The sequence below is a fragment of the Pseudomonas batumici genome (assembly GCF_036585405.1).
Lineage (GTDB): Bacteria > Pseudomonadota > Gammaproteobacteria > Pseudomonadales > Pseudomonadaceae > Aquipseudomonas > Aquipseudomonas batumici.
In genome coordinates this window covers 3988415-4044198 of sequence record NZ_CP144470.1, presented here as the reverse complement: position 1 = coordinate 4044198, position 55784 = coordinate 3988415, and the positions used below count along the sequence as shown (strand labels likewise).

Genomic DNA, 55784 nt, shown 5'->3' with positions numbered 1-55784 from the left:
GTTCGGGTGTATGAAGGACAAGTGCGTCTATAAGCGAGCCAATACCATGACCGACCAGCCTCAGGTTCCAGCCGAACAGCCCCACGAGCCGCCTGCACAGAGCCTTGAGGCGGCGCAGGTCGCCGCCTACCTGGAGGCGCATGCGGATTTCTTCGTCGAGCACGAGGAACTGCTGCCGGCGCTGCGCATTCCTCATCGACGCGGCGATACGGTGTCTCTGGTCGAGCGCCAGATGAAGATCCTCCGTGAGCGCAACATCGAAATGCGCCATCGCCTGTCGCAACTGATGGATGTCGCCCGCGACAACGATCGCCTGTTCGAGAAGACCCGCCGCCTGATCCTCGCCCTGATGGACGCCGCCAGCCTGGACGACCTGGTCATGGCCGTGGAAGACAGCCTGCGCCAGGATTTCCAGGTGCCCTTCGTCAGCCTGATCCTGTTCGGTGACAATGCCATGCCGGTAGGCCGCTGGGTCAGCCACGCCGAAGCCCAGCAGGCCATCGGCGGCCTGCTCTCGGAAGGCAAGAGCATCAGCGGCAGCCTGCGCGAGCACGAGCTGGACTTCCTGTTCGGCGAGGAACAACGCAAGCAGATCGGCTCCACCGCCGTGGTCGCCATCAGTCACCAGGGCGTACATGGCGTCCTCGCCGTGGCCAGCCGTGACCCGCAACACTACAAAAGTTCGGTAGGCACCCTGTTCCTCAGCTACATCGCCGAAGTCATGGGCCGCGTCATTCCGCGCTTCACCCCTGCCCTGCGCTCGGTGCGCTAGCCATGGAGCGACAGCTGGACGCCTACTGCGAACACCTGCGCAGTGAGCGCCAGGTGTCGCCCCACACGCTGCAAGCCTATCGCCGCGACCTGGACAAGGTCCTGGCCTATTGCACAAAGGAAAGTATCAGCAGCTGGAGCGCCCTGGATATCCAGCGCCTGCGCCGCCTGATCGCCCGCCTGCACCAGCAGGGCCAGTCCTCCCGCAGTCTGGCGCGCCTGCTTTCAGCGGTGCGCGGGCTGTACCAGTACCTCAACCGCGAGGGCCTGTGCGATCACGACCCGGCCACCGGCCTGGCACCACCCAAGGCTGAACGGCGCCTGCCCAAGACCCTGGACACCGACCGGGCCCTGCAACTGCTGGACGGGGCGATGGAGGACGACTTCATCGCCCGTCGCGACCAGGCCATTCTCGAGCTGTTCTACTCCTCGGGCCTGCGCCTGTCGGAGCTGACCGGGCTTGATCTGGAACAGTTGGACCTGGCCGACGGCCTGGTGCAGGTCCACGGCAAGGGCAGCAAGACCCGCGTCCTGCCGGTCGGCCGCAAAGCCCGGGAAGCCTTGCAGAGCTGGCTGCCGCTACGCGCCCTGAGCAACCCGGCGGACGATGCCGTGTTCGTCAGCCAGCAAGGCCGCCGTCTCGGCCCCCGGGCCATTCAACTGCGGGTCAAGGCCGCCGGCGAGCGCGAACTGGGGCAGAACCTGCATCCGCACATGCTCCGGCACTCCTTCGCCAGTCACCTGCTGGAGTCGTCCCAGGACCTGCGCGCCGTGCAGGAGCTGCTCGGCCACTCGGACATCAAGACCACGCAGATCTACACCCACCTGGACTTCCAGCACCTGGCAACCGTCTATGACAGCGCCCATCCCCGGGCCAAACGCAGCAAGGACAGTGAGTAATGACGATTCAGCTGATCACCTTCGACCTCGACGATACCCTGTGGGATACCGCGCCGGTGATCCACAGCGCGGAGAATGTCTTGCGCGAATGGCTGGCCGAACACGCACCGAACCTGGGTGGTGTGCCGGTGGAACACCTGTGGGCGATTCGCGAACGGGTGCTGCTCAAGGAGCCGGCGCTCAAGCACCGCATCAGCGCCTTGCGCCGCCGGGTGCTGTTCCATGCCCTGGAAGAGGCCGGTTACCCGCACGCACAGGCTTCGGAGCTGGCGGATCAGAGCTTCGAGGTGTTTATCCACGCCCGACACCAGATCGAGGTGTTTCCGGAGGTCGAGCCGACCCTGGAGGCCCTGGGCCGCTCCTTTGCCCTGGGGGTGATCACCAATGGCAACGCCGACGTACGCCGCCTCGGCCTTGCCGACTACTTCCGCTTTGCGCTGTGCGCCGAAGACATCGGCATTGCCAAGCCGGACTCACGCCTGTTCCATGAGGCCCTGGTGCGCGGCGGGAATATCCCGGCCAGCGCCGCGGTGCATATCGGCGACCACCCCGGGGATGACATTGCCGGGGCCCAGCAGGCGGGTCTGCGGGCGGTCTGGTACAACCCGACGGGCAAGGCCTGGGAAGCGGACCGGCAACCGGATGCGCAGGTTCGCAGCCTGACCGAGTTGCCTGCCCTGCTGGCCGGCTGGAACGCCCACACCTGATCAGCAGCCATGAAAAAGCCCGCGGCGACGGCGGGCTTTTTCAACGAAGCAGAAAGCAGACGCCGCGGCTCAGATAGGCCGGCTGCCGTACTTGTTGTCCGGCTTCTTGGGCGGATCGGCGACCACATTGGCCTCGACCTCCTGCACCTTGCCGCCACGAGCGAGGAACTCTTCCATGGCCTTGGCCAGGGCATCGCGCTCCTTGTTCTTGGCTTCGACACTCGGCAGCTCGTCAACCGACACCGCTGCCTTGGCCTTGCCCTTGGCGGTCGGTACCGGCGCGTCACCAGCATCGTCATCGGCAACGTCTACGTCGTCAGCTGCCGCTTCCAGACCTTCTTCGGTTTCGTCGTCTTCACCGACCTCGAGGTCGTCGTTTTCCAGATCATCGTCGCTCATGTTCTACCTCATGACTTGCGAAAAGCAGATTAGTTATAGCCCAGCTGCGCCGACTGTCGAAGGCCGCCAGAAAAAATTCAACATCCGCTGAACCACAGCGGCTTATGCCCCGTCACCGTAAAGGGTGGCAAGGACTTTGCGGGCACCGCCATGATCCCGGTGCTCGCCCAGATAGACACCTTGCCAGGTGCCCAGGGCCAACCGTCCCGCCGTCACCGGCAACGTCAGTTGACAGCCTAGCAAACTGGCCTTGAAGTGCGCCGGCAGATCGTCCGCGCCTTCGTCGTTGTGTTCATAATCGGCCTCGACCTGGGGTACCAGCCGGTTGAAAAAACGCTCGAAGTCACGACGGACCGCCGGATCGGCGTTCTCGTTGATGGTCAACGAAGCCGAGGTATGCTGCAGCCACAAATGCAACAGGCCGACCTGGCAGGCCTTGAGTTCAGGCAAGCCGTCGAGTAACTCCTGGGTCACCAAATGAAAACCCCGGGGCCTGGCCCGCAAGGTAATCAGTGTCTGTTGCCACATACAGTTCTCCGCCCTTCGGCGCGCATTCTAGCGCGCTCTGGAAAAAAGCAAAGCGCCTAATACTCTTGCTTTGCTGTAAGCAATCGGCCCTTACAAAAACACTCCGGGGGTTTGGCCGTAATGCCTTTGGATAAATCCTTTCAGTCCTTTTTTCAAGGATAAATTCCAGACAAAAAAAAGCCCGGCAAGCCGGGCATTTTTTTTGCTGCATTTACACGTTGTAGCCGCGCTCGTTGTGAAGCGCCAGGTCCAGGCCCACCGACTCGTCTTCGTCGGTTACACGCAGCCCCATCACGGCGTCCAGCACCTTGAGGATGATGAGCGTCGCGATTGCGGTGTAGATGACGGTGAAGCCGACACCTTTGCACTGGATCCAGACTTGTGCCGCGACGTCGGTGGTGGCTGCGTTGAAGCCGCCCATGGACGGTGCCGCGAACACACCGGTGAGGATCGCGCCGAGGATACCGCCGATACCGTGCACGCCGAAGGCGTCCAGGGAGTCGTCGTAGCCCAGTTTGCGTTTCAGGGTAGTGGCGCAGAAGAAGCACACCACACCGGCCGCCAGGCCGATGATCAGCGAGCCCATCGGGCCAACGGTACCGGCAGCCGGAGTAATGGCAACCAGGCCGGCAACCACGCCCGAAGCGATGCCCAGGGCACTTGGCTTACCGTGGGTCAGCCACTCGGCGAACATCCAGCCCAGGGCGGCGGCGGCGGTAGCGATCTGGGTGACCAGCATCGCCATACCGGCGGTGCCGTTGGCCGCCGATGCGGAACCGGCGTTGAAGCCGAACCAGCCGACCCACAGCATGGCCGCGCCCATCAGGGTGTAACCGAGGTTGTGTGGCGCCATCGGAGTGGTCGGGAAGCCTTTACGCTTGCCCAGCACCAGGCAGGCTACCAAACCGGCGACACCGGCGTTGATGTGCACCACGGTGCCGCCGGCGAAGTCGAGCACGCCCCAGTCGCCCAACAGGGAACCCGGACCGCTCCAGACCATGTGCGCAATCGGCGCATAGACCAGGGTGAACCACACGCCCATGAACACCAGCATCGCGGAGAACTTCATGCGTTCGGCGAAGGCACCGACGACCAGCGCCGGGGTGATGATGGCGAAGGTCATCTGGTAGGTGACGAACACCGCTTCGGGGAACAGCGCCGTCGGCCCGGTGATGCTGGCTGGCGTGATACCCGCGAGGAAGGCTTTGGCCAGGCTACCGACGAAGGAGTTGTAGTTGACGACGTTGGCTTCCATCCCGGTGGTATCGAACGCCATGCTGTAGCCATAAATGAACCACAGGATGGTGATCAGGCCGGTAATGGCGAAGCACTGCATCATCACGGAAAGAATGTTTTTCGAACGCACCATGCCGCCGTAGAACAGCGCGAGGCCTGGAATGGTCATGAACAGCACGAGGGCTGTGGAAGTCAGCATCCAGCTGGTATCGCCGGAATTGAGGACTGGAGCAGGTACCGGGTCCGCCGCCATGGCCAAGGCTGGCATTACGAGGGACAACAGGGCTCCTAGCCCTGCGAATTTACGCAGAGTCATATTGTTTTCTCCTGGGGCGTTGGGTTTGGCGGCTTAGATTGCGTCGGTATCGGTTTCGCCGGTACGGATGCGAATAGCCTGTTCCAGATTGACCACAAAGATCTTGCCGTCACCGATCTTGCCGGTGTTGGCAGCCTTGGTTATCGCTTCGATAACCCGGTCAAGATCCTTGTCGTCAATGGCGACGTCGATCTTCACCTTGGGCAGGAAATCGACCACATATTCCGCGCCGCGATACAGCTCGGTGTGACCTTTCTGCCGGCCAAATCCCTTGACCTCGGTAACGGTAATGCCCTGCACGCCGATCTCGGACAACGACTCGCGCACGTCGTCCAACTTGAACGGCTTGATGATGGCAGTGACTAGCTTCATGAAACTCTCTCCCGAATTGGTGGACTTGCCCCAGGAAAACAAACCCGACTCAAGTCTAAGCGCAGTGCCTGGCTTTGTAACGCATCGTCGGCCTTCATCGACCGCTCGACGCCAGCTAACCGCTGCCGGCGAAACTTCCCAGCTTCGTCTGCCGCACTGCATCCGTCACAGCGACTGCATCAGTGCATGGGTCACAGGCAACTAAGCAGAAAGCTTGCCAGCTCTGTAAAAACCAATGATTTCAATCCCTTGATCGCTGAGAGGGGCAAAAAGCCGCCTTGTGCCCGGGGTATACGCACAACAACGGTGCGCACTGCTCCGGCGCGATGCGCAAAAAGCGTGCACCCACACCCATGAAAATCACTATAGACACTGCGTGGTACACTGGTCGGTAATCAGTTTCCGGAACCTTAGCCATGCTTGCGCCCAAAGCCTTCCTCGATGCCCTGAGCGGCCACGCCTCCCGTCTGTTCAGCGGCGAAACACCCCTGCCCCGCCAGGAATTCGAAAGCCAGTTCAAGGTGCTGTTGCAGAGCGCCTTCAGCAAGCTGGACCTGGTCAGCCGGGAGGAGTTCGACAGCCAGATGGTGGTGTTGGCCCGTACCCGTGCGCGACTGGAGAGCCTGGAGGCGAAGGTGGCGGAGTTGGAAGCACGGCTGGCTCCAACCCAGCAACAATAAGCAGCATCAGGCGCAGCCCGGTGCGTCATGGCGCTATGCTCAAGCGCCTCTCGCCCCTGCTGAGCCAGGGTGGCTATAACCCGATCCTCGAACCCAACAGCCGCCCTCTCCCCCCGCCCCTATGATTCAGTGGTCGACCGTGACAAGCCAACCAGGCTTGTCACCCTCCCCCGAACATCGACCTAATTGTCCCCTTATTAGAATCAATCAATCTCGTTTTTGCCGGATTGTTTCGAGAGATGCCCAATAATAAAGTACACCCATGCCGCAGCCACTGACCGAAACGACAAGCTGCCGCGAACTCGATCGCTCAACACTCTCGACTCATAAGGAAATCAATCATGTCCAACCGCGAACTGCTCAACCCAACCAACTCCACCCTGATCCTGATCGACCACCAGCCGCAGATGTCCTTCGGCGTGCAATCGATCGATCGCCAGACCTTGAAGAACAACACCGTGGGCCTGGCCAAGGCGGCGAAGATCTTCAACGTGCCGACGATCTACACCTCGGTGGAAACCAAGAGCTTCAGCGGCTACATCTGGCCTGAGTTGCTGGCAGTGAACCCGGGCGCACAACCGATCGAGCGCACCTCGATGAACTCCTGGGAAGACAAGAAGTTCGTCGAGGCGGTGAAAGCCACCGGTCGCAAGAAGCTGATCATGGCCGCACTGTGGACCGAGGTGTGCCTGAACTTCCCGGCCCTGGAAGCCCTGGCCGAAGGTTTCGAGGTGTACATCGTCACCGACGCTTCCGGCGGTACCACCCAGGAAGCCCACGACATGTCCGTGCAGCGGATGATTCAAGCCGGCGCGGTACCGGTGACCTGGCAGCAAGTGTTGCTGGAATTCCAACGTGACTGGGCGCACAAGGAAACCTACGACGCGGTGATGGACCTGGTCCGCGAGCACAGCGGCGCCTACGGCATGGGCGTGGACTACGCCTACACCATGGTGCACAAGGCCCCGCAGCGCACTCTGAGCTGATCCTCCCGACGATTTGCCCGCCAGGCTGCACTGCTGGCGGGCTTGCATTGTATTCTCCAGAAGAAATGGAGTTCTCCCATGCCCCATGAAGGCAGCCTGCTGCAGGCCTCGGTCATTCTCCTGATGGCCGCTGTCATCATCGTTCCCCTGGCCAAGCGCCTTCAGCTCGGCGCCGTGCTCGGGTACTTGCTCGCTGGCGTGCTCATCGGCCCACAGGCACTGAAATTGCTGGGCAACGCGGAAAACGTCGCGCACTTTTCCGAGATGGGGGTGGTATTCCTGCTGTTCATTATCGGCCTGGAGCTATCGCCCAGGCGCCTCTGGCTGATGCGCAAGGCGGTATTCGGCGTTGGACTGGCCCAGGTGCTGCTCACCGGGCTGGTGATCGGCACGCTGGCCATCGTCGCCTTCGGCCAGACCCTCCAGGCGGCAGTCATCCTCGGATTGGGCCTGGCACTGTCATCGACGGCACTGGGATTGCAGAGCCTCGCCGAGAGCCGCCAATTGAACAGCCCCCACGGCCGGCTCGCCTTCGCCATCCTGCTGTTCCAGGACATCGCCGCTATTCCCCTTATCGCCCTGGTACCCCTGTTGGCGGTCACCGACGCGCAGGTCACCGGCGAAAGCGGCCTGGTCCACGGGTTGAAGGTACTCGGCAGCATTGCCGTCGTGGTGGTGGGTGGTCGCTACCTGCTGCGCCCGTTGTTCCGCACCGTGGCTCGCACCGGCCTGCCGGAAGTCGCCACCGCCACCGCGCTGCTGGTGGTGATGGGTACCGCCTGGCTGATGGAACTGGCGGGCGTGTCGATGGCGCTGGGGGCGTTCCTCGCTGGCCTGCTGCTGGCCGACTCGGAATATCGCCATGAGCTGGAGTCACAGATCGAGCCATTCAAGGGCCTGCTGCTGGGCTTGTTCTTCATGAGCGTGGGCATGGGCGCGAACCTGTCGCTGCTGTTCGAGAACCCCGGCCTGATTGTCGGCCTGACCCTCCTGCTGATCGCCCTCAAGCTACCCTTGCTGATGTTCGTCGCACGCATGGCCGGCGGGTTGTCGCGCATCGCGGCACTGCGCCTGGGCGTGGTACTGGCCGCCGGCGGAGAGTTCGCCTTTGTGGTCTTCAAGCTTGGCCAGAACCTGGGCCTGTTCGATGCGCGCACCTACGATACCCTGATCATGACCATCACCCTGTCGATGGCCGTCACCCCACTGCTGCTGATGGCCTGCGCGCGTGGGCTGAAGGCGCGTCCACAGCCGCCCAGGGAGGTGCCGGAGAATCTGAAGGCGATCCAGAGCGAAGGGCCCCGGGTGGTCATCGCCGGCATGGGTCGCGTTGGCCAGATCATTGCGCGGATCCTGCGTGCACAGGACATTCCCTTCGTCGCCCTGGACACCTCGATCGATACCATCGAGATGACCCGCAGCTTCGAGCACGTGCCAGTGTTCTATGGCGACCCCCTGCGCCCGGAAATCCTCAGTGCCGCCAAGGTCGGCGAGGCCGAATACTTCATCGTCGCCCTGGACGACCCGGAGAAAGCCGTGAAGACCGCGCAAACGGTGCAGCGCCTGTACCCTCAGGTCAAAGTCCTGGCCCGGGCCCGCAATCGACAGCACGTACACCAACTGTTCGATGCCGGTGCCGAGCCCGTGCGAGAGACCTTTTATTCGAGCCTGGAGATGACCCGTCGCACCCTGGAAGGACTCGGTATTTCCCCAACCCAGGCCGAGTACCGGATCCAGCAGTTCATGGCACATGATGAACAGGTGCTGGCAGCCCAGCGGCTGGTACGCGACGACACCTCGAAGATCAGGCAGACCGCGCAGGAAGCCCGACTGGAGCTGGCCCGGCTGTTCGAAAGTGATACGGGAGAACCGGAACAGGCGGTGCCACTCGATGCCCGGTAGATCGGCGCAAATAATCAGCCATGGATCGGGCTGCGAGATACCCTCATCACCCACTTTAAGATCCATCGCCAAAATCGTTAGCCTATAGGCATACAAATTCGGCTAGGGGGCGCTCAATAACAGACTTTTCGTGAGGTTGGACGTATGCATCAGGCGCAGTGAGGAAGACGTGTCACCTGATCCCTGATCGCTGCACCACGCTCGATTTCAGCTTTACGCAAATCGTAGGTCGATTGCAGGTTGAGCCAGAACTCGGGCGTGGTCTCCAGACAGATGGACAGCCTGAGCGCCATGTCCGCGCTGACACCGCGACGCTGAAGCACAATGTCGTTAACCGTTGGAGCAGAGACGTTCAACGCCCTTGCCAAGGCTGCAGCCGTCAGCCCCAACGGCTCCAGGTATTCTTCCTTGAGGATTTCTCCGGGGTGTACCGGACGCATACCGTTCTTGATCATTGCTCACCTCAGTGATAATCGACGATCTCGACATTTTCGGCCCCGTTAGGCCCCCAGATGAAGCAGACTCGCCATTGGTTGTTGATGCGAATACTGTGCTGCCCCTTGCGATTCCCTTCCAACGCCTCCAGGCGATTACCCGGAGGTGAACGAAGGTCCATCAAGGTAGATGCAGCATCGAGCATCGCCAGCTTCCGTTCCGCGACATTGATAATGGCTGACCACAAACGGGTCTTACCCTTACGGAAAAGCAATTCGGTCTCGGAACAGTTGAAGCTTACAATCATGATTAACTCTTAACGTTATTCATTAATCAAGTGTATCGCCTGGATACATAAAAGCAACCCGGCAAGACCCCCTCCCCAGCTACGCTTACAAAATCGCAGGAAGCGACCCACTTCGCATTCAAGGAACGCGCATGTCCCTGGCCATCGTCCACAGTCGCGCCCAGGTGGGCGTGGAAGCCCCCGCCGTCACCGTCGAAACCCATCTGGCCAACGGCCTGCCGACCCTGACGCTGGTCGGGCTGCCCGAAACCGCCGTGAAGGAAAGCAAGGACCGGGTCCGCAGCGCGATCCTCAACTCGGCCCTCGATTTCCCGGCCCGACGCATCACCCTCAATCTCGCCCCAGCCGACCTGCCTAAGGACGGCGGACGCTTCGATCTGGCGATTGCCCTCGGCATCCTCGCCGCCAGCGTGCAGGTGCCGGCCCTGACGCTGGACAATATGGAGTGCCTGGGCGAACTGGCCTTGTCCGGTGCCATCCGCCCGGTGCAAGGCGTATTGCCGGCGGCACTGGCCGCTCGCGCCGCCGGGCGCACCCTGGTGGTGCCGCAAGCCAATGCCGAAGAGGCCTCGCTGGCCTCCGGACTGACCGTGATTGCCGTCGACCATCTGCTGCAACTGGTGGCCCATCTCAACGGGCATGCGCCGATCAAACCCTTCGAATCCAGCGGCCTGTTGCACCTGAGCAAGCCCTATCCGGACCTGAGCGAGGTACAAGGCCAACTCGCCGCCAAACGCGCCCTGCTGATCGCCGCCGCCGGGGCTCACAACCTGCTGTTCAGCGGCCCTCCCGGTACCGGGAAAACCCTGCTCGCCAGCCGTCTGCCCGGTTTACTGCCGCCGCTGGACGAACAGGAAGCGCTGGAAGTTGCGGCCATCCAGTCGGTCGCCAGCCATGTGCCATTGAGCAGTTGGCCGCAGCGGCCGTTTCGCCAACCCCATCACTCGGCCTCGGGCCCGGCACTGGTAGGTGGCGGCCCTCGGCCGCGACCCGGTGAAATCACGCTGGCCCATCATGGCGTGCTCTTCCTGGATGAATTGCCGGAATTTGACCGCAAGGTACTGGAGGTTTTGCGCGAGCCGCTGGAGTCCGGCCATATCGTGATTGCCCGTGCCCGCGACCGGGTGCGCTTCCCGGCGCGCTTCCAACTGGTGGCGGCAATGAATCCCTGCCCCTGTGGATATCTTGGCGACCCCAGCGGACGCTGCCGCTGCACCCCGGAACAGATCCAGCGCTACAGCAACAAACTCTCCGGCCCGCTGCTGGACCGCATCGACCTGCACCTGACTGTGGCCCGCGAAGCCACGGCGCTCAGCCCCATCCGCCAGGACGGCGACAGCACCGCCCAGGCCGCCGCCCACGTCGCCGAAGCCCGACAACGCCAGCAACAACGCCAAGGCTGCGCCAATGCATTTTTGGATTTACCGGGGTTACGTGCGCACTGCAAGTTATCCACAGGCGATGAAAAGTGGCTGGAAACGGCATGTGAACGACTGACGCTTTCGCTACGGGCAGCCCATCGGCTGCTCAAGGTGGCACGTACGTTGGCGGACCTGGAACAGGTGGACAACATAGGCCGGGATCATCTGGCCGAAGCGTTGCAATATCGGCCAGTGTCCCAATAGACATGACATCGCGTGAACAAGGCTAGGCCGAAACATCACGTCATCGGCCCGCCTATCCCCAGAGGGTTATTCCTTGCTCAAATCCACCAACGGCGTGCCCCGCACCTCCGTCTTGCGCCCGTCCTGAATCTGCGTCACCCGCTGCACCGCCTTATCCACAGCCGCCTTGTCCGCCAGCAGGCTGTAACTGATCTGGAACTGGCGTTTCTGCCCGGCCTCGATAGTCGGCACCAGCCCCAAGGGACGCTGATAATGGCGGTTATAGGAAAAGCTGGTACCCGGCTCCAGCCCGGTGACATAGCCCTGGCCCTGGGTATCGGTGTTTTTCCACAGGGAGAACACCGGCAACTGCTGGGTATTGAAGCCGAGCGAAACCCCGAGACTACCGGCCTTGTTATGCAACACCGCCAGGGTATCGCCCTTGGCATCGCCATACGGCACGACGTTGTAGACGGTCTCGTCATAGTCCTTGGTCGGCGCGCGATAGGTCTGCCAATCCGGCAGGTCACCCTTGGCCTTGTCGTTGAATGGCGATACCTGCTTCACCGGCGCCACGAAACGCGCGCCCTGCTCCAGGAACGGGGTGCTGAAGTTGCTGTGATACAGCGCCTGGTATTCCTTCGGATAGTCGCCGTTGTTGGTCAAGGTGTCGTTGAGCGCAAAACTCACGCTGCCGGGCAGCGTCGACAGTTCGGTGACCACGGAGAAGTCGACCTTCTTGAACGCCTGCTCCTTCAACTCGCCTTGCAACCGAATGGCGTAAGGCGGTTGTTCATCGATATGCAGGGTGACCTTGCTGGCCGGAATGTTCGCCGCCCGCCCATGCAAGGTGAGCAGTTCGCCGTTATCGAGCCCCGGATGCCCGACCCACTCATAGCCGCAACGCACCACCAACTCATTGAAGCCCTCCAACCAACCCAGGCCGCCGCGACCGTTGAGCTCGATAAAGGACGGATTGACCACTTCCTTGACCGGCGAATCCCAGCCCATGCGTACATTGCCCACGGAGGCATGCAGGACGTTCATGCCCCGCGTCGGCACCACCGACAGTTTCATCGTGCCATTGTCGATATCGACGATGCTGACCCCTTCCTGGCGACCGCCGTGCAAGGTGCGCATCGTTACGGAGAAGGGTTTGGCGGTCTTGATCCCCAGTTGCTGGCTGGTGATCTGGCGGTTCTGCGCGGGTGTGTCGCTGTCGAGCAGCACGTAATCCCAGGCCATGGCGTGGGAAGCGGCGGTCAAGGCGGTGACGCCGAAGAGCAATCGGAGGGAGGTCATGGGCGGTCCTTATTGGAGTTGTTCGACTTTTATAGCGCTGATGAAACGTTTCAGCAAGCTAGCCGAACAAATACCGCCGAGAAAACCGTATCAGCCCAACCGCTGGACTTCAGGCAGGACCATGGCGGCGACCTCGCCCTGGAGGAAATCGCTGAGACGTCGCAGGCGCTCTCCGCCCGGTCGGGTTTTCGGCCAGACCAGGTAATATTTCTCACCGCTGTCGACGGCGGTCGGCCACGGCAGGCTCAGACGCCCTTGCGCCACGTCCTCGGCCACCATCAGCAGGTCGCCCATGGACACCCCGTACCCCCGAGCGGCGGCAATCATGCCCAGCTCCAGGGTATCGAACACCTGGCCGCCCTTGAGGGAGATCCGTTCGGACAGGCCCATGCGCTCCAGCCAACTGCGCCAATCTCGACGATCGGGTGTCGGATGCAGCAACTCGACGCCGGCCAGGCGCTCGGCATCCCAAGGCTGCTCGTTGAGCAGCGTCGGTGCCCCCACCGGAATCAACCACTCGGAAAACAGGTAGCTGGCCTCCCAATCGGGCGGGAAATGACCGTTGCTGAGCAATACCGCGCAATCAAACGGCTCCTGGTTGAAGTCCACGCTGTCGACATCCATCCAGGCACTGGTGAGCTGGACCTCATTGCCCTTCTGCAAATGCCGGAAGCGGCTGAGCCGGGCCAGCAGCCAACGCATGGTCAGGGTCGAGGGTGCCTTCATGCGCAGCACGTCGTCTTCGGCGCGCAAGGTATTGCAGGCCCGTTCCAGGGCACTGAACCCCTCGCGAATCCCCGGCAGCAGCAAACGCGCCGATTCGGTCAGTTGCAGGTTGCGCCCGTTACGCTGGAACAGCCGACAGGCGAAGTGCTCTTCCAGCGTGCGAATGTGCCGACTGACCGCACTCTGGGTAATGGACAGCTCCTCCGCCGCCCGGGTGAACGAACTGTGGCGCGCCGCCGCTTCAAAGGCGCGCAAGGCATAGAGAGGAGGCAGACGACGGGACATGGGGGGCGCTCCGATAACGCAATGAGCCAACCCTAGCAGAAACTGCCTTGCATGAGTTTTTATCATGCGAGCAATCGGTTTTATCCCTTTGTGCAAATCACCCCGAACGCTGAAAATCAACGGTTCTCACTGCCTTCCACCTGTCGAGCCTGATGATCATGAAGCATTCAGCACGCACCGAACTCTGGGCCATCCTGCGGCTGTCCGGGCCGCTGATCGCCTCGCAGTTGGCGCACATGCTGATGGTGCTGACCGATACGCTGATGATGGCCCGACTCAGCCCCGAGGCCTTGGCAGGCGGTGGCCTGGGCGCGGCGAGCTATTCGTTCGTGTCGATTTTCTGCATTGGCGTGATCGCGGCAGTGGGCACCCTGGTCTCCATTCGCCAGGGCGCCGGCGATGTCGAAGGCGCGACCCGCCTGACCCAGGCCGGGCTGTGGCTGGCCTGGGCGATGGCCCTGGCGGCCGGCCTGCTGCTGTGGAACCTCAAGCCGGTGCTGCTGATGTTCGGCCAGACGCCCAGCAACGTGCATGCCGCCGGACAGTTCCTCACGGTGCTGCCGTTCGCCCTGCCCGGCTACCTGAGCTTCATGGCCCTGCGCGGTTTCACCAGCGCCCTGGGCCGCGCCACGCCGGTGATGGTGATCAGCCTGTGCGGGACCGTGGCCAACTTTGTCCTCAACTACGCCCTGATCACCGGGATGTTCGGCTTGCCCAAGCTGGGCCTGGTGGGTATCGGCCTGGTCACCGCCCTTGTCGCAAGCTGCATGGCCCTGGCGTTGGCCTGGCATATCAGGCGGCATCCGGCGTACCACCACTACCCCTTGCTGCGGGGTCTGTCGCAGCCGAATTGGCAGTATCTGCGCGAGCTCTGGCGCCTGGGCCTGCCGATTGGCGGCACCTATGCCGTGGAAGTCGGGCTGTTCGCCTTTGCCGCGCTGTGCATGGGCACCATGGGCAGTACGCAACTGGCCGCGCACCAGATCGCCCTGCAGATCGTCTCGGCGGCCTTCATGGTGCCGGCGGGGATCTCCTACGCCATCACCCTGCGCATAGGCCAGCACTATGGCGCCGGGCAACTGCTGGACGCGCGCCTGACCGGTCGGGTCGGCATCGCCTTCGGCGCGGCCGCCATGCTGGCCTTTGCCGCACTGTTCTGGCTGGCGCCGAATCAGTTGGTGGGGCTGTTCCTGGACCGCAACGACCCGGCGTTCCAGCCGGTCATCGAACTGGCTGTCAGCCTGCTGGCGGTGGCCGCCTGGTTCGAGTTGTTCGATGGCACCCAGACCATCGCCATGGGCGCGATTCGCGGCCTGAAAGACGCCAAGACCACCTTCCTCGTCGGTCTTGGCTGCTACTGGCTGATCGGAGCCCCGGCGGCGTGGCTGCTGGCGTTCGACTTCAACGGCGGGCCGACCGGTGTCTGGTGGGGCCTGGCGCTGGGCCTGGCCTGCGCGGCCGTGAGCCTGACGCTGGCGTTCGAATGGCGGATGAAGCGGATGCTGGGACGCCATCCGGCTTCAAGCCCACAACCCAGCGTCATGGATGCGGCCTGAGCCAACGGGCTGCATCGGGCGGCGTCAGGCCCCTTCCTGCACCGCCGGCAGGCTGGCGCCAAAGGTCAGGTACTCCAGCAGATCCGCCAGCGGCAACGGCTTGCTGATCAGGTAACCCTGGACCTGGTCGCAGCCGAAGTCACGCAGCAGCGCCAGTTGCTCCGGCGTTTCCACCCCTTCGGCAACCACGTCCAGATGAAGGTTGTGGGCCAGGTTGATCATGGCATGCACCAGCTTGCGGTTTTCCTCACGCAGCTCCATGCCGCCGACAAAACTCTTGTCCACCTTGAGCAAGGCGATCGGCAGGCTGTTGAGGTGCACGAAGGAGGAAAACCCGGTGCCGAAATCGTCCAGGGAAAAGCGCACCCCCAGCCGCCCCAGGGCATCCATGGTCTGCTTGACCAGGTCGCTGCGGCGCATCACCGCGGTTTCGGTCAGCTCGAACTCCAACCACTGCGCCTCGACGCCGCGCTCGGCAATCAGCCGACTCAAGGTCGGGAGCAGCTGGCTGTCCTGGAACTGCCGGAACGACAGGTTGACCGCCATGTGCAACGGCGCCAGCCCGCGCTCGCGCAGGGTCTGCATATCCCGCAACGCCCGGGAGATCACCCAGTAGCCCAATGGCACGATCAGCCCGCTCTGCTCGGCCAGGGGCACGAACTCGCTGGGTGGCAACAACCCGCGTTCGCCATGACGCCAGCGCACCAGGGCTTCGAGGCCGACGATCTGGCCGCTGCCCAGGTCCAGGCGCGGCTGGTAATGCAATTCCAGTTCGTCACGGCGCAGGGCCCGGCGCAACTCGCTTTCCAGATCGGCGAGGCTGCGGGCGTTGCGATTGATGCGCTCATTGAAGGTGTGGAAGGTGCAGCCCTGGGTGCTCTTGGCCTGCTGCATGGCGATATGGGCGTGCCACATCAGCGGGTCGGCACCGGCGTTGGCACGGCTATGGGCGATGCCCAGGCTGCAACCGATCAGCAGGCTCTCGCCGTCGACCCAGTAGGGTTCGGCCATGGCCTCGACAATCCGTTCGGCCACGCGCTCGGCCCGCTGGGGGGCGCGGCGGGTGTCGATCAGCAGGGCGAATTCGTCGCTGCCCAGGCGCGCCAGTTGATCACCGGCCTCGAGCTGGCCCTTGAGCCGCGCAACCACCTGCAGGATCAGCCGGTCGCCGGCCTGATGACCCAGGGCGTCGTTGGCATGCCGGAAATTGTCCAGGTCCAGGTGCCCGAGAGCCAGGCCGCGCCCTGCGTTCTCGGCCAGCCGCGCCGCCAGCAGGGTCTGGAAACCCTGGCGATTGGCGATGCCGGTCAGCGGGTCCTGCTCGGCCAGGCGCTGCAAGGTGTTTTCCAGCACGCCGCGTTCACGCACATGACGCAGGCAACGGCGCAAGGTCGGCGCATCGAGCCCCTGGCGAACCAGCCAGTCACTGGCCCCCAAGGGCGCGATCAAGGGCTCTTCTTCCAGCAGCAGCACGGTGGGCAGGCGGCAGCGCCCCGGCGCCGGTTGCAAGCCCGGCACCGTCAACAACAGCGCCGCGCGGTCGGCGTCGAACAACCGGCTGACCGCCTCCCAGGACGGCGCATGGATCAGCACGGTCGAGTCTCCCATCGGAGCCAGACACTCGCGCAACAAGGCCGCCCACTCCGGCTCATCGGCCAGTAGCAGCAAACGCAAGGGTTCAACAGGCGTAGTCAAGCTGACTCCCTAGACTCTGCAAAAAACGTTGGCGATCAACATTGCGACACGCTCTGGAGGCAATCTTAAATACGATTGATTATCAAGTGCTTTGCTCTGTAGCACAAATGTGAACAATAGCTCGAAATTTGTCGCGCATCCTGCGGGAAAGTAACAAAACCGGCAAATTTAGATAGCGGGGCGCGTCACAGTGTCGGAGAGTCGCGGCAGAATCCGTCCAGCCTGTTAAAATGCCCGCCCTTTTTTCGCAGCAGACTTCTGACTCCGTCATGTCCCGACTCAACCCCCGGCAGCAAGAAGCCGTGAACTACGTCGGCGGCCCTCTTTTGGTGCTCGCCGGTGCCGGCTCCGGCAAAACCAGCGTGATCACCCGCAAGATCGCCCATCTGATCCAGAACTGCGGCATCCGTGCCCAGTACATCGTCGCCATGACCTTTACCAACAAGGCCGCGCGGGAAATGAAGGAGCGGGTCGGTACCCTGCTCAGGGGCGGAGAAGGCCGCGGCCTGACGGTGTCCACCTTCCACAACCTGGGGTTGAACATCATCCGCAAGGAGCATGTGCGGCTGGGCTACAAGCCGGGCTTCTCGATCTTCGACGAGACCGACGTCAAGGCCCTGATGACCGACATCATGCAGAAGGAGTACGCGGGCGACGACGGCGTCGACGAGATCAAGAACATGATCGGCTCGTGGAAAAACGACCTGATCCTGCCGCCCGAAGCCCTGGAGAACGCGCGCAATCCCAAGGAGCAGACCGCGGCCATCGTCTACACCCACTACCAGCGTACGCTCAAGGCGTTCAACGCGGTGGACTTCGACGACCTGATTCTGCTGCCGGTGAAACTGTTCCAGGAACATGACGACATCCTGGAAAAGTGGCAGAACAAGGTCCGCTACCTGCTGGTGGACGAATACCAGGACACCAACGCCAGCCAGTACCTGCTGGTGAAACTGCTGATCGGCAAGCGCCACCAGTTCACCGTGGTGGGTGACGACGACCAGTCGATCTACGCCTGGCGCGGCGCGCGGCCGGAGAACCTGATGCTGCTCAAGGACGACTATCCGTCCTTGAAAGTGGTGATGCTGGAGCAGAACTACCGCTCCACCAGCCGTATCCTGCGCTGCGCCAACGTGCTGATCTCCAACAACCCGCACGAATTCGAAAAGCAGCTGTGGAGCGAAATGGGCCACGGCGACGAAATCCGCGTGATCCGTTGCCGCAACGAGGACGCCGAGGCCGAGCGCGTGGCCATGGAGATCCTCAGCCTGCACCTGCGCACCGACCGGCCCTACAGTGATTTCGCCATCCTCTACCGGGGCAACTACCAGGCCAAGCTGATCGAACTGAAGCTGCAGCACCACCAGATCCCCTATCGTCTGTCGGGCGGCAACAGCTTTTTCGGACGTCAGGAAGTCAAGGACCTGATGGCCTACTTCCGCCTGATCGTGAACCCGGACGACGACAACGCCTTCCTGCGGGTGATCAACGTGCCGCGCCGGGAGATCGGCTCGACCACCCTGGAAAAGCTCGGCAACTACGCCACCGAACGCAAGATCTCGATGTACGCCGCCACCGACGAAATCGGCCTGGGCGAACACCTGGACAGCCGCTTCACCGATCGCCTGTCGCGCTTCAAGCGCTTCATGGACCGGGTGCGTGAGCAGTGCGCCGGCGAAGACCCGATCTCGGCCCTGCGCAGCATGGTCATGGACATCGACTACGAGAACTGGCTGCGCACCAACAGCTCCAGCGACAAGGCCGCGGACTACCGGATGAGCAACGTCTGGTTCCTCATCGAAGCGCTGAAGAACACCCTGGAAAAGGACGAAGACGGCGACATGACCGTCGAAGACGCCATCGGCAAGCTGGTGCTGCGCGACATGCTCGAGCGCCAGCAGGAAGAAGAGGACGGTGCCGAAGGCGTGCAGATGATGACCCTGCACGCGTCCAAGGGGCTGGAGTTCCCCTACGTGTTCATCATGGGCATGGAGGAGGAAATCCTCCCGCACCGCTCCAGCATCGAGGCCGATACCATCGAGGAGGAACGGCGCCTGGCCTACGTTGGCATTACCCGTGCCCGTCAGACCCTGGCCTTCACCTTTGCCGCCAAGCGCAAGCAATACGGCGAGGTCATCGACTGCGCGCCGAGCCGTTTCCTCGATGAGCTGCCACCGGACGACCTGGCCTGGGAAGGCAACGACGACACGCCGACCGAAGTGAAGGCCGTGCGCGGCAATTCGGCGCTGGCGGATATACGCGCGATGTTAAAGCGCTAGAATTGAGCACTTTTTAATCTATCTTCAGCGCACAAGGCGCTATTCGAGGACGTTCCGTGGAAGCACTGCACAAGAAAATTCGCGAAGAAGGCATCGTGCTTTCCGATCAGGTCCTGAAGGTCGACGCCTTCCTGAATCACCAGATCGACCCGCAGTTGATGAAACTGATCGGTGACGAATTCGCCACACTGTTCGCCGACTCGGGCATCACCAAGATCGTCACCATCGAGGCCTCGGGGATTGCCCCGGCGATCATGACCGGGTTGAACCTCGGCGTGCCGGTGATTTTCGCCCGCAAGCACCAGTCGTTGACCCTGACTGAAAACCTGCTGTCGGCGACGGTGTATTCCTTCACCAAGCAGGTGGAAAACACCGTGGCGATTTCCCCGCGCCACCTGACCAGCAGCGATCGCGTGCTGATCATCGATGACTTCCTGGCCAACGGCAAAGCGTCCCAGGCGCTGATCTCGATCATCAAGCAGGCCGGCGCCACCGTGGCGGGCCTGGGCATCGTGATCGAAAAATCCTTCCAGGGCGGCCGCGCAGAGCTGGATGCCCAGGGGTATCGCGTGGAATCGCTGGCCCGGGTCAAATCCCTGGCCGGAGGGGTCGTGAGCTTTCTCTGACAAGCGCCCGGGGATCAGAGGCCTATCGCGCTCGAGCCCCGCAGCGAACCGGATAACTTGAACAGCTCGCTGTCGGTCTTGATCCCCAGCTTGCGGTAGGCCGACTGTTTCTGCGTGCTGATGGTATTGGCGCTGCGCGAGAACTTGGCGGCAATCCCGTTCACCGACATGCCATCCAGGAAACAGCGCAACACTTCCCGCTCCCTCGGCGAAAGAATCTCCTCGTGGGCAAAGGCGCACGTCTGCTCAGCGGCGACCGACGCCTTGCACAGCGCCGCCTCCGACACCCCCACCTCCCGGGCCATGGCCGGGTGCAGGTAGATCTTGCCGCAGGCCACCGTACGGATGGCGGCCGCCAGCTCGTCCAGCCGCTGGGACTTGCCAAAGAACCCCCAGCTTCCCGCCTGCAGGGCCAGTGACACGGTCGCGGGCGTGTAATGCGCCGACAGCACCAGGGTCCTGCATTCGGGATAACGCACCCTGAGTGCCCGGATCAGGTTGATGCCGTCGATCTCCATCGGACCGAGCATGAAATCGACGACGACGATATCGGGCCGCTGCTTGGCCAGCGCGGCGAACAATTCCCCACTCGTGGAAAAGGAACCGACGACCTCGAGATCGGACTCCTTGGATAACCACAAGGCCGTGCCGACCCTTATCACCTCATGGTCGTCCAGCAGCATAACGGTGCGGGGACCAGGAAATACGTAACTCATCTTGGATCAGACCTCCTGAACGATAAAGCCAGGCCGGCAACGGGGGGGCCCGGCTAAGACCTACAGAACTTTCAGACTTATAGCAGCCGACACCGAGAGCACAAACGACAAACCGTTCGAGAAATCACGAAACTGTCACGCTTCGAGGTATCTCGATAGGCCAGAGGGCCGGCTTGCACGAGAGTGGTAACCCTCATCCAACAGGCTAGTGCCTTCCCTACAAGCCTGTCGGATGGGACATCAACTGAAACCATTCAAGGTAATCCGATGAAAATCTCTCAAGTCTCTGCTGCCGTGTCTCTCGCTCTGGCCGCCCTTATCGCCCTGCCGGCTTCCGCAGCCAACGACGGCATCATCAACTTCAGCGGCCTGGTGACCGACGTGACCTGCACCATCGAAGGCGAAACGCCGGGCGGTGGCACCGTGGTCAAGGACGTCGACCTGGGTGGTGTGTCCGCCTCACGCCTGACCAACACCGGCGACCGCGCCAACCTCACCGGTTTCACGATTCGCGTCGGCGCGCCAGGCGAAACGGCCTGCACCAACGGTCGCACCGCCATGGTCGCGTTCGACCCGACCAGCCCGGCGATCGACGTCGCTACCGGCCGCCTGAACATCGACGGCGGTGCGGATGCCGCCAGCAACGTCCAGGTCGAGGTGACCAAGCGCGACGGCACGCCGATCCACGTCTACACCGAAAAATCCGAAGGCGTGGTCATCGCCGACAACCAGGCGCTCATCCCCCTGGCCGCCCAGTACTACGCCACCGCCGCCGCGGGCGAAGGCGAGGTCAACACCCGGGTCGGTTTCATGGTCGAGTACGCCGACTAAGCGTCCTCCAATGGACCTGCGCCCTGGCGCGGGTCCAGCCTTCAATACGAGAGCTTCGCCAATGAACAACCTGGCTCGTTCGGGCATGGTCGTCTGTGCCCTTCTGACGGCATCGCTGCACGCTACGTCCTCGTTTGCCGCCGTGGTCATCCATGGCGCGCGCGTGATCTATCCCGCCGAACAACAGGAAGTCGTGGTCCGGCTGGAGAACAAGGGCGAACGCCCTGCCCTGGTTCAGCTCTGGCTCGACGACGGCGACAAGACCGCGACGCCCGCGACCGCGCAGGCGCCCTTCACCGCGATGCCGCCGATCCTGCGCATCGAACCGAAAAAGCAGCAGGCCCCGCGCCTGCGTTATACCGGCGAGCCGTTGCCCACGGACCGCGAAAGCCTGTTCTGGCTGAATGTGCTGGAAGTCCAACCGACCTCGGCCAACGCCACGGAAAGGAACCTGCTGGAGCTGTCGTTTCGCTCCCGCCTGCGCGTGTTCTTTCGACCGCAGGGGTTGCCCTATCCGAAGGGTGCCGCGGCCCCCAAGCTGAGCTGGAAGCTAGTGCCCCACGAAGGCGGTCACGCACTGGAAGTCGTCAACCCCACGCCGTATCACGTCTCGCTGGGCTCGGTCGAACTGGTGGGCAAAGGCCGTGGCGAACGTTATCCAAAGGCCCCGAACAAGGAGGTCAACGACAGCCTGTTGCTGCCGTCCGGCGATATCAAGCGCTTCCCGCTGCCGGCCCTGCGAGCCCTGCCCAGCGGCGCCCTGAAGGTCGAGTTCAGCGCGATCAGCGACCTTGGCGCGCGCGTCAGCCACAGCGCCGACCTCCCCTCTTGAACCGAACCGACGATTGCCCATGAACACCCTCAGATCCCAGCACACCACCCGCTTCACTCGCCTCGTCGCCCAGCTCGTCCTCGCGACCCTGACGCTGATAGCCGGCTTCACGGTGCAGGCCAGCGTCATCATCACCGGCACCCGCGTGGTGTATCCGGCGAACCAGAAGGAAGTGACCATCAGGTTCGAGAACAAGAACCAGAAACCGGCGCTGGTGCAGGTCTGGCTGGACAGCGGCGACGAGGAAGTGACACCGGAACAGGCCAAGGTCCCGTTTGTCGCCTCGCCGCCGATCTTTCGGATGGAGCCGGACAAGCAACAGGTCGTGCGCCTGACCTACACCGGTGAACCGCTGCCCAAGGATCGCGAGAACCTGTTCTGGCTGAACATGCTGGAAGTCCCACCCAAGGCCCCGGATTCGGAGCAGAGCAACCAGTTGCAACTGGCGTTCAAGACCCGCATCAAGGTGTTCTTCCGACCGCAGGGCCTGCCGTACGAGGCGGTACAGGCCACCGAAAAACTGCTCTGGAAGCTGGTGAACACCGAACAGGGGCCAGCCCTGGAAGTGCATAACCCCACGCCCTACCACCTGAACTTCGATTCGGTGGATCTGCTGGCGGCGGGTCAACGCCATGCCAAGCCGGTCGGCGAGACGGCAGCCGAGAACATGGTCAATCCCCATGCCAACAACCGTTTCCCCCTGCCCAGCCTGAAGTCGGCGCCAAGTGCCGGCGCCCAGGTCGAATTCCAGGTCATCGACGACTACGGTGCCCGGCACACGCACAAGGCCCAGGTCACGCCATGACGGGCTGAACGAACACCCGGCGTCACTAGAACGCCCACCCATGACGACACCTCCAGCCCCGTCGCGATCCTGAACGCGCGACGGCAGGGAACGGCTTGCCCGAATCCGGCAATACACAAGGTTTGGAACGTTAGCGATGAGATCGAAGACACAACCTGTAGCCGGCGGATCGCGCCCTGTGCGCAGCCGCCTGGCCCACGTCATTCACAGCCTTCTGCTGCTGGGCGCCGGTAGCGCCCTGGCTGCCGAAGAGGCCGAGCGGGTGGAGTTCAACCCGGCCTTCTTTCCGGGAGGTGGAGGGCAGATCGACATCTCGCGCTTCAACGAAGGCAATGTGGTCCTGCCGGGACATTATCGTGCCGATATCGCCGTCAACGGCGGCTGGATCGGCCGGGAAGAACTGACCTTCGCCGGTGCCGAGGGCCAGAAAAACGCGCAGCTTTGCCTGGACCGCCCTCTGCTGATCAGGCTCGGGGTCGACCTCGACGGGGTGGTACAAAAGGCCGCCGAAGCCGGCCAAACCGTTCCGCCACCGCTACCGAGCACGCCGGTCTGCGGCGATATCAGCACCTATCTGCCCGGTGCCAGCGCCCGCTTCGATGCCGGCGAGAGCCGGCTGGACCTGCAAGTCCCGCAGATCTACCTGGCACGCAAGGCACGCGGTTATGTCAGCCCGGAGCACTGGGACACGGGCGTGAACGCGGCGTTCGTCCGCTACGACGCCAACGGCTTCAGGAACACCAACCAGGGCCGTTCATCGTTCTCCAACTCCCTGAGGCTGAACACCGGTCTCAACCTGAACGGTTGGCACCTGCGGCACAACGGTGCCTACAGCAGCGACAATGCCGGCAGCAGCTACCAGAGCAGCGCCACCTACGTGCAACGGGAACTGCCCGGGCTGCAATCGCAACTCATGACCGGCGAGATCTACACCACCGGCGAGTTGTTCGACAGCCTTCGCCTGCGCGGCGCGACCCTCTCCACCGACGATCGCATGCTGCCCGACTCGCAGACCGGCTATGCGCCCATCGTCCGTGGCGTGGCCGAGAGCAACGCCCGGGTCAGCATACGCCAGCGCGGCATACTGCTGGACGAAGTCAGCGTGGCCCCGGGGCCGTTCGTGCTCGACGACCTGTTCCCCACCGGCTACGGCGGCGACCTGGAGGTCACCGTCACCGAGGCCGACGGGCGGCAGCGGCAATTCATCGTACCTTTCGCTTCCGATGTGAAGCTGCTCCGGCCGGGCTATAGCCGCTATTCGCTGAGCCTGGGCGAGATGGCCGAGCTCGGCGTCAACAGCAACCCCTGGCTGAGCCAGGGCACTTTCCAGTACGGCCTCAACAACCTGCTCACCGGCTATACCGGGGCCTTGGCCTCGTCAGGCTATCACTCGCAAATCCTCGGCGCGGCCCTCAATACCCCGCTGGGCGCGATTTCGCTGGATGTGACCACCTCCCATGCCGATCTGCCGGGGAACGGAAATCGCCGGGGCCAGAGCCTGCAGGCACGCTACAACAAGAACTTCGCCGACACCGGGACCAACTTCGCCCTCGGCGCCTTCCGTTACTCCACCGACGGTTTCCTCACCGCGCGGGATACCGCGCAACTGCGTGAACTGGCCCAGGACGGACGCAGCCTGGACAATATCAGCCGGGTACGCGATCGCCTGGATATCAGCATCAACCAAAGCCTTGAGCGGGGTTCGCTGTTCCTCAGCGGCTCGTCGCAGAACTACTGGAACCGCAAGGGCGGCAGCCTGAGCTTCAGCGCCGGCTACAGCAGCAACTGGCAACGCATGAACTACACCGTCAGTGCCCAACGTACCCGCGACCTGCTGACCGAGCGCAGCAGCAACCAGATCGACCTCACCATCAGCCTGCCGCTGGGTTACTCAAACCGTGCGCCCAACCTGTCGAGCACTCTGATCCACGGCGACAACCAAAACAGCGTCCGGACCGGCCTCAGCGGCTCCTGGGGTGAACGCAACGAGATCAACTACGGGGCCTCGGCCAGTCACGCCGATAATGGCGGCGGCAACAGTTTCAACGCCGACCTGCAATACCGCAGCCGCTACGCCCTGGCCTCCACCGGCTACAGCCAGGGCAACGGTTACCACTCGCAATCCCTGGGCCTGTCCGGCGGCCTGGTGGCCCATGCCGACGGCCTGACCCTGACCCCGGAACTGGGCGACACCATCGGCCTGGTCAACGCGCCCGGGCCAAGGGCGCCTGGGTCGGCAGCAACAACTCGCAGGTGGACGACAACGGTTACGCCGTGGTGCCGCACCTCACACCGTACCGCCAGAACGTGGTCGAACTGGACCCCAAGGACATGTCCCATGACGTGGAGCTCAAGTCCGCTTCGCACAACGTCGCGCCCCGGGCCGGCTCCGTGGTGCTGATGAAGTACGAGACCAGCAGCGGGCGGGCCGTGATCATCAATGCCCTGCGCGAGGATGGCAGCCCATTGCCCTTCGGTGCCGATGTGTTCGATGAAAGCGGCGCCAGCGTGGGCACGGTCGGACAAAGCAGCAAGGCGTTTGTCCGGGTACCGCAGGATCGCGGCCAACTGACGGTCAAGTGGGGCCCGGCCAGTACGGACATCTGCCGGATCGCCTATGACCTGGGCACGCTGGCCGAGTCCGAAGGCTTGCGGCAGATGGATGGGAAATGTCGGGCCGATATGACCGATGCGCCTCGGTCGGCCCCGTCTGATACAGCTGCGGATGAGGCTTGATCATGGTCACGAATAACTGCTCCGGAAACGACCCTGTCGACAGACTCCAGACCTTATTTCACGCTAGACAGAAAATAAAATGCTCCATCCAATCAGTTTTCGCATTGCTGACACTGTTACTGCCTGTCGCGGCTCAAGCTGCTTGCAACTATTACCCGAACAACCCCCGCAACGGCGCGACTTTTCCAGCCACCATCAGCGTGCCGTCAAGTCTGGCAGTGGGAGCCCTGATCGCAAAAACAGCCTTCAGTGGCCCATACCCCAGCGGTATCAGCACCTGCACCCCGCCTATCATGCAGCAAACCACCGGGCGATATACAACCGCTGATTCGGTGACGCTTCCCGGTGTGGGGCATGTCTATCGAACCAATGTTCCAGGGATTGGCATACGGGTCTATGCGACTCTCAGGTGGGGGTCCCCATACTTAATGCCCCTCCACAGCAGCTCGACTGCACTGACCTACACAAGCTATGAACACACTATCGTTACGATGGAGGCTCAGTTCTACAAAATAGGGAACGTATCAAGCGGTACAGTCCCCAGCGGCAACCTCATGGTGAACAACTGGGATGGGCGCCCTATCCACACGGTTGTACTGAACAACTCAGTCAGCTTCGTCGCCCCAACCGCCACTTGCGACCTCGCCGCTAGCGACGTCGACCGCACCATCAGACTGGACCCCGTGCGGATCTCGAACTTCACCGGCATCTCGACCGGCCTTAAATACTTCGACCTGACCGCCACCTGCAGCAATGCCTCGAGCGTCACCTTCAGGTTCACCGGCACGCCGGCCTCCGGGAACTCCGCGCTCTTTGCCAACACCGACACGGCTGGCGGCGTTGCGCTATGGCTGCATACACCGGGCCAGACGGTCAGCCACAACAGCACCCGCACCGTGCCGGTGTCCGCTAACCGCGCCGTGCTGCGATTGGGGGCGGAGTATCACAAGACCACCGGCCCCCTGACCAAAGGCAAGCTGGCCAGTACCGTCACCGTCAACATCACCTACAACTGAGCCAACAGACCGCTCGTGACAGCGCTCATCGAATGCAATGCGTCAATCAACCCCTTATCTGACAAGGATACCTGCAATGAAAACACCTCTTTTCGTATTGTCCCTACTGGTTACCGCTGCCACGACCACCGGCACGGCTCAAGCTGTCCAGACCACCACACTGCGGTTCATAGGGGATATCCAGGGTGGCACCTGCCACCTGGACGCAAGCGATCTCGGCCGCACGATCGAATTGCCCCCGGTCAAGGTCAGCGACTTCGATTCAACCACTTGGACCGGGGTCAAGACATTCGACCTGACCGCCAACTGCGACTCGGATATCAGGAATGTCACCTTCACCTTTGACGGCACACCGGACTCCGTCGCGCCTGCACGCTTCGCCAATGTCGGCGGCACCGTCCGCGGCATCGCTACCGTGATTCAATCGCGCATCGGGGGAACGACCTACAGCTTCCCAGCCAACGGCGACGCTCCCGCTCGCTCGCGAACCATTCCAACAACCGCCGGCCGTGCGGTAATCCCCATGGCCGCGCACTACATAAAAGTCGGCACCGTCACCAAAGGCAACCTGATCACCCCGGCGCGCGTGACCATTACCTACAACTGACGCCCCAAGCCCTAATAGGCCGCCACCTTCCGCCGGCCCGCCAGAACGGACAACACCCGATGAAAACCTACCTGATACCCCTGGGGCTGGCGCTCGCGGCCATCGCCCAAGCTTCAGCCACGGAGACCCTGAACCCGAGCAGTCTGCAGATCGAAGGCACTATCGAGGGCGGCACCTGCAACCTGATTGCCGATGACATCGAGCGCCCCATAGCCCTGCCACCGGTCAAGGTCGGTGACTTCGCGGGCGCCGACTCGGCGGGTCACAAGCCCTTCGAGCTGAGCGCCCGCTGCGACTCGGACATCAAGAGCGTGACCTTCACGTTCCAAGGCACGCCGGCCCCCTCGGACGGCGCGCGCTTCGCCAACACCGGCGACGCCCACGGCCTGGCGCTGTGGCTGTACTCGCGCCTGGGGGGCGTGCAACAGACCATCCGTGCCGACGGCAACGACAATGCCCGCACCCTGACGCCAAGCGGCGGCCTGGCCGTGCTGCCACTGGGGCGGCCTACTGGAAGTCCGGTGCGGTCAGCGAAGGCAAGCTGGAAAGCCTGGCGACGGTGGACGTCACTTACAACTGAGACATGGCTGGATAAGCAACGGGTTCAGGTAAACGGCGCGTGCCGATCCCAGGGAACCCAAGCGTTGAAAAACAGGGGGAGGAAAATGAATAGGCCTTACAAGGCAATATCCGCAACGGCGCTGTTCTTGTCCATATCCGGACAGGCGTTCGCCGCGTGCACGTCTTCCGTCTACCATCCAGGTGGGTATTCCGGTGATATTGGCTCTGTCACCGTGACGGACATTAATGCTTCTGTCGGTAGCCCGCTCACCGGATGGAGAGATTTTCCGAGTGTCAGCCAGGGCACCAAGCGAGTCAGTTGGTATTGCGAGAGCATCACCAACGTGAAATTCAGTGCACAGGGGGCTGCCGGTGCGGTATCGACCTACAACGATGGATCTCGATCTTATAGCGTCTATCCAACAGGCATGCCCGGCATCGGGATTGTATTCAGGACCCACGGCGACACTGGGGCCGGTTCGCACAATATCGTCACCGGGATCCTGAGTAACACCACACAGCGAACCTACAGCCAGACCAATCCCGCCACGAGCAACAGGACCTACGCCTATGAAATCAACTACCGGCTGATAAAAACCGGTGCAATCTCTTCTGGCGGCATTGTTCCTCGCGTTATTGCCAGGACATGGTGGGAACCAACGCCCTCGCATTTCAACCCGCGTGAATACAATATCCTGTTAGGTAGAGGAAATATCATTGCTCCAGTGCCTACCTGCGATCTGGCTACGAGCGACCTCGACCGCACCATCAGGCTGGACCCCGTGCGGATCTCGAACTTCACCGGCATCTCGACCGGCCTTAAGTACTTCGACCTGACCGCCAACTGCAGCAATGCCTCGAGTGTCACCTTCAGGTTCACCGGCACGCCGGCCCCCGGGAACGCCGCGCTTTTTGCCAACACCGACACGGCTCGCGGCGTTGCGCTATGGCTGCATACACCGGGCCAGACGGTCAGCCACAACAGCACCCGCACCGTGGCGGTGTCAGCCAACCGCGCCGTGCTGCGATTGGGGGCGGAGTATCACAAGACCACCGGCCCCCTGACCCAGGGCAAGCTGGCCAGTGCCGTCACCGTCAACATCACCTACAACTGAGGCGTACACCCTGCGCCAAGACCCTGTCCGCTAGCCGGCAGTGGCCTGCAGCCCCGCCAGCAGCAACCGCTGGAGCAGCTCCTCTTTCAGGCCCTCCGGGTGGCTCAATCCCATGCGCTCCAGATGCGCCGCAAAGGCCGCCGGCTCGGGGGCGTCCAGCGCGGCCTTGCCCAGGTCGAGCATCTCCGTGAGCTTGAATTTGCTCTTGAGCCAATTCAGCGCCCGCAGCAGATCCCGCTCCTGCGCCGTGAAATCACAGCCCAGCGGATACTCCGGGAACAAATGCGGGTGCCGTGTCCGAATCGCCTGCAAACGTTGTGGGCTGTTATCGGCAAAACGTGGATCGAGCCGGAAACTGCCCGGCAGTTTGCCGACTTTTTGCGCTTGCTCGATCAGCTCTGCCTGAAAGCGCGAATCGGTGATATTCAGCAACGCCTCGATCACCTGGGCATCGGTCTTGCCGCGCAGGTCGGCAATCCCGTACTCGGTCACCACGATATCGCGCAGATGTCGGGGGATGGTGCAATGACCGTACTCCCAGACGATGTTCGAACTGACCTCGCCGCCCGACTCGCGCCAGCTGCGCAGGATCAGGATCGACCGCGCGCCCTCCAGCGCATGTCCCTGGGCCACGAAGTTGTACTGCCCGCCGACACCGCTGAGCACCCGCCCATCTTCGAGCTGGTCCGCGACGCCCGCGCCGAGCAACGTCATGGTGAAGGCGCTGTTGATAAAACGCGCGTCGCGGCGCTGCAGGCGCTTGAGTTCTTCCTGGCCAAACAGCTCGTTGATGTAGCTGATGGCGGTCATGTTGAACTCGCCCAGCTTGTCCCGGGACAGCTCGTGCAGACGCTGATAAAAACTGCGCGGCCCGAGAAAGAAGCCGCCATGCACCATGACGCCACCGCTTTGCACGGCGGCGCCCAGGGTTCCGGCATTGGCCTGGCGCTGCTGCTCAAGGTCGGCATAAACCTTGCGCCGCACGATGCCCGCGTCCACCAGCACCAGCAGGCCGTTGACGAACATCTCGCTGCAACCGTAAACCCCCTCGGCAAACGCCTCGACACCACCCTCCTTGTCGAGCAGCGCTTTCCAGGGCGACAGATCGATATCCGCCAACAAGGCCTGGTAACTCTGGTTGTCCGCCTGGCGGGCCAGCAAGGCGCCAGTCAGCGCATCGCCCATGGAGCCGATGCCGATCTGCAGGGTGCCGCCATCGCGCACCAGGGTGCTGGCGTGCAGACCGATGAAGTGATCCTGGGTATCCACCGGCATGTTCGGGGTGGAGAACAGGGTGCTGCGCTCCACTTCGTCGATCAGCAGGTCGAAAGCGTCACGGCTGAGTTCCGAATCCCCCGGCATGTAGGGCAGGTCGCTGTGGACCTGCGCCAGCATCAGGATGGTTTCGCCGGCGGCCCGGCGTCGGGCGATCATCGGCAGCAGGTCGAGGGTGATGTCCGGGTTGCAGCTCAGGCTCAGGCGCTCGGGGTGCTCCGGGTCCTCGGCCACCAGTTGCGAGACCAGGTTCAGGCCGGCGGCGTTGATGTCGCGGGCGGCATGGCTGTAGTTGCTGCTGACGTATTCCTGCTGGGCCTGCGTGCTGTGCAACAGGCTGCCGGGCTGCATGAAGAACTGCTGGACCTGGATATTCGGCGGCAAACCGTCCCGACGCAGGGCGGCGAGGAAATCCAGTTCGGGGTAATCACCGAACACCCGTTCGACAAAGGGTTCGAGGAAGCGCCGCTGCAAGCCGTCGCCCAGGGACGGGCGGCCGAGGGTCAAGGCCGTGTAGATGGTCAGCCGGCGCTCCGGCAACTGCCTGATGCGCTGGTAGAGCGCGTTGATAAAACGATTGGGTTTGCCCAGGCCCAAGGGGCTGGCCATGTGAATATGCGCCGGCAGCCGCGCCAGCACCTCGTCGACTGCACGTTCGATAGAACAGGACTGCACCATCCGACCCTCCTCGCCTTTCCCTGAATTGAGGTTGGACCGAGCTTGCCGGGAATTGGCTGAAAAAGACATCCTGATGCTGCGGCAGAAACAAAAAAAGCCGCTTTTGAGCGGCTTTTTCGTGAAGATCGGTGTTATTTCAAGCCAGACATCTTCTCGATGGCACCCTGAAGCTCTTCAGGCGTACAGTCGGCGCAAGTCCCCTTCGGTGGCATGGCGTTGAAGCCATGAGTCGCCACTGCCGCCAGGCCCGCAACGCCTTTCTTGCCTTTCTCCTCGTCCGAGGCTCCGGCAATACTCGCAATCACGGTGCTCACATGATCGGCCCGCTCTTTCCAGGCCGCGGTATCACCGATTTTCGGCGAATTCAAAAGACCGGTGCCATGGCAAGCATTGCAATGCTTGGCAATCACTTCATCCGGCGTCTTGGCCCCGCCACCGCCACCCGCGGTAGCCGCCACTGCCATCCCCTTGCACTCTTGGCCCTGCACACACACCTGGCCCACCGGCTCGAGGCGCTTGGCGATATCTTCATTGATTGTCGAAGCCTGGGCGCTGACGGCCCACAGGGCGACTACGGTTGCTGGTACGGCCAGCATTTTCATAATTGGATTCACGCGTACACCCTCAATGGTGGCTAATCACGCCCCGAACCACGGTTTCGCAGGCGGGCGTGAGTATAGCGGTTCGATTGCCCCTGCGAAACAACCACAAGAGTTGCAAGGGTATTGGCCGAGTGGCGAATCGGCACCGCCGGACGCCTTGAAATCCCTGACCTGACGCCTCTCGCTCTTAAAAATTCGCCGGTGTCGCTGCGCTGATTAGTCGCGCTGGCGTATCGAACGGGTTGCGGAAACGGTGCGGCTTGGTGCTTTCAAAATAGTAGCTGTCGCCCGCTTCGAGGACGAAAGTTTCTACGCCAACCACCAACTCCAGTCGCCCCTCCAGCAAAATGCCCGTCTCCTCACCCTCGTGGGTGAGCATTTCCTCGCCGGTGTCGGCACCTGGAGGATAGATCTCGTTGAGGAAGGCGATGGCACGGCTGGGATGGGCGCGACCGACCAGCTTCATGGTCACCGCACCATCGGAAATATCGATCAGCTCGTTGGCCTTGTAGACGATCTGGGTCGGTTTTTCCTGGAGGATTTCCTCGGAAAAGAACTCGACCATGGACATGGGAATGCCGCCAAGAACCTTTCTCAGCGAACTGATCGAGGGGCTGACGCTGTTTTTCTCGATCATTGAAATGGTGCTATTGGTGACGCCCGCGCGCTTGGCGAGTTCACGCTGAGACAGACCTTTCAGTTTACGGATGGATTGCAGTCGTTCACCGACGTCCAATACGGCAGTCTCCCAGGGATTCAGGCGATGTTGTAATTGAGCGATATCATGGCATAGCGTTCAGTATTTACAACACTCAGGGCCCAATCCCGTTCGCAGAGACGACCTGTGGCGCGGCGTGCTTTCCTGCTAGCTCCCGCTGTAGAGCAGTGGTACCCGACGCAGGTTGCAGAAAATCTGATACGGAATGGTCCCGGCCTGGGCCGCCACCTCGCTGGCCAGCACGTTCTTGCCCCACAACTCCACCGTCGAACCCAGACCGGCCTGGGGCACATCGGTCAGGTCAACACAGAGCATGTCCATGGACACCCGGCCCAGCAACCGACTGCGTTGACCGGCCACCAGCACCGGCGTGCCGGTCGGCGCATGGCGCGGATAGCCGTCGGCATAACCCATGGCAACCACACCAATCCGCATCGACTTGGGCGTCACGAACTGGCCGCCGTAGCCCACCGGCTCACCCGCCGGTAGTTCGCGCACGCTAATGATTTTCGACTCCAGGGTCATGACCGGCTGCAAGCGCGCGGCCACGGGGTTTTCTTCCTCGAAGGGGGTGGCACCGAACAGCAGGATGCCCGGGCGTACCCAATCGCTGGGAATCTGCGGCCAGCCGAGCACCGCCGGGGAATTGCACAGGCTGACCTCGGCCGCCAACCCCTGGCGCGCCGCTTCGAAGACCGCCACCTGTTCGGAGCTGCGCTGGCAGCCCAATTCGTCGGCACGGGCGAAGTGGCTCATCAGCACGATCTTCGCCACCTTGCCGCTGGCCTGCAGACGCTGGTAAGCCGCCTGGTACTGCGCCGGCTCCAGCCCCACCCGGTGCATGCCCGAGTCCAGCTTGAGCCAGACGTTGATCGGCTTGGCCAGCACCGCCCGCTCGATGGCCTCCAACTGCCAGAGCGCATGCACCACGCACCAGAAATCGTGCTCGACGATCAAGGCCAACTCGTCGGCCTCGAAAAAACCCTCCAGCAACAGGATCGGTGCACGGATACCGGCGGCCCGCAGCTCCAGGGCCTCCTCGATGCAGGCCACGGCAAAACCGTCGGCGTCGGCCTCCAGGGCCTGGGCACAGCGCACCGCGCCATGGCCGTAGGCGTCGGCCTTGATCACCGCGAGCGCTCGGGCACCCGACACTTCACGGGCCAATTGGTAGTTGTGACGCAGGGCTTGGAGGTCGATCAGGGCACGGGCAGGACGCATGGCGGCAAACTTCTGGACGGTCAACGGGAATAAAAACCGGTGCGAAAGACAATGCATCCGCCATCGCACCGGGAGAGGGATCGTACTTAAGGCAGAGCGGCCACGACCGACAGCTCGACCAGGATTTCCGGCTCGCACAGCTTGGCTTCGACTGTGGCACGGGCCGGCGCGACGCCTTTGGGCAGCCACTTGTCCCATACCGCATTCATGCCGGCGAAGTCGGCATCGATGTCTTTCAGGTAAATCGTCACCGACAGCAGCCGGCTCTTGTCGGTGCCCGCCAGGTCCAGCAAACGCTCGATATTGGCGAGGGTTTCCCGGGTCTGGGTTTCAATCCCGGCGCTCAGGTCGTCACCGACCTGCCCTGCCAGATACACGGTGCCGTTATGCACGACGATCTGGCTCATGCGCTCATTGGTGAGCTGGCGCTGGATTGACATGTTTTGCAGTCTCCTGGGGCGTTTTGCCGTAGCGGGAAATATCGAGACCTTCGGCACTGATCTGCGGCTTTTTCTTCGCCATCAGGTCAGCCAGCAGGCGACCTGAACCACACGCCATGGTCCAGCCAAGCGTACCGTGGCCGGTGTTCAGGAACAGATTGCGGAAAGAAGTAGCCCCCACGATCGGCGTGCCGTCAGGTGTGGTCGGACGCAAACCGGTCCAGAAGCTGGCTTGTTCGAGGTCTCCGCCCTGAGGATAAAGATCGCCGACGATCATCTCCAGCGTTTCGCGTCTTTTCGGATTCAGCGACAGGTCAAAACCGGCGATTTCCGCCATGCCGCCGACGCGGATACGGTTGTCGAAACGGGTGATCGCGACCTTGAAGGTTTCATCGAGAATCGTCGAAGTCGGGGCCATGGCCGGGTTGGTGATCGGCACGGTCAGCGAGTAGCCCTTGAGCGGGTAGACCGGTGCCTTGATCCCCAGCGGCTTGAGCAACTGCGGCGAATAGCTGCCCAGCGCCAGCACGTAGCGGTCGGCGGTTTCCAGCTTGCCGTCGATCCACACGCCGTTGATGCGGTCGCCCGCATGGTCGATCCGTTGAATGTCCTGGCCGAAGCGGAACTCCACACCCAGCTTGACGGCCATTTCGGCCAGGCGGGTGGTGAACATCTGGCAGTCGCCGGTCTGGTCGTTCGGCAGGCGCAGGGCACCGGCGAGGATATCGGTGACACTGGCCAGGGCCGGCTCGACCCGGGCGATGCCGGCGCGGTCGAGCAATTCGTAAGGCACGCCGGACTCCTCGAGCACGGCGATGTCCTTCGCGGCGCCATCGAGTTGCGCCTGGGTGCGGAACAGCTGGGTGGTGCCCAGGCTGCGGCCTTCGTAGGCAATCCCGGTTTCGGCGCGCAGCTCGTCGAGGCAGTCACGGCTGTACTCGGACAGGCGGACCATGCGCTCCTTGTTCACGGCATAGCGGCTGGCGGTGCAGTTGCGCAGCATCTGCGCCATCCACAGGTACTGGTCGACATCGGCGGTGGCCTTGATCGCCAGCGGTGCGTGGCGTTGCAGCAACCACTTGATCGCCTTGAGCGGCACACCTGGCGCGGCCCAGGGCGAGGCATAGCCGGGCGAGACCTGGCCGGCGTTGGCAAAGCTGGTCTCCATGGCGGCGGCCGGCTGACGGTCGACCACCACCACTTCGAAACCGGCCCGGGCCAGATAATAAGCACTGGTGGTACCAATGACGCCGCTACCCAATACCAGAACTCGCATGTGTCTACCTCTCGATCCGCGCCAGACGCCGGTGTTTAGTGTTCAAACCAGGATGCGCGCAGTGTAAAAAACAATAGCCAGTGCTTTTCACTATATAAGTGCCTATATTTGGCGAGAATTCTCGGCACTATCGCTTTTGACGGAGGGGCATTCCCTAATGAGAACCAACCATCAGACCAAGCGCGAGCTGGACAAGATCGACCGCAACATCCTGCGCATCCTGCAGGCCGACGGGCGCATCTCGTTCACCGAGCTTGGGGAAAAGGTCGGCCTGTCCACCACACCCTGTACCGAACGGGTCCGCCGGCTGGAGCGCGAAGGCATCATCATGGGCTACAACGCCCGGTTGAACCCGCAACACCTCAAGGGCAGCCTGCTGGTGTTCGTCGAGATCAGCCTCGACTACAAGTCGGGTGATACCTTCGAAGAGTTCCGCCGCGCGGTGCTGAAGCTGCCCCATGTGCTGGAATGCCACCTGGTGTCGGGGGATTTCGACTACCTGGTCAAGGCGCGGATTTCCGAGATGGCCTCCTACCGCAAACTGCTCGGCGACATCCTGCTCAAGCTGCCCCATGTGCGGGAGTCCAAGAGCTACATCGTGATGGAGGAAGTGAAAGAGAGCCTGAACCTGCCGATTCCGGATTGAATCTAGACGAGCACTTGCCGGGTGCTCGCGATGTATTCGTGCACCTGCCGTTCGATCCGTGGATGAATCAGTTCCACCGGGCGTCGGCCATTGGGACAAGGCAGCGTCGGCGTCGTGCCGAACAAGCGGCAGATCAGCGGACGCTCGTCGTACACCGTGCAACCGTTCGGCCCCAGGTGTACGCAATTGAGCTCGTTCAGCGCTGCTTCCTGCTCGGCGGCGGTCTTGCGCGGCAGGCGGGCCATCTCCTCGGAGGAGGTGGTCACCGGCCCGCAGCAGTCGTGACAGCCCGGCACGCATTCGAAAGACGGAATTTGCTGACGCAGAAAGCGGATTTTCTGACTGTTGCAACTCATCGAACGACGACCGGAAAGAAGAATGAGCATGGATTCTGCCTGAAAAGACCGAACCTTGAACACACCGCAGCCCCACTGTAGGAGCCAGCTTGCTGGCGATGGTCGTCAACGCTAACGCGGGGCATCAGTATGATCGCGGTGTGGCGACATTCATCGCCAGCAAGCTAGCTCCTACAGATGCGCGGCTAGGACCGCCAGAACGGTTTCAAACCTTCTTCCCGCGCCTGCTCCGGGCTCATGCCGATATCTCGCAGCTCCTCGGACGTGAGTTCAAGCAAGGCCTTGCGGGTGCGCAGGCGGTGCCAGAACAGACCCATGAGACCGAAGGCCGGCGTGCAGCGACGGGCGGAAAACGCCGTGATTGCCCGTTCCTGTTCGATCACCAGTTCCTGACTGCGCAAAACCAGACGCACATCGCTTAAACCGTTCATTACCTGTGCTCCTTTGTTACTCGATTGCCATAGGTACACAGGATGGGCGAACGGCCAAAACCATTACAGATTCAATCAATTTTTATTAATTCCATACAGAACTCGCCAAAGCACGACTGAATCCTGTATTTTCACCCTATCTGTACCGGCCAACGCTTTCCACCCTGCCCGAGAACTGCGCCATGACCCTCTACGTCAACCTAGCCGAACTGCTTGGAACCCGTATAGAACAAGGCTTCTATCGCCCTGGCGATCGCCTGCCCTCTGTACGGGCGTTGAGTGTGGAACATGGTGTCAGCCTGAGCACGGTGCAGCAGGCCTACCGGGTCCTGGAGGACAGTGGGCTGGCCCAACCGAAACCCAAGTCGGGCTATTTCGTGCCTGTCGGCCGCGAACTGCCGGCGTTGCCGGTGGTCGGGCGTCCCGCGCAACGCCCCGTGGACATTTCGCAGTGGGAGCAGGTACTGGAGCTGATCCGGTCCGTCCCCCGTGAAGACACCGTACAGTTGGGCCGCGGCATGCCGGACCTCGACAGCCCGACCCTGAAACCGCTGCTGCGCAGCCTGGCGCAGATCAGCCGCCGCCAGGACATGCGCGGCCTGTCCTACGACAATATCCACGGCAACTTCGGGCTGCGCGAGCAAGTGGCGCGACTGCTGCTCGACTCCGGCTGCCAACTCGGCCCCAACGACCTGGTCATCACCACCGGCTGCCACGAGGCCCTGTCCACCAGCATCCGCTCCATCTGCGAGCCGGGGGACATCGTCGCGGTGGACTCCCCCAGCTTCCACGGCGCCATGCAGACCCTCAAGGGACTGGGCATGAAGGCCCTGGAAATCCCCACCGACCCGATCACCGGCATCAGCCTCGACGCCCTGGAACTGGCCCTGGAACAGTGGCCGATCAAGGCCATACAGTTGACGCCCAATTGCAACAACCCGCTGGGCTATATCATGCCGGAGTCGCGCAAGCGTGCCCTGCTGACCCTGGCACAGCGCTTCGACGTGGCCATTATCGAGGACGATGTGTATGGCGAGCTGGCCTACACCTACCCCCGTCCGCGCACCATCAAGTCCTTCGATGAAGATGGCCGGGTCCTGCTCTGCAGTTCCTTCTCCAAGACCCTCGCCCCCGGCCTGCGCATCGGCTGGGTCGCCCCCGGGCGCTACCTCGAGCGGGTGCTGCACATGAAGTACATCAGCACCGGCTCCACGGCGCCGCAGCCGCAGTTGGCCATCGCCGACTTCCTGAAAAACGGCCACTTCGAGCCGCATCTGCGGCGCATGCGCAGCCAGTACCAGCGCAATCGCGACTTGATGATCGACTGGATCAGCCGTTATTTTCCCGCCGGCACCCGGGCCAGTCGCCCCCAGGGCAGCTTCATGCTCTGGGTCGAACTGCCCGAAGGTTTCGATGCCCTGCGCCTGAACCGGGCGCTGCGGGACCAGGGCGTACAGATAGCGGTGGGCAGTATCTTTTCGGCCTCGGGCAAATACCGCAATTGCCTGCGGATGAACTACGCTGCCAAGCCAACGCCGCTGATCGAAGAGGCCGTACGCAAAGTCGGCGCGGCCGCGATCACATTACTGGCACAAAACGAGAGCAGTATCGATTGACCTTTACCCGCCGGACAGCGTCCGGATGCCGACACCTGCCTTGACCCGGGACGCTGACCGTTGAAAGCCTGCTTGCTGCTCATTGCCCTGCTGTTAAGCGGATGCGCATCCCTGGATGCTCCACGTTTCCCCAGCCAGGCCATGGCGGCGAGCGAGTCGACCTTCGGCCGTTCGATCCAGGCCCAGGCCGCGCCCTGGCAGGGACGCTCGGGCTTTCGCCTGCTGCCCAACGGCAGCGAGGCGTTCAGGGCCAGGGCCGAGCTGATCCGCAATGCCCAGGTCAGCCTGGACCTGCAGTACTACATCGTCCATGACGGCCTGAGCACCCGCATGCTGGTGGATGAACTGCTCCAGGCCGCCGATCGCGGCGTGCGCGTGCGCATCCTGCTGGACGATACCGCCAGCGACGGGCTCGACTCGGTCATCGCCACGCTGGCCGCGCATCCGAATATCCAGATCCGCCTGTTCAACCCGCTGAACCTGGGCCGCAGCACCGGCGCCACCCGCGCCCTGGGGCGCTTGTTCAACCTGTCGCAGCAACATCGACGGATGCACAACAAATTGTGGCTGGCCGACAACAGCGCGGCCATCGTCGGCGGCCGCAACCTGGGGGACGAATATTTCGGCGCCCAGCCGGACCTGAACTTCACCGACATCGACCTGCTCGGCTTCGGCCCCGTGGCCGAACAGCTCGGGCACAGCTTCGACCAGTACTGGAACAGCGCCCTGAGCGTGCCCATCGGTGATTTCCTCACCGACACGCCTTCAGCGGCGGAACTGGCCGATGCCCGGCAGCGGCTCAAGGACTCGCTGGGCAGCTATCGCCAGCACAATACCGCCCTGTACCTGAAACTGCGGGCCTACAAGAGCGAGCCACACATGGACACCTGGCGCCGCGAGCTGATCTGGGCCTGGAACCAGGCGCTGTGGGACGCGCCGAGCAAGGTCCTGGCCAGGGAAGAGCCGGATCCACGCCTGCTGCTGACCACTCAACTGGCGCCGGAACTGACCAACGTTCATACCGAACTGATGATGATTTCCGCCTACTTCGTGCCTGGTCAGCCGGGGCTGGTCTACCTGACTGGGCGCGCCGACGCGGGGGTCTCCATCAGCCTGTTGACCAACTCGCTGGAAGCCACCGACGTACCGGCCGTGCACGGCGGTTATGCGCCCTACCGCAAGGCCTTGCTGGAGCACGGCGTGAAACTCTTCGAACTGCGGCGCCAGCCTGGGGACCGTGGAGGCAGCGGGCCGCACCTGTTTCACAGCGCGACCTACAAGGGCTCGGACTCCAGCCTGCACAGCAAGGCGATGATTTTCGACCGGCAGAAATCCTTTATCGGCTCGTTCAACTTTGACCCACGCTCGGTCTTGTGGAACACCGAAGTCGGTGTCCTGGTGGACAGCCCGGAGCTGGCGGAGCACGCTCGGGCCCTGGCCTTGCGCGGCATGACCCCGGCCCTGAGCTACCAACCGCGCCTGGAGCAGGGAGAGATTGCCTGGGTCACCGAGGACCACGGGCAGCTCCACGAACTGAACCAGGAGCCGGGCAACTGGTGGCGCCGGTTCAACGCCTGGTTCGCCAACCACATCGGGCTGGAGCGCATGCTCTGAAGGTTCGCGATCAGCCGGTCGGCTGTGCCGCGCCGAAGGCCCCCTGGTGTAACAGCAACACCAGCAGGCCCAATGCTCCAGCCGCCATGAACAACGGCAAGGCCTGCCCGCTGATCCACTGGCTGCCGGCCCCCGCCACCAACGGCCCGATCAGGCAGCCAACGCCCCACAACTGCGCCACATGGGCATTGGCCCGCACCAGCGCATCGTCGCGATAACGCTCGCCGATCAGGATCAACGACAAGGTGAACAACCCGCCCGCGCTGGCGCCGAACAGCACCCACAACGGCCAGATCAGCAAGGTATCGATCAACAGGGGCACCGCCAGGCTCGACAGCATCAGGGCCAGGGCACAACCGATGAACAGCGCGCGCCGGGAAACGCGGTCGGCCAGGGCACCAATCGGCAACTGCAACAAGGCGTCACCCACCACCACGGTGCTGACCATCGCCAAGGCAATATCCGCCGTAAAGCCCTGGCGCAGGCAGTAAACCGGCAACAACGTCAGAATCATCGCCTCGAAGGCGGCAAACAGCGAAATAGCCCAGGCAATAGCCGGCAAACTCCGACAGAAACCTAGCAGGTCCATCAGGGTGACACGACTGGACTCCGAAGTGGGCGCACCACTACGCCCCAGCAACAGGAATGGCGCGGCCACCAACAACCCCACGCCGATCCAGAAACCGTAATCGCCCTCGGTACCCACGGCGGCCAACAGCAACGGACCGGACAGTTGGCTCAACGCATAAGTACTGCCATACAGGGCCACCAGGCGTCCGCGCCACTGCTCGACCACCAGCTGGTTGATCCAGCTTTCGCCGAGAATGAAGACAATCGTCAGGATCACGCCAATCATCAGGCGCAGCACCAGCCACACCGGATAGCTGGGCAGCAGCGCCAGCAACCCGATGGACAAGGCTCCGGCCCACAAGCAGAGGGCCATGAGCCTGGCGGTGCCAAAACGCGCCGCCAGGTGACTGGAGATACTGGCTCCCAGCAAGACACCGATGGCCGGCATCGCCGCCATCACGCCAATGGCGAAGGCGCCATAGCCCCAGCTTTCCAACCGCAGGGACACCAATGGCATGCTCACGCCCAGTGCCAGCCCGACACTGAGTACCGAAGCCAGCACGGCGAAATAAGTCGCCCAACGCATGTTCCACGCTCCTGTGGATAATTTCAGTTCAAGACAACACAGCCGGACTTCCTGGCGGAGAGTCCGGCTGTGTGATCTGAATGACCCGATAGCAATTGTGGCGAGCGGGCTTGCCCGCTCACCACACCCTAAATCCCACCTTACAGCTTGATCCAGGTCGCCTTCAGCTCGGTGTACTTGTCGAACGCATGCAGCGACTTGTCACGGCCGTTACCCGACTGCTTGAAGCCACCGAACGGCGCGGTCATGTCGCCGCCATCGTACTGGTTCACCCACACGCTGCCGGCGCGCAGGGCCTTGGCGGTCAGGTGCGCCTTGGAGATGTTCGCGGTCCAGACCGCCGCCGCCAGGCCGTACGGCGTGTCGTTGGCAATGTTGATCGCCTCTTCCACGCTGTCGAAGGCAATCACCGACAACACCGGCCCGAAGATTTCTTCCCGGGCAATCTTCATCGCATTGCTCACCCCGTCGAAAATGGTCGGCTCGACGTAGGTCCCACCGGTTTCCTCAAGGGTACGCTTGCCACCGACCACCAGCTTGGCGCCATCGGCATGACCCGACTCGATGTACGACAGCACGGTGTTCATCTGCTGGGTATCCACCAGGGCACCGACATTGGTGTCCGGGTCCAGCGGGTTGCCCGGCTTCCAGGCTTTCAGCGCTTCGATCACCAACGGCAGGAAACGGTCCTTGATCGAACGCTCCACCAGCAGGCGCGAACCGGCGGTGCAGACTTCGCCCTGGTTGAAGGCAATGGCGCTGGCCGCGGATTCGGCGGCGGCCTGCAGGTCCGGAGCGTCGGCAAAGACGATGTTCGGGCTCTTGCCGCCGGCTTCGAGCCAGACGCGCTTCATGTTGGACTCGCCGGAATAGACCATCAGTTGCTTGGCGATCCGGGTCGAGCCGGTGAACACCAGGGTGTCGACATCCATGTGCAGGGCCAGGGCCTTGCCGACGGTATGACCGTAACCGGGCAGCACGTTCAGCACACCGGCCGGAATGCCGGCTTCAACGGCCAGGGCGGCGATGCGGATAGCGGTCAGCGGGGATTTCTCCGAGGGCTTGAGAATCACCGAGTTACCCGTGGACAGCGCCGGGCCCAGCTTCCAGCAGGCCATCAACAAGGGGAAGTTCCACGGCACGATGGCCGCCACCACGCCCACCGGCTCACGGGTCACCAGGCCCAACTGATCGTGCGGGGTGGCGGCCACTTCGTCATAGATCTTGTCGATGGCCTCGCCGCTCCAGCTCAGGGCCTGGGCCGCGCCGGGAACGTCGATGTGCAGGGAGTCGCTGATCGGCTTGCCCATGTCGAGGGTTTCCAGCAGGGCCAGCTCCTCGGCATTGACCTTCAGCAACGCGGCAAAACGAATCATCGCGGCCTTGCGCTTGGCCGGGGCCAGGCGCGACCAGACACCGGAATTGAACGTCGCGCGAGCACTTTCCACGGCACGCTGGGCGTCAGCCACATCACAGCTGGCCACGCGGGTCAGCAGGCGGCCATCGACCGGGCTGATGCACTCGAACGTCTCGCTCGACACCGCGGCAGTGTATTCACCATTGATGTAGGCACGGCCTTCAATCTTCAGCTCACGGGCGCGTTGTTCCCAGTCAGCACGAGTCAGGGTGGTCATTCGAGTGTCCTCCTCTTATGAAATACGGGAGCCGCGCGCGCTTGCGCCAGCACCCTCCGAAATTCTGCCCGATGGGCCCCGATCTGAACCCATGGCACCCACCACCCTAAACCAGCGGCACCTGAAGTTTCAATATATTTGACAATAAGGTGGTAAAACGCCGTTGCCATGTTCATTTTAATAAACATAGACTCGATGCTCCCGATCACTGGTCCGTCACCGCAGAGGAAGAGCAGCATGAACATCCAGGACATCGTCGATTTCAGCGACGCCGGCACCGCGCCGGAACGCTTTCGTCCGGCACCGGAGAAAGTGCTCAAGGGCGACCCCGAGCAGACGATCCACAACCACTACGCCAGCCCCTGCGGGCAGATGAATGCCGGCGTCTGGGAAGGCGCGCCAGGCCAGTGGACGGTGAACTACACCGAACATGAATACTGCGAAATCGTCCAGGGCGTCTCGGTGCTGCGCGACGGCGAGGGCAATGCCAAGACCTTGCGCGCCGGCGATCGTTTCGTGATTCCGGCGGGCTTCAAGGGCACCTGGGAAGTGCTGGAACACTGCCGCAAGATCTACGTGGTATTCGAACAGAAGGCCTGATCAGGTCCGGGCGCACCAGGACCGTTCGCTATCGACGGCCCTTGTCGGATAAGGAATATCCACATCGAGGCCGTCACGCCTGACCCGAAGACGGCCTTGGTCATGCCCCCGGAAATCAGCCTCGGTCAGGGCGAGCACCCAATACAGCGCCTCCCGGCCGCAGGCATCCTTGAGCTGCGTCGCCACCGTCGCCTCCCGGAGGTCGATTCGCCCATCCTTGAGCGCAAACAGCGCATCAACCCCGGTTTCGATGATCTCCGGTATTCCGGCAAGACGGAAGGAATGCTCGCTGCCGAAACTGCCTTTCATCGCCGTGCCCGGCACCAGCAGATGTCGGCTTGCCGGATCCTTGAAGCGCTGCAGGAATGGCTCGACCGCCTCTGCCGCCCGACGGTTGGTTCCCGCCAGGGACTCGCGAAGCCGCTGGCCCAGCGCCTCATCGGGCGTATCACTGATCGGCGCGATCGGCCCCAGTAGCAGGCCCACGGGGGTTTCCCCTTGTGCAACGCGGGGCAACCAGTCCAACCGTCGACGATCGAGCAGGTACCCGGCAAGAAGGCCCAACGCATAGCTCTCATGATCGACCGCCAGGTAGTCGGCACGCCCCAGCGGGATCAGTTGCCTCAACAGCCGCGCCTCCCACTCGGGACTCCGGGGCTCCAGCCCCATCGCCAACAACTGCGCGACCGACTCCACATAGCGCGCACTCCCCTCGGAGCGGTCGGTATCGCGGATGCGCTCGGCCTCATCGGCGAACTCGCTCGACCAACGCCGGTACCAGTAACTGGCGCGCCCCAACGCATCGGCCTCACCCCGGATAGCGGCGAGCAAATGGCGAATGATCCGGTTGCGGTACAGGCGCGGTTCGACAAGCGCCGGGTAAAGGGTGCTGCGCTCCGACAGCGAGCCGCGGGCCCGGTCGTCTTCAGCGTAGAAATGGAAGGCTTCGTGAGTGGCCAGGTCGAACAGCTCGGGGACCGCTTGCGGATGCTTGAGCCGCTGGACCTCGCCAACAGGCAAGTGCTGCCCCAGGCCCATGAAGAGCGCCGGACGCCCCTGCCACTCGATCTTTTCGAAGCGCCGGTATTCGAAGGGCAGCCCCAGGGCGCCGACGGCCTGCATGTCGACCTCATGCCCACCCCGGGCATTCATCAGCCACGCCCGCTGTCCGTCGCTGACCAGCAACTGGACATCGGCAAACACCCGGGTCGTCTCGAACAGGTTCGCCAGCGCCGGCCAGGCCATCACGGTCGCCTCGGCCATGCGCCGCACATAGGCGTCGGTATTTTCGGTGCTTTCGGTGATTTCAGTGCTGCCCCGGTCCGCGGCCTGAACCGCAATACTGCCCGCCGCGAGGACCACCAACAGCAGGACTCCACACATTTTCGCAATCATCATGAGCGCTCTCCACATCCGCATCCTTTCGGTGTTCACCCCAGTCTAGGAAAGGCGCAATGGGAAAAATGTAGGAATCAGGCACGCAACAGGCAGGAGCCGGCCGAAAAAAGGCGAAAAAAAACCCCGAACCAGTCGGGGTTTTTCTCGAAAGAAAAAATCAATTACTTGATTTTGCCTTCCTTGTAGATCACGTGCTTACGAACAACCGGATCATATTTCTTGATCTCGATTTTGTCCGGAGTAGTGCGCTTGTTCTTGTCAGTCGTGTAGAAATGACCAGTACCGGCGCTCGAGATCAAACGAATCAATTCACGCATGATTTAGCTCCCTTATACCTTGCCATCGCGACGGAGTTCGGCCAGCACGACATCAATGCCGCGCTTGTCGATGATACGCATGCCCTTGGCGGATACGCGCAGACGCACGAAACGCTTCTCGGACTCGACCCAGAAGCGGTGATGCTGCAGGTTCGGCAGGAAACGACGACGGGTTTTGTTGTTTGCGTGGGAAATGTTATTCCCAGTCACCGGACCCTTACCGGTAACTTGACAGACTCTAGACATGCCTCAGCCCTCTAAAACCACATGCCCAACCCGGCATGGGTTGGCCGCTTAATCTCTCAGTCATTTGGCGCCAGGCGCCGCGTTTCTTTAAGGGTCTTACCGGCTACACCTACAAGCGAAGGAACCGGGCCCCTAGAAAAGAGCGCTGCTTTATACCAGAAAGACTCAGGTGCAACAACATCCCGTGCAATTAAAACCGCAACGCCGCACCGGGAATGGCCGTGCAGGACGCCAGCAACGCGGGCTTGCGCCATAAAAGGCCGCTCGTCGCACAAATGCCTGTCGTCGGCCCAAAAGGCCCGCCAAACCGTGCGGTGAAAACATCGGGGGAAGCAGGCAAACTGAGGAACCCGGTAAAAACGGGATAGTCAATTACCGTCCATACCACTAGGGTAGGACTTTTCCAGACTGCACTCGCAGATGGGACAACGACCTGCAAAGGATACTGAATATGCGTCTCGCTGCCCTACCGCTATTGCTCGTCCCTTTCCTGGGGCTGCCGGCCCACGCCGCCGATTCCCTGAACGTTTGCACCGAAGCCAGCCCCGATGGGTTCGACGTGGTGCAGTACAACTCGCTGACGACGACCAACGCTTCGGCCGACGTGCTGATGAACCGCCTGGTGGACTTCGACGCCGCCAGCGGCAAGCTGGTCCCCAGCCTCGCCGACAGCTGGACGGTGTCCGACGACGGACTGGTCTACGACTTCAAGCTGCATCCGGGGGTGAAATTCCATCACACCGACTACTTCAAGCCAACCCGCGACCTGACCGCCGCCGACGTGCGGTTCAGCTTCGAACGCATGCTCGACCCAGCCAACCCGTGGCACCAGATTGCCCAGAGCGGCTTTCCCCACGCCCAGTCGCTGCAACTGCCGAGCCTGATCAAGCGGATCGAGGCCACCGATCCGCTGACCGTGCGCTTTACCCTCGATCACCCCGACTCGACCTTCCTCGCCGCCCTGAGCATGGGTTTCGCCTCGATCTATTCGGCGGAATACGCCGACAAGCTGATGACCGCGGGCACGCCGGAAAAACTCAACAGCCAGCCCATCGGCACCGGCCCGTTCGTGTTCGGTCGTTTCCAGAAAGACGCCTCGATCCGCTACAGCGCCAACCCGGACTACTTCGCCGGCAAGCCGGCGGTCGACAGCCTGGTCTTCTCCATCACCCCGGATGCCAACGTCCGCCTGCAAAAGTTGCGACGCAACGAGTGCCAGATCGCCCTCTCGCCCAAACCTCTGGATGTCGTTGCCGCCAGTAAGGAGCCGACACTCAAGGTGGAAAGGACCGACGCCTTCATGACCGCGTTCGTTGCCATCAACAGCCAGCATCCACCGCTGGACAAGCCGGAAGTGCGCCAGGCGATCAACCTGGCCGTCGACAAGACCAGCTACCTCAAGGCGGTGTTCGAAGAGACCGCCGAGGCCGCCAACGGCCCGTACCCGCCCAACACCTGGAGTTATGCCAAGGACTTGCCCGGCTATGCCCACGACCCGGAAAAGGCCAGGGCCCTGCTGGTCAAGGCCGGACTCAAGGACGGCTTCCAGACCACGATCTGGACGCGCCCGTCGGGCAGTCTGCTCAACCCCAACCCCAGTCTCGGCGCCCAATTGCTGCAAGCCGACCTCGCCGAAGTCGGCATCCAGGCACAGATCCGCGTGATCGAATGGGGCGAGCTGATTCGGCGGGCCAAGGCCGGCGAACATGACCTGCTGTTCATGGGCTGGGCCGGTGACAACGGCGACCCGGACAACTTCCTGACCCCGCAATTCTCCTGCGCGGCGCTGAAATCGGGCACCAACTTCGCCCGTTACTGCGATGCGGGCCTGGACAAACTGATCAGCGCCGGCAAGACCACCAGCGAGCAAGGGGTACGCAGCAAGCTCTACGAACAGGCCCAGGCGCAGATCCAGCAGCAGGCGTTGTGGGTGCCGCTGGCTCATCCGACCGCCTTCGCCTTGCTGCGCAAGAACGTCCAGGGCTATGAGGTGAGTCCGTTCGGGCGACAGGATTTCTCCAGGGTCAGCATCAAGCGTTGATGAGGCATTGATCGACACCGCTTCTGTAGGAGCCGGCTTGCCGGCGATGGCGTCCTCAATGTCGACGCAAGTCTTGAGGGCCTCATCGCCGGCAAGCCGGCTCCTGGTGTTGGGCCGATCCCGCTACAACCAGCCACGCTCCATCATCGACAACGGCTCCCCCTCGCCGACGATAAAGTGATCGAGCACCCGCACATCGACGAACTCCAGCGCCGCCTTGAGGCGCTTGGTCAGCACATGATCCGCCTGACTGGGCTCGGCGACCCCCGAAGGGTGGTTGTGGCAGAGGATCAACGCCGCCGCATTGTGCGCCAGCGCCCGCTTGACCACCTGCCGCGGATAGACGCTGGTGTTGTCGATACTGCCGTGAAACAGCGGCTCGAACGCCAACACCCGGTGCTTGCTGTCGAGAAACAGGCAGGCGAACACCTCATGGGGCTCGTGTCGCAGCATCGCCTTGAGGTAATCGCGCACGGCCCGCGGGCTTTCCAGCACCGAGTCGCGCCGCAGACGCTCGGCCAGATGACGGCGGGCCATCTCCAGCACCGCCTGCAATTGCGCGAACTTGGCCGGCCCCAGGCCCAACTGGCGACCGAAGGTCTGCTGGTCGGACTCCAGCAGCTTGCGCAGGCTGCCGAACCGGCTCAACAAATGCCGGGCCAGGTCCACCGCGCTCTTGCCGCAGACGCCGGTGCGCAGAAAGATCGCCAGCAACTCGGCGTCGGAAAGACTCGCCGCCCCCTGCTCCAGCAGCTTCTCCCGCGGCCGTTCCGCCGCCGGCCAGTCACGAATACTCATTGCACCTCCCTGTCCCTTTGGCGCCGCTGTTCCCTGGCGGTCGCTGTGTTATCTTAGCCCATCATTTTCACCCCTGATCCGGCCTGGGGAGGCGTCGTCGGGGGTAGCCATCACCGGACTAAAAGGCAGGCCTATGCAGCGGCTGTATCGGAAACGCATCGTTCTCGGCGTCGGCGGCGGCATTGCCGCCTACAAGAGCGCCGAGCTGGTTCGCCGACTCCTCGACCAGGGCGCCGAAGTGCGCGTGGTCATGACCCGTGGCGGCAGCGAGTTCATCACTCCGCTGACCATGCAGGCGCTGTCCGGGCACCCGGTGCACCTGGACCTGCTCGACCCGGCCGCCGAAGCCGCCATGGGCCATATCGAGCTGGCGAAATGGGCCGACCTGGTGCTGATCGCCCCGGCCACCGCCGACCTCATCGCCCGCCTGGCCCAGGGTATCGCCGACGACCTGCTGACCACCCTGGTGCTCGCCACCGACGCCACCGTGGCCATCGCCCCGGCCATGAACCAGGCCATGTGGCGCGACCCGGCCACCCAGGCCAACACCCAATTGCTGCAAAGCCGCGGCCTGAAAGTCTTCGGCCCGGCCTCCGGCAGCCAGGCCTGCGGCGACGTCGGCCTGGGCCGCATGCTCGAAGCCACGGACCTGGCGCACTGCGCCGCCGATTGCTTCCAGCACCTGGCCCTGACCGGCAAGCACGTGCTGATCACCGCCGGCCCGACCCAGGAAAACATCGACCCGGTGCGCTACATCACCAACCACAGCTCCGGAAAAATGGGCTTCGCCCTGGCCGAAGCCGCCGTCGAAGCCGGCGCCCGCGTCACCCTGATCACCGGTCCGGTGCACCTGCCGACCCCGGACCGGGTGACCCGCATCGACGTGGTCAGCGCCCGCGACATGCTCGCCGCCTGCGAAGCCGCCATGCCCTGCGACCTGTTTATCGCCTCGGCCGCGGTCGCGGACTACCGCCCGGAAGTCGTTGCCCCGCAAAAACTCAAGAAAGACCCTACGAACGGCGACGGCCTGCTGCTACAGATGGTGCGTAACCCGGACATCCTGGCCACCATTGCCGGCCGCCCCGACCGTCCGTTCAGTGTCGGCTTCGCCGCCGAAACCGAACATCTGCTCGACTACGCCGCACGCAAGCTCAAGGACAAGAACCTCGACCTGATCGTCGCCAATGACGTGGCCAACCCCAGCATTGGCTTCAACAGCGAGGAAAACGCCTGCAGCGTGATCGACCGCGAGCTCCACGCGACGCTCTTCGCCCAGACCAGCAAGGGCAAGATTGCCCGCCAGCTGGTTTCCTTTATCGCCGAACGACTGAACCAGGTTTAATTTTCATGCACGCTTTGCAAGCCAAGATCCTCGACCCACGCATCGGCGGCGAATTCCCGCTGCCCCAGTACGCCACGCCCGGCTCCGCCGGCCTCGACCTGCGCGCCATGCTCAAGCAGGACACCGTACTGGAGCCGGGCCAGACCTTGCTGATCCCCACCGGCCTGTCGGTGTACATCGGCGATCCGGGCCTCGCCGCGCTGATCCTGCCGCGCTCCGGCCTGGGCCACAAACACGGTATCGTGCTGGGTAACCTGGTGGGCCTGATCGACTCCGACTACCAGGGCGAACTGATGGTTTCCTGCTGGAACCGTGGCCAGACCGCCTTCAACATCGCCGTCGGCGAGCGCATCGCCCAGCTGGTGCTGGTGCCGGTGGTCCAGGCGCACTTCGAGGTGGTCGAGGCCTTCGACGAAAGCCAGCGCGGTGCCGGCGGTTTCGGGCACTCGGGCAGCCATTGACCTAAGCTGGTCCAGGCCCGGCCTGAACGGTGCGCGTTGAATTTCAGGATGAATCTCGCGGAGGCAGTATTTGAAAGGCTTCAAGCGCAGTGCAACGACCGTGGACGCTCATGAAAGCAACGGCCACGCACCTCCAGGCAGCGCTGCCAAACCCTTGTTACCGGGATTGCGGATTGCCTTGGGTGGATTGGCCCTGGCCGCCGCGCTCCTGTGGTTTGGCGTGGTCGGCCCCTGGAACCAGACACTGCGCACGAACCTGACGCAAATGCCCGGCGCCGTGGCGGCCGCGGGCCTGAGCCAGGCAACCACCGACCTTATCGCACAGACCGAGGCCGCAGCCCTCGATCCCTCGTTGCTCAAGGTCCTGCAAAGCCAGAACGCTGAGCAGGTAAAGGCCGCGGAAGCCGGCCTGCGCTTCGTCAACGGTCTGGTGGACGCCCAACTGTACCTGCCTGGCCAGGCCCAACCGAGCAACGACCGCGCGGCTCCGCTGAACTTCTCGGCGCTGGACCTGATCACCCGGGCCGAGAGAGGCACCAAGCCGCCCCCGGAAGCCTACAAGATCGGTCAACGCTGGCTGGTCTATAGCGTGGCCTCGCTCAAGCCCCCCTCGGGCACACAAAGTGGCGGCACATTGCTGCTGGTCTTCGACCTGCAACGACTGCTCCAGCCCCTGGGCTCATGGCACCCGGAGACTGGCCAACTGCGTCTGATGCAGAGCGTCCTCGGCAGCCCGGAACAAGTGCTGGACCAGCGCGGAACGGCGACAGCGGACGAGAGCTATACCTTCGGCACCAGCAACCCCAACTGGGTATTGAAGTTCAACCCCGGCCCCCTGCTCGAGCTTTCCTATCCCCTGAAGGCCTACGTGTTGACGGTACTGGCCGCCTTGCTCGCACTGGGCAGCGTCCTGCTGGGCATCTGCCTGACCCACAAACGCCTGCAGAACCGTCTCGATAGCGATGCCCGACAACTGGAGCAACTGTTTCACGAACTCTCCGGCGGGAAAGCCGTCAAAGCCTTCAGCTTGAGCCTGCCGGCGCTCAATGGACTGGCTCAGGAACTGGCGCGCTTTTCCCTGCGCAACGGTCACCCCGAGCCCTCTCCTGCCCCCGCCGGCATTGATCCGGGCCTTGCCACCCGCAACGCCCCAGCGCCGATCCAGCCCGTCACCCCAGGTGCCGTCTGGACTGATCCGCTGTTCCAGGACACAGATATTCTCGATATCGACATTCTCGACGAACACCAGGATTTCCTGGGAACGGAGCCCCACCACGCCATGAACAGCAGTGCCCCGGTCATCCCGACATTCCCTGACAGCATCTTCCGCGCCTACGATATCCGTGGCACGGTCCCGGAGACCCTGAACGGCGAAACCGCCTACTGGGTCGGTCGCGCCGTCGGCGCGCAGAGCCTGGCCCAGGGCGAACCGAATGTTTCGGTCGGCCGTGACGGTCGCCTGTCCGGACCGGAGCTGGTCCAGCGGTTGATCCAGGGCCTGCACGACAGCGGCTGCCATGTCAGCGATGTCGGCCTGGTGCCGACCCCGGCGCTGTACTACGCCACCCACGTGCTGGCCGGCAAGTCCGGGGTCATGCTCACAGGCAGTCACAACCCGCCGAACTACAACGGCTTCAAGATCGTCATCGCCGGCGACACCCTGGCCAACGAGCAGATCCAGGCCCTGCACACCCGCCTCAAGACCCACGACCTGAGCAGCGGCAAGGGCAGCATCGAGAAGGTCGACATCCTCGGCCGCTACTTCGAGCAGATCCGCAACGACATCGTGCTGGCGAGGAAACTCAAGGTCGTGGTCGACTGCGGCAACGGCGCCGCCGGGGTCATCGCACCCAAGCTGATCGAAGCCCTGGGCTGCGAAGTCATCTCGCTGTTCGAAGAAGTCGACGGCCACTTCCCCAACCACCACCCGGACCCGGGCAAGCCCGAGAACCTGGCGGACCTGATCGCCAAGGTCAAGGAAAGCCATGCCGACCTGGGCCTGGCTTTCGATGGCGACGGCGACCGCGTGGGCGTGGTGACCAACACCGGCAGCATCGTCTACCCCGACCGCCTGCTGATGCTGTTCACCAAGGATGTAGTGGCACGCAACCCGGGCGCGGATATCATTTTCGACGTCAAGTGCACCCGTCGCCTGACGCCCCTGATCCGCGAATACGGCGGTCGTCCGGTGATGTGGAAAACCGGCCACTCGCTGATCAAGAAAAAGATGAAGGAAAGCGGTGCCCTGCTCGCCGGCGAAATGAGCGGTCACATCTTCTTCAAGGAGCGCTGGTTCGGTTTCGACGATGGCCTCTACAGCGCCGCGCGCCTGCTGGAGATCCTCAGCCAGGAGAAATCCAGCGCCGAAGAGCTGTTCGCGACCTTCCCGAACGATATTTCCACGCCGGAAATCAATATCAATGTGACCGATGAGAGCAAATTCAGCATCATTGATGCACTGCAAAGCGATGCCGACTGGGGCGACGCCAACCTGACCACCATCGACGGTGTGCGGGTCGACTACCCCCACGGCTGGGGCCTGGTACGCGCCTCCAACACCACACCGGTGCTGGTCCTGCGCTTCGAAGCCGACACAGACGCCGAATTGCAGCGCATCAAGGACGTGTTCCACAGCCAATTGAAACGTGTTGCCCCTGATCTCCCACTACCGTTCTGACCTTTGGACGGTGTAAAAGCGTAGTCTTTGCACCATCCGACCACTTGTTCCACCGGAGCCCTGAATGACCCTCGAACGCGATGCCGCTGCCAATACCGCCAAGGTTCTTTCCGAAGCGTTGCCTTACATCCGCCGCTACGTCGGCAAGACGCTGGTAATCAAGTACGGCGGCAACGCCATGGAAAGCGAAGAGCTGAAAACCGGTTTTGCCCGCGACATCGTGTTGATGAAAGCGGTGGGGATCAACCCGGTGGTGGTCCACGGTGGTGGTCCGCAGATCGGTGACCTGCTCAAGCGTCTTTCCATCGAGAGCCACTTCATCGACGGCATGCGCGTGACCGACGCCCAGACCATGGACGTGGTGGAAATGGTCCTTGGCGGGCAGGTGAACAAGAGCATCGTCAACCTGATCAACCGTCACGGCGGCAGCGCCATCGGCCTGACCGGCAAGGATGCCGAGCTGATCCGGGCGAAAAAGCTCACCGTGACCCGCCAGACCCCGGAAATGACCCAGCCGGAAATCATCGACATCGGCCAGGTGGGCGAAGTGGTCGGCATCAACACCGACCTGCTGAACCTGCTGGTCAAGGGTGATTTCATCCCGGTGATCGCGCCGATTGGCGTCGGTGCCAACGGCGAGTCCTACAACATCAACGCCGACCTGGTAGCGGGCAAGATCGCCGAGGCCCTGAAGGCCGAGAAGCTGATGCTGCTGACCAACATTGCCGGCCTGATGGACAAGGAAGGCAAGGTCCTGACCGGCCTGAGCACGGCCCAGGTGGACGACCTGATCGCCGACGGCACCATCTACGGCGGCATGCTGCCGAAGATTCGCTGCGCACTGGAAGCGGTACAGGGTGGCGTCGGCAGCTCGTTGATCATCGACGGTCGCGTGCCGAACGCGGTGCTGCTGGAGATCTTCACCGATACCGGCATGGGCACCCTGATCAGCAACCGCAAGCGTCACTGATCAAGTAGAAGCCTGTGGGAGCCGGCTTGCTGGCGATGAACGATAACGCGGTGTACCTGATACACCAGGTCGCCTGAATCGCCAGCAAGCCGGCTCCCACAGGGACTGCGCCGACCTTGGATCGGGATCAGCGCGTCAACTGCTCCACCCGCGCCCGATCCGCCGCAAAATCCTGCTGCGCCTGGACCCGTGCCGCCTGGTACTTGGCAATATCCACCCTCATCCGCGCCTGCTCGTCACGCAGCCCCGCGAGCTGCCCCAACAGCTGCGGCGACACCTCGTGCCCCGCCCGCTCCTGCTCCGCCGCCTGGCCTTGCAGGCTGACCTGCTGCGCCAGCAAGGCTTGAAGATTGGTCTGGATGCTCGCGATCATCACGTCCAGTTCGGCGAGCTTGCGCGCCTGGGCCTTGTCGACCTCATGGACGCTGGAATAGCGCTGCAACAGCTGCGCATTGGCATCATCCTGGACTTTCTGCGCCTGCAGACGGGCAAGCTCCTCGGCCGTCGGAGCCGGGGCGACCGTCTGCAGCACCCGACCACGCGCGTTCAGGACCTGATAGCCCTTGCCCGCGTACTCCGGGGGCACCTGGCGGTCGAGCACCGTGACGCCCTTGCTGTCGACATAGCGATACAGCAGCGCGCCGGACGTGTCCTCGGCCTGCACGGCAAAGGACACGCAGAGCATCAGGGGCAACCACCGATACCCGCGGCGCAAGGGGAATCAGATCCCGTATTGCGCGCGATAAGCCTCGACCGCAGGCAGATGCTGCTTGAGCTGCTCATCATCGGCCAGGAACTGCAGGACCTGGGTCAGGGACACGATGCTGACCACCGGAATCGCGAAGTCACGCTCGACTTCCTGGATCGCCGACAGCTCGCCATTGCCGCGCTCCTGGCGGTTGAGCGCGATAAGCACGCCGGCAGGCTTGGCGCCCTGGGCCTGGATGATCTGCATCACCTCGCGGATCGCGGTCCCGGCGGTGATCACGTCGTCGATGATCAGCACATCACCGGCCAACGGCGCGCCGACCAGGCTGCCGCCTTCGCCGTGGGCCTTGGCTTCCTTGCGGTTGAAGCACCAGGGCAGATCGAGCCCGTGATGTTCGGCCAGGGCCACGGCGGTGGCCGCCGCCAGGGGGATGCCCTTGTAGGCCGGGCCGAACAGCACGTCGAACGGAATGCCGCTCTCGACGATCGCCGCCGCATAGAAACGACCCAGTTGGGCCAGGGCCGAACCGCTGTTGAACAGGCCGGCATTGAAGAAGTAAGGGCTGGTACGCCCGGACTTCAGGGTGAACTCACCGAAGCGCAAAACCCCGCGATCGATGGCGAAACGAATGAAATCGCGTTGATACGCCTGCATGAAAAAAGCCCCAAATACCACGGATTTAGCTAATTAGGTAGACCTTGGGGTATCATACACGCACGTGATTTTTGGGGCCATTTATGCGGATCATCAGTGTGAACGTCAATGGTATTCAGGCCGCAGTCGAGCGTGGTTTGCTCAGTTGGCTGCAAGCACAGAATGCCGACGTCATCTGCCTGCAGGACACCCGCGCCTCCGCCTTTGAACTGGACGACCCAGCCTTCCAACTGGATGGCTACTTCCTTTATGCCTGCGATGCCGAAGTCCCCGCCCAAGGTGGCGTGGCTCTGTACTCGCGGTTGCAACCGAAGGCTGTCATCAGCGGTCTCGGTTTCGAGACGGCAGACCGCTACGGGCGCTACCTGCAAGCCGATTTCGACAAGGTCAGCATCGCGACCTTGCTGCTTCCCTCGGGGCAGAACGGCGATGAAGACTTGAACCAGAAGTTCAAGCTTATGGACGACTTCGCCCGCTATCTGGACAAACAGCGGCGCAAACGTCGCGAGTACATTTATTGTGGCTCGCTGTACGTGGCGCAACAGAAGCTGGATATCAAGAACTGGCGCGACAGCCAGCAATCCCCGGGGTTCCTGGCGCCGGAACGGGCCTGGATGGACGAGATTGTCGGCAACATGGGCTATGTCGACGCCCTGCGCGAAGTCAGCCGCGAAGGCGACCAGTACAGCTGGTGGCCGGATAACGAACAGGCCGAGATGCTCAACCTCGGCTGGCGTTTCGACTATCAGCTGCTGACCCCGGGCCTGCGGCGCTTCGTGCGCAGCGCACGCCTGCCGCGCCAGCCGCGCTTCTCGCAGCACGCGCCGCTGATCGTCGACTACGACTGGACGCTGACCATCTAAGCGTCTTGGCGCAGCCACAAAAAAGCCGACATCACGTCGGCTTTTTTGCGCGTCATTGCCTGATCCAACGGCAGCCGCGGCTACTTGAGCGGCCGCCAGGTGAAGGGGTAGCGGTAAGCCACACCCTCGTTGGCCTTGATGCCGGCAATGATGGTCAGCACCACCGCCGCGATCACCAGCAGGCCGAACAGCGGGATGCCGATCAGGACGAACA

The 55784-nt window shown here is 62.7% G+C and carries 54 protein-coding genes and 2 pseudogenes (2 of these 56 running past the window's edge); 29 read left to right on the top strand and 27 right to left on the bottom strand.

Annotated features, from left to right (window positions below; translation table 11 throughout):
- The 4 genes in view from dapF to NUH87_RS18220 are tightly spaced (at most 13 nt apart) and all read left to right on the top strand, a layout consistent with a single transcriptional unit that may run on beyond the window.
- Nucleotides 1-33 carry the end of a diaminopimelate epimerase gene (dapF, locus tag NUH87_RS18235; protein ID WP_338522148.1) on the top strand. 798 nt of this gene lie to the left of the window's left edge, so only the last 33 of its 831 coding nucleotides appear in the window; its start codon lies beyond the left edge, outside the window; the stop codon is at nt 31-33.
- A gap of 13 nt (nt 34-46) precedes the next feature.
- On the top strand, nt 47-772 hold the full coding sequence (locus NUH87_RS18230; protein WP_040071664.1) for a DUF484 family protein: 726 nt from the start codon (nt 47-49) through the stop codon (nt 770-772).
- A gap of 2 nt (nt 773-774) precedes the next feature.
- On the top strand, nt 775-1671 hold the full coding sequence (gene xerC / locus NUH87_RS18225; RefSeq protein WP_338522147.1) for a tyrosine recombinase XerC: 897 nt from the start codon (nt 775-777) through the stop codon (nt 1669-1671).
- Complete coding sequence (locus NUH87_RS18220; protein WP_338522146.1) at nt 1671-2378, top strand: HAD-IA family hydrolase; 708 nt, start codon at nt 1671-1673, stop codon at nt 2376-2378. The genes xerC and NUH87_RS18220 overlap by 1 nt, the downstream gene beginning before the upstream one ends.
- Nucleotides 2379-2447: 69 nt before the next feature.
- Here the strand turns inward: NUH87_RS18220 and sutA are convergent, their stop codons facing one another.
- From sutA to glnK, 4 genes are all read right to left on the bottom strand, one after another.
- Nucleotides 2448-2777 (bottom strand): transcriptional regulator SutA, encoded by a 330-nt coding sequence (sutA, locus tag NUH87_RS18215; protein ID WP_338522145.1) that lies wholly within the window; start codon nt 2775-2777, stop codon nt 2448-2450.
- Between the two features lie 102 nt (nt 2778-2879).
- On the bottom strand, nt 2880-3305 hold the full coding sequence (locus NUH87_RS18210; protein WP_040071668.1) for a secondary thiamine-phosphate synthase enzyme YjbQ: 426 nt from the start codon (nt 3303-3305) through the stop codon (nt 2880-2882).
- A gap of 211 nt (nt 3306-3516) precedes the next feature.
- Nucleotides 3517-4857, bottom strand: a complete 1341-nt coding sequence (locus NUH87_RS18205) for an ammonium transporter (RefSeq protein ID WP_040071669.1) — start codon at nt 4855-4857, stop codon at nt 3517-3519.
- A gap of 33 nt (nt 4858-4890) precedes the next feature.
- Entirely contained in the window at nt 4891-5229 is a 339-nt protein-coding gene (gene glnK, locus NUH87_RS18200; protein ID WP_002555808.1) for a P-II family nitrogen regulator, read from the bottom strand.
- A gap of 416 nt (nt 5230-5645) precedes the next feature.
- Between glnK and NUH87_RS18195 the strand changes: the two genes are divergently transcribed.
- From NUH87_RS18195 to NUH87_RS18185, 3 genes are all read left to right on the top strand, one after another.
- Nucleotides 5646-5909: an accessory factor UbiK family protein gene (locus tag NUH87_RS18195; protein ID WP_338522144.1), complete on the top strand. Its 264-nt coding sequence runs from the start codon at nt 5646-5648 to the stop codon at nt 5907-5909.
- Between the two features lie 341 nt (nt 5910-6250).
- On the top strand, nt 6251-6895 hold the full coding sequence (locus NUH87_RS18190) for a hydrolase (RefSeq protein WP_338522143.1): 645 nt from the start codon (nt 6251-6253) through the stop codon (nt 6893-6895).
- Between the two features lie 78 nt (nt 6896-6973).
- Nucleotides 6974-8797, top strand: coding sequence for a monovalent cation:proton antiporter-2 (CPA2) family protein (locus NUH87_RS18185; RefSeq protein ID WP_338522142.1), 1824 nt, complete (start codon nt 6974-6976; stop codon nt 8795-8797).
- A gap of 149 nt (nt 8798-8946) precedes the next feature.
- Here the strand turns inward: NUH87_RS18185 and NUH87_RS18180 are convergent, their stop codons facing one another.
- Both NUH87_RS18180 and NUH87_RS18175 read right to left on the bottom strand, forming a co-directional pair.
- Entirely contained in the window at nt 8947-9252 is a 306-nt protein-coding gene (locus NUH87_RS18180) for a HigA family addiction module antitoxin (protein WP_338522141.1), read from the bottom strand.
- Between the two features lie 8 nt (nt 9253-9260).
- Nucleotides 9261-9539 carry a type II toxin-antitoxin system RelE/ParE family toxin gene (locus NUH87_RS18175; RefSeq protein WP_338522139.1) on the bottom strand — a complete coding sequence of 93 codons (279 nt, stop codon included), beginning with the start codon at nt 9537-9539 and terminating at the stop codon, nt 9261-9263.
- A gap of 131 nt (nt 9540-9670) precedes the next feature.
- Between NUH87_RS18175 and NUH87_RS18170 the strand changes: the two genes are divergently transcribed.
- Nucleotides 9671-11164: a YifB family Mg chelatase-like AAA ATPase gene (locus NUH87_RS18170; RefSeq protein WP_338522138.1), complete on the top strand. Its 1494-nt coding sequence runs from the start codon at nt 9671-9673 to the stop codon at nt 11162-11164.
- 66 nt (nt 11165-11230) lie between these two features.
- Here NUH87_RS18170 and NUH87_RS18165 read toward each other — a convergent pair whose 3' ends face one another.
- Nucleotides 11231-12445 (bottom strand): aldose 1-epimerase family protein, encoded by a 1215-nt coding sequence (locus tag NUH87_RS18165; protein WP_338522136.1) that lies wholly within the window; start codon nt 12443-12445, stop codon nt 11231-11233.
- 90 nt (nt 12446-12535) lie between these two features.
- Nucleotides 12536-13456, bottom strand: coding sequence for a LysR substrate-binding domain-containing protein (locus NUH87_RS18160; protein ID WP_338522135.1), 921 nt, complete (start codon nt 13454-13456; stop codon nt 12536-12538).
- Between the two features lie 152 nt (nt 13457-13608).
- On the opposite strand from NUH87_RS18160, the gene NUH87_RS18155 reads away from it, so the two are divergent.
- Nucleotides 13609-15012, top strand: coding sequence for a NorM family multidrug efflux MATE transporter (locus NUH87_RS18155; protein ID WP_338522134.1), 1404 nt, complete (start codon nt 13609-13611; stop codon nt 15010-15012).
- Nucleotides 15013-15036: 24 nt separating this feature from the next.
- Here NUH87_RS18155 and NUH87_RS18150 read toward each other — a convergent pair whose 3' ends face one another.
- A complete protein-coding gene (locus NUH87_RS18150) occupies nt 15037-16707 on the bottom strand; it encodes a bifunctional diguanylate cyclase/phosphodiesterase (protein ID WP_338522133.1) in 1671 nt (556 codons plus the stop codon).
- A gap of 269 nt (nt 16708-16976) precedes the next feature.
- On the opposite strand from NUH87_RS18150, the gene rep reads away from it, so the two are divergent.
- The gene (rep, locus tag NUH87_RS18145) at nt 16977-18986 is read left to right on the top strand and encodes a DNA helicase Rep (RefSeq protein ID WP_338522131.1); all 2010 of its coding nucleotides are present in this window, start codon (nt 16977-16979) and stop codon (nt 18984-18986) included.
- Nucleotides 18987-19042: 56 nt separating this feature from the next.
- On the top strand, nt 19043-19612 hold the full coding sequence (locus NUH87_RS18140; protein WP_040071678.1) for a xanthine phosphoribosyltransferase: 570 nt from the start codon (nt 19043-19045) through the stop codon (nt 19610-19612).
- Between the two features lie 14 nt (nt 19613-19626).
- On the opposite strand, the gene NUH87_RS18135 is transcribed toward NUH87_RS18140, so the two are convergent.
- Nucleotides 19627-20295 carry a response regulator transcription factor gene (locus NUH87_RS18135; protein ID WP_338526856.1) on the bottom strand — a complete coding sequence of 223 codons (669 nt, stop codon included), beginning with the start codon at nt 20293-20295 and terminating at the stop codon, nt 19627-19629.
- A gap of 300 nt (nt 20296-20595) precedes the next feature.
- On the opposite strand from NUH87_RS18135, the gene NUH87_RS18130 reads away from it, so the two are divergent.
- The 8 genes and pseudogenes from NUH87_RS18130 (at nt 20596) to NUH87_RS18100 (ending at nt 28831) form a co-directional block, all read left to right on the top strand.
- Nucleotides 20596-21159 carry a fimbrial protein gene (locus NUH87_RS18130; protein ID WP_338522129.1) on the top strand — a complete coding sequence of 188 codons (564 nt, stop codon included), beginning with the start codon at nt 20596-20598 and terminating at the stop codon, nt 21157-21159.
- Nucleotides 21160-21220: 61 nt separating this feature from the next.
- A complete protein-coding gene (locus NUH87_RS18125) occupies nt 21221-21991 on the top strand; it encodes a fimbria/pilus periplasmic chaperone (protein WP_338522128.1) in 771 nt (256 codons plus the stop codon).
- Between the two features lie 19 nt (nt 21992-22010).
- Nucleotides 22011-22796 (top strand): fimbria/pilus periplasmic chaperone, encoded by a 786-nt coding sequence (locus NUH87_RS18120; RefSeq protein WP_338522127.1) that lies wholly within the window; start codon nt 22011-22013, stop codon nt 22794-22796.
- Nucleotides 22797-22932: 136 nt separating this feature from the next.
- Nucleotides 22933-25532: pseudogene (locus NUH87_RS18115) on the top strand (fimbria/pilus outer membrane usher protein).
- A gap of 2 nt (nt 25533-25534) precedes the next feature.
- Nucleotides 25535-26074, top strand: a pseudogene (locus NUH87_RS31300) (hypothetical protein); the annotation flags it as partial.
- A gap of 12 nt (nt 26075-26086) precedes the next feature.
- Entirely contained in the window at nt 26087-26548 is a 462-nt protein-coding gene (locus NUH87_RS18110) for a fimbrial protein (RefSeq protein ID WP_338522125.1), read from the top strand.
- Between the two features lie 76 nt (nt 26549-26624).
- The gene (locus NUH87_RS18105) at nt 26625-27155 is read left to right on the top strand and encodes a type 1 fimbrial protein (protein ID WP_338522124.1); all 531 of its coding nucleotides are present in this window, start codon (nt 26625-26627) and stop codon (nt 27153-27155) included.
- A gap of 59 nt (nt 27156-27214) precedes the next feature.
- Complete coding sequence (locus NUH87_RS18100; RefSeq protein ID WP_338522123.1) at nt 27215-28831, top strand: fimbrial protein; 1617 nt, start codon at nt 27215-27217, stop codon at nt 28829-28831.
- Nucleotides 28832-28861: 30 nt separating this feature from the next.
- Here the strand turns inward: NUH87_RS18100 and NUH87_RS18095 are convergent, their stop codons facing one another.
- The 6 genes from NUH87_RS18095 to dadA all read right to left on the bottom strand — a co-directional run bounded on the left by NUH87_RS18095 (nt 28862) and on the right by dadA (nt 35041).
- On the bottom strand, nt 28862-30784 hold the full coding sequence (locus tag NUH87_RS18095) for an acetyl-CoA hydrolase/transferase C-terminal domain-containing protein (RefSeq protein ID WP_338522122.1): 1923 nt from the start codon (nt 30782-30784) through the stop codon (nt 28862-28864).
- A 131-nt stretch (nt 30785-30915) separates the two neighbouring features.
- On the bottom strand, nt 30916-31386 hold the full coding sequence (locus NUH87_RS18090) for a c-type cytochrome (protein ID WP_338522121.1): 471 nt from the start codon (nt 31384-31386) through the stop codon (nt 30916-30918).
- A gap of 187 nt (nt 31387-31573) precedes the next feature.
- Nucleotides 31574-32122 carry a cupin domain-containing protein gene (locus NUH87_RS18085; protein ID WP_040071689.1) on the bottom strand — a complete coding sequence of 183 codons (549 nt, stop codon included), beginning with the start codon at nt 32120-32122 and terminating at the stop codon, nt 31574-31576.
- Nucleotides 32123-32251: 129 nt separating this feature from the next.
- Nucleotides 32252-33325: an alanine racemase gene (gene alr / locus NUH87_RS18080; protein ID WP_338522119.1), complete on the bottom strand. Its 1074-nt coding sequence runs from the start codon at nt 33323-33325 to the stop codon at nt 32252-32254.
- Between the two features lie 86 nt (nt 33326-33411).
- The gene (locus tag NUH87_RS18075) at nt 33412-33765 is read right to left on the bottom strand and encodes a RidA family protein (RefSeq protein WP_040071690.1); all 354 of its coding nucleotides are present in this window, start codon (nt 33763-33765) and stop codon (nt 33412-33414) included.
- The gene (gene dadA / locus NUH87_RS18070; RefSeq protein WP_338522118.1) at nt 33737-35041 is read right to left on the bottom strand and encodes a D-amino acid dehydrogenase; all 1305 of its coding nucleotides are present in this window, start codon (nt 35039-35041) and stop codon (nt 33737-33739) included. Before dadA ends, NUH87_RS18075 begins: the two co-directional genes overlap by 29 nt.
- A 157-nt stretch (nt 35042-35198) precedes the next feature.
- Between dadA and NUH87_RS18065 the strand changes: the two genes are divergently transcribed.
- Nucleotides 35199-35687, top strand: coding sequence for an Lrp/AsnC ligand binding domain-containing protein (locus tag NUH87_RS18065; protein ID WP_017125528.1), 489 nt, complete (start codon nt 35199-35201; stop codon nt 35685-35687).
- A 2-nt stretch (nt 35688-35689) separates the two neighbouring features.
- On the opposite strand, the gene NUH87_RS18060 is transcribed toward NUH87_RS18065, so the two are convergent.
- Together NUH87_RS18060 and NUH87_RS18055 are read right to left on the bottom strand one after the other, a co-directional pair.
- A complete protein-coding gene (locus NUH87_RS18060) occupies nt 35690-36043 on the bottom strand; it encodes a YkgJ family cysteine cluster protein (RefSeq protein ID WP_040071692.1) in 354 nt (117 codons plus the stop codon).
- A gap of 185 nt (nt 36044-36228) precedes the next feature.
- A complete protein-coding gene (locus NUH87_RS18055; RefSeq protein ID WP_338522117.1) occupies nt 36229-36474 on the bottom strand; it encodes a DUF1127 domain-containing protein in 246 nt (81 codons plus the stop codon).
- Between the two features lie 182 nt (nt 36475-36656).
- Here NUH87_RS18055 and NUH87_RS18050 point away from each other — a divergent pair, with 182 nt between their 5' ends.
- Both NUH87_RS18050 and NUH87_RS18045 read left to right on the top strand, forming a co-directional pair.
- On the top strand, nt 36657-38090 hold the full coding sequence (locus NUH87_RS18050; RefSeq protein WP_338522116.1) for a PLP-dependent aminotransferase family protein: 1434 nt from the start codon (nt 36657-36659) through the stop codon (nt 38088-38090).
- Between the two features lie 60 nt (nt 38091-38150).
- Nucleotides 38151-39704: a phospholipase D family protein gene (locus tag NUH87_RS18045; protein WP_338522115.1), complete on the top strand. Its 1554-nt coding sequence runs from the start codon at nt 38151-38153 to the stop codon at nt 39702-39704.
- Between the two features lie 10 nt (nt 39705-39714).
- On the opposite strand, the gene NUH87_RS18040 is transcribed toward NUH87_RS18045, so the two are convergent.
- Together NUH87_RS18040 and NUH87_RS18035 are read right to left on the bottom strand one after the other, a co-directional pair.
- A complete protein-coding gene (locus NUH87_RS18040; protein ID WP_338522113.1) occupies nt 39715-40860 on the bottom strand; it encodes an MFS transporter in 1146 nt (381 codons plus the stop codon).
- Between the two features lie 140 nt (nt 40861-41000).
- On the bottom strand, nt 41001-42494 hold the full coding sequence (locus tag NUH87_RS18035; protein WP_040071695.1) for an aldehyde dehydrogenase: 1494 nt from the start codon (nt 42492-42494) through the stop codon (nt 41001-41003).
- Between the two features lie 237 nt (nt 42495-42731).
- On the opposite strand from NUH87_RS18035, the gene NUH87_RS18030 reads away from it, so the two are divergent.
- The gene (locus tag NUH87_RS18030) at nt 42732-43094 is read left to right on the top strand and encodes a cupin domain-containing protein (protein ID WP_338522111.1); all 363 of its coding nucleotides are present in this window, start codon (nt 42732-42734) and stop codon (nt 43092-43094) included.
- Here NUH87_RS18030 and NUH87_RS18025 read toward each other — a convergent pair whose 3' ends face one another.
- The 3 genes from NUH87_RS18025 to rpmB all read right to left on the bottom strand — a co-directional run bounded on the left by NUH87_RS18025 (nt 43095) and on the right by rpmB (nt 45055).
- Nucleotides 43095-44492: a hypothetical protein gene (locus NUH87_RS18025; RefSeq protein ID WP_338522110.1), complete on the bottom strand. Its 1398-nt coding sequence runs from the start codon at nt 44490-44492 to the stop codon at nt 43095-43097.
- Between the two features lie 161 nt (nt 44493-44653).
- Nucleotides 44654-44809, bottom strand: coding sequence for a 50S ribosomal protein L33 (rpmG, locus tag NUH87_RS18020; protein WP_003177274.1), 156 nt, complete (start codon nt 44807-44809; stop codon nt 44654-44656).
- 12 nt (nt 44810-44821) lie between these two features.
- Nucleotides 44822-45055 (bottom strand): 50S ribosomal protein L28, encoded by a 234-nt coding sequence (gene rpmB, locus NUH87_RS18015; RefSeq protein ID WP_007921114.1) that lies wholly within the window; start codon nt 45053-45055, stop codon nt 44822-44824.
- Between the two features lie 451 nt (nt 45056-45506).
- Here rpmB and NUH87_RS18010 point away from each other — a divergent pair, with 451 nt between their 5' ends.
- Complete coding sequence (locus NUH87_RS18010) at nt 45507-47096, top strand: ABC transporter substrate-binding protein (protein WP_338522108.1); 1590 nt, start codon at nt 45507-45509, stop codon at nt 47094-47096.
- A gap of 123 nt (nt 47097-47219) precedes the next feature.
- On the opposite strand, the gene radC is transcribed toward NUH87_RS18010, so the two are convergent.
- Nucleotides 47220-47894, bottom strand: coding sequence for a RadC family protein (radC, locus tag NUH87_RS18005; protein ID WP_040071700.1), 675 nt, complete (start codon nt 47892-47894; stop codon nt 47220-47222).
- 133 nt (nt 47895-48027) lie between these two features.
- Here radC and coaBC point away from each other — a divergent pair, with 133 nt between their 5' ends.
- The 4 genes from coaBC (at nt 48028) to argB (ending at nt 53344) form a co-directional block, all read left to right on the top strand.
- Nucleotides 48028-49236, top strand: coding sequence for a bifunctional phosphopantothenoylcysteine decarboxylase/phosphopantothenate--cysteine ligase CoaBC (gene coaBC, locus NUH87_RS18000; protein WP_338522106.1), 1209 nt, complete (start codon nt 48028-48030; stop codon nt 49234-49236).
- 5 nt (nt 49237-49241) lie between these two features.
- Nucleotides 49242-49697, top strand: coding sequence for a dUTP diphosphatase (gene dut, locus NUH87_RS17995; RefSeq protein ID WP_040071702.1), 456 nt, complete (start codon nt 49242-49244; stop codon nt 49695-49697).
- Nucleotides 49698-50976: 1279 nt separating this feature from the next.
- On the top strand, nt 50977-52374 hold the full coding sequence (locus tag NUH87_RS17990; RefSeq protein ID WP_338526855.1) for a phosphomannomutase/phosphoglucomutase: 1398 nt from the start codon (nt 50977-50979) through the stop codon (nt 52372-52374).
- Between the two features lie 64 nt (nt 52375-52438).
- Nucleotides 52439-53344, top strand: a complete 906-nt coding sequence (gene argB / locus NUH87_RS17985) for an acetylglutamate kinase (RefSeq protein WP_040071704.1) — start codon at nt 52439-52441, stop codon at nt 53342-53344.
- A gap of 127 nt (nt 53345-53471) precedes the next feature.
- Here the strand turns inward: argB and NUH87_RS17980 are convergent, their stop codons facing one another.
- Both NUH87_RS17980 and pyrE read right to left on the bottom strand, forming a co-directional pair.
- On the bottom strand, nt 53472-54029 hold the full coding sequence (locus tag NUH87_RS17980) for a DUF4124 domain-containing protein (RefSeq protein WP_338522105.1): 558 nt from the start codon (nt 54027-54029) through the stop codon (nt 53472-53474).
- 36 nt (nt 54030-54065) lie between these two features.
- Complete coding sequence (gene pyrE, locus NUH87_RS17975; RefSeq protein ID WP_338522104.1) at nt 54066-54707, bottom strand: orotate phosphoribosyltransferase; 642 nt, start codon at nt 54705-54707, stop codon at nt 54066-54068.
- Between the two features lie 83 nt (nt 54708-54790).
- Between pyrE and NUH87_RS17970 the strand changes: the two genes are divergently transcribed.
- Nucleotides 54791-55570, top strand: a complete 780-nt coding sequence (locus tag NUH87_RS17970; RefSeq protein ID WP_003176915.1) for an exodeoxyribonuclease III — start codon at nt 54791-54793, stop codon at nt 55568-55570.
- Nucleotides 55571-55650: 80 nt separating this feature from the next.
- On the opposite strand, the gene NUH87_RS17965 is transcribed toward NUH87_RS17970, so the two are convergent.
- Nucleotides 55651-55784, bottom strand: partial view of a DUF4870 domain-containing protein gene (locus tag NUH87_RS17965; protein WP_338522103.1) — the 3' portion only. The gene runs 235 nt beyond the window's last position; the window shows 134 of its 369 coding nt (coding positions 236-369); the start codon falls outside the window, past its right edge; its stop codon occupies nt 55651-55653.

What these genes read in the sequence shown, in the direction of transcription:
- NUH87_RS18125 (WP_338522128.1), top strand. Translation starts at nt 21,221, where the DNA reads ATGAACAACCTGGCTCGTTCGGGCATGGTCGTCTGTGCCCTTCTGACG.
- NUH87_RS18130 (WP_338522129.1), top strand. Translation starts at nt 20,596, where the DNA reads ATGAAAATCTCTCAAGTCTCTGCTGCCGTGTCTCTCGCTCTGGCCGCC.
- NUH87_RS18205 (WP_040071669.1), bottom strand. Translation starts at nt 4,857, where the DNA reads ATGACTCTGCGTAAATTCGCAGGGCTAGGAGCCCTGTTGTCCCTCGTA.
- NUH87_RS17990 (WP_338526855.1), top strand. Translation starts at nt 50,977, where the DNA reads ATGAACAGCAGTGCCCCGGTCATCCCGACATTCCCTGACAGCATCTTC.
- NUH87_RS18170 (WP_338522138.1), top strand. Translation starts at nt 9,671, where the DNA reads ATGTCCCTGGCCATCGTCCACAGTCGCGCCCAGGTGGGCGTGGAAGCC.
- radC (WP_040071700.1), bottom strand. Translation starts at nt 47,894, where the DNA reads ATGAGTATTCGTGACTGGCCGGCGGCGGAACGGCCGCGGGAGAAGCTG.
- NUH87_RS17980 (WP_338522105.1), bottom strand. Translation starts at nt 54,029, where the DNA reads ATGCTCTGCGTGTCCTTTGCCGTGCAGGCCGAGGACACGTCCGGCGCG.
- rep (WP_338522131.1), top strand. Translation starts at nt 16,977, where the DNA reads ATGTCCCGACTCAACCCCCGGCAGCAAGAAGCCGTGAACTACGTCGGC.
- NUH87_RS18030 (WP_338522111.1), top strand. Translation starts at nt 42,732, where the DNA reads ATGAACATCCAGGACATCGTCGATTTCAGCGACGCCGGCACCGCGCCG.
- rpmB (WP_007921114.1), bottom strand. Translation starts at nt 45,055, where the DNA reads ATGTCTAGAGTCTGTCAAGTTACCGGTAAGGGTCCGGTGACTGGGAAT.
- NUH87_RS18025 (WP_338522110.1), bottom strand. Translation starts at nt 44,492, where the DNA reads ATGATGATTGCGAAAATGTGTGGAGTCCTGCTGTTGGTGGTCCTCGCG.
- dut (WP_040071702.1), top strand. Translation starts at nt 49,242, where the DNA reads ATGCACGCTTTGCAAGCCAAGATCCTCGACCCACGCATCGGCGGCGAA.
- NUH87_RS18230 (WP_040071664.1), top strand. Translation starts at nt 47, where the DNA reads ATGACCGACCAGCCTCAGGTTCCAGCCGAACAGCCCCACGAGCCGCCT.
- glnK (WP_002555808.1), bottom strand. Translation starts at nt 5,229, where the DNA reads ATGAAGCTAGTCACTGCCATCATCAAGCCGTTCAAGTTGGACGACGTG.
- NUH87_RS18180 (WP_338522141.1), bottom strand. Translation starts at nt 9,252, where the DNA reads ATGATCAAGAACGGTATGCGTCCGGTACACCCCGGAGAAATCCTCAAG.
- NUH87_RS18195 (WP_338522144.1), top strand. Translation starts at nt 5,646, where the DNA reads ATGCTTGCGCCCAAAGCCTTCCTCGATGCCCTGAGCGGCCACGCCTCC.
- NUH87_RS18120 (WP_338522127.1), top strand. Translation starts at nt 22,011, where the DNA reads ATGAACACCCTCAGATCCCAGCACACCACCCGCTTCACTCGCCTCGTC.
- NUH87_RS18110 (WP_338522125.1), top strand. Translation starts at nt 26,087, where the DNA reads ATGGTGAACAACTGGGATGGGCGCCCTATCCACACGGTTGTACTGAAC.
- pyrE (WP_338522104.1), bottom strand. Translation starts at nt 54,707, where the DNA reads ATGCAGGCGTATCAACGCGATTTCATTCGTTTCGCCATCGATCGCGGG.
- NUH87_RS18050 (WP_338522116.1), top strand. Translation starts at nt 36,657, where the DNA reads ATGACCCTCTACGTCAACCTAGCCGAACTGCTTGGAACCCGTATAGAA.
- NUH87_RS18035 (WP_040071695.1), bottom strand. Translation starts at nt 42,494, where the DNA reads ATGACCACCCTGACTCGTGCTGACTGGGAACAACGCGCCCGTGAGCTG.
- NUH87_RS18060 (WP_040071692.1), bottom strand. Translation starts at nt 36,043, where the DNA reads ATGAGTTGCAACAGTCAGAAAATCCGCTTTCTGCGTCAGCAAATTCCG.
- dadA (WP_338522118.1), bottom strand. Translation starts at nt 35,041, where the DNA reads ATGCGAGTTCTGGTATTGGGTAGCGGCGTCATTGGTACCACCAGTGCT.
- NUH87_RS18160 (WP_338522135.1), bottom strand. Translation starts at nt 13,456, where the DNA reads ATGTCCCGTCGTCTGCCTCCTCTCTATGCCTTGCGCGCCTTTGAAGCG.
- argB (WP_040071704.1), top strand. Translation starts at nt 52,439, where the DNA reads ATGACCCTCGAACGCGATGCCGCTGCCAATACCGCCAAGGTTCTTTCC.
- NUH87_RS18220 (WP_338522146.1), top strand. Translation starts at nt 1,671, where the DNA reads ATGACGATTCAGCTGATCACCTTCGACCTCGACGATACCCTGTGGGAT.
- alr (WP_338522119.1), bottom strand. Translation starts at nt 33,325, where the DNA reads ATGCGTCCTGCCCGTGCCCTGATCGACCTCCAAGCCCTGCGTCACAAC.
- NUH87_RS18135 (WP_338526856.1), bottom strand. Translation starts at nt 20,295, where the DNA reads ATGCTGCTGGACGACCATGAGGTGATAAGGGTCGGCACGGCCTTGTGG.
- NUH87_RS18090 (WP_338522121.1), bottom strand. Translation starts at nt 31,386, where the DNA reads ATGAAAATGCTGGCCGTACCAGCAACCGTAGTCGCCCTGTGGGCCGTC.
- NUH87_RS18075 (WP_040071690.1), bottom strand. Translation starts at nt 33,765, where the DNA reads ATGTCAATCCAGCGCCAGCTCACCAATGAGCGCATGAGCCAGATCGTC.
- NUH87_RS18210 (WP_040071668.1), bottom strand. Translation starts at nt 3,305, where the DNA reads ATGTGGCAACAGACACTGATTACCTTGCGGGCCAGGCCCCGGGGTTTT.
- sutA (WP_338522145.1), bottom strand. Translation starts at nt 2,777, where the DNA reads ATGAGCGACGATGATCTGGAAAACGACGACCTCGAGGTCGGTGAAGAC.
- rpmG (WP_003177274.1), bottom strand. Translation starts at nt 44,809, where the DNA reads ATGCGTGAATTGATTCGTTTGATCTCGAGCGCCGGTACTGGTCATTTC.
- NUH87_RS18165 (WP_338522136.1), bottom strand. Translation starts at nt 12,445, where the DNA reads ATGACCTCCCTCCGATTGCTCTTCGGCGTCACCGCCTTGACCGCCGCT.
- NUH87_RS18095 (WP_338522122.1), bottom strand. Translation starts at nt 30,784, where the DNA reads ATGGTGCAGTCCTGTTCTATCGAACGTGCAGTCGACGAGGTGCTGGCG.
- NUH87_RS17970 (WP_003176915.1), top strand. Translation starts at nt 54,791, where the DNA reads ATGCGGATCATCAGTGTGAACGTCAATGGTATTCAGGCCGCAGTCGAG.
- coaBC (WP_338522106.1), top strand. Translation starts at nt 48,028, where the DNA reads ATGCAGCGGCTGTATCGGAAACGCATCGTTCTCGGCGTCGGCGGCGGC.
- NUH87_RS18175 (WP_338522139.1), bottom strand. Translation starts at nt 9,539, where the DNA reads ATGATTGTAAGCTTCAACTGTTCCGAGACCGAATTGCTTTTCCGTAAG.
- NUH87_RS18055 (WP_338522117.1), bottom strand. Translation starts at nt 36,474, where the DNA reads ATGAACGGTTTAAGCGATGTGCGTCTGGTTTTGCGCAGTCAGGAACTG.
- NUH87_RS18100 (WP_338522123.1), top strand. Translation starts at nt 27,215, where the DNA reads ATGAAAACCTACCTGATACCCCTGGGGCTGGCGCTCGCGGCCATCGCC.
- NUH87_RS18155 (WP_338522134.1), top strand. Translation starts at nt 13,609, where the DNA reads ATGATCATGAAGCATTCAGCACGCACCGAACTCTGGGCCATCCTGCGG.
- NUH87_RS18010 (WP_338522108.1), top strand. Translation starts at nt 45,507, where the DNA reads ATGCGTCTCGCTGCCCTACCGCTATTGCTCGTCCCTTTCCTGGGGCTG.
- xerC (WP_338522147.1), top strand. Translation starts at nt 775, where the DNA reads ATGGAGCGACAGCTGGACGCCTACTGCGAACACCTGCGCAGTGAGCGC.
- NUH87_RS18185 (WP_338522142.1), top strand. Translation starts at nt 6,974, where the DNA reads ATGCCCCATGAAGGCAGCCTGCTGCAGGCCTCGGTCATTCTCCTGATG.
- NUH87_RS18190 (WP_338522143.1), top strand. Translation starts at nt 6,251, where the DNA reads ATGTCCAACCGCGAACTGCTCAACCCAACCAACTCCACCCTGATCCTG.
- NUH87_RS18105 (WP_338522124.1), top strand. Translation starts at nt 26,625, where the DNA reads ATGAAAACACCTCTTTTCGTATTGTCCCTACTGGTTACCGCTGCCACG.
- NUH87_RS18040 (WP_338522113.1), bottom strand. Translation starts at nt 40,860, where the DNA reads ATGCGTTGGGCGACTTATTTCGCCGTGCTGGCTTCGGTACTCAGTGTC.
- NUH87_RS18065 (WP_017125528.1), top strand. Translation starts at nt 35,199, where the DNA reads ATGAGAACCAACCATCAGACCAAGCGCGAGCTGGACAAGATCGACCGC.